At 50.5% G+C, this 54,402-nt stretch carries 12 protein-coding genes (1 of these 12 cut by a window edge); 4 read left to right on the plus strand and 8 right to left on the minus strand.

The genetic code is table 11. The features are described from left to right. The 8 genes from EPO18_RS17885 to EPO18_RS17920 form a co-directional block, all read right to left on the minus strand. Positions 1-1,144: the 5' portion of a carbamoyltransferase family protein gene (locus EPO18_RS17885; RefSeq protein WP_292435705.1), read on the minus strand. Its footprint begins 848 nt before the window's first position; 1,144 of the gene's 1,992 nt are visible here — the first part of the coding sequence; it begins with the start codon at positions 1,142-1,144; its stop codon lies off the left edge, out of view. Positions 1,145-1,350: 206 nt separating this feature from the next. Continuing rightward, positions 1,351-9,027 carry a non-ribosomal peptide synthetase gene (locus EPO18_RS17890; protein ID WP_292435707.1) on the minus strand — a complete coding sequence of 2,559 codons (7,677 nt, stop codon included), beginning with the start codon at positions 9,025-9,027 and terminating at the stop codon, positions 1,351-1,353. 75 nt (positions 9,028-9,102) lie between these two features. Continuing rightward, entirely contained in the window at positions 9,103-13,767 is a 4,665-nt protein-coding gene (locus EPO18_RS17895; protein WP_292435709.1) for a non-ribosomal peptide synthetase, read from the minus strand. Next, positions 13,764-19,421 (minus strand): type I polyketide synthase, encoded by a 5,658-nt coding sequence (locus tag EPO18_RS17900; protein ID WP_292435711.1) that lies wholly within the window; start codon positions 19,419-19,421, stop codon positions 13,764-13,766. Before EPO18_RS17900 ends, EPO18_RS17895 begins: the two co-directional genes overlap by 4 nt. A gap of 446 nt (positions 19,422-19,867) precedes the next feature. Next, entirely contained in the window at positions 19,868-34,021 is a 14,154-nt protein-coding gene (locus EPO18_RS17905) for a non-ribosomal peptide synthetase (RefSeq protein ID WP_292435713.1), read from the minus strand. Continuing rightward, complete coding sequence (locus tag EPO18_RS17910; protein ID WP_292435715.1) at positions 34,018-39,273, minus strand: type I polyketide synthase; 5,256 nt, start codon at positions 39,271-39,273, stop codon at positions 34,018-34,020. The genes EPO18_RS17905 and EPO18_RS17910 overlap by 4 nt, the downstream gene beginning before the upstream one ends. Before the next feature lie 2 nt (positions 39,274-39,275). Continuing rightward, positions 39,276-44,621, minus strand: a complete 5,346-nt coding sequence (locus tag EPO18_RS17915; protein ID WP_292435717.1) for a type I polyketide synthase — start codon at positions 44,619-44,621, stop codon at positions 39,276-39,278. Further along, positions 44,614-49,941 carry a type I polyketide synthase gene (locus tag EPO18_RS17920; RefSeq protein WP_292435719.1) on the minus strand — a complete coding sequence of 1,776 codons (5,328 nt, stop codon included), beginning with the start codon at positions 49,939-49,941 and terminating at the stop codon, positions 44,614-44,616. Before EPO18_RS17920 ends, EPO18_RS17915 begins: the two co-directional genes overlap by 8 nt. Before the next feature lie 300 nt (positions 49,942-50,241). Between EPO18_RS17920 and EPO18_RS17925 the strand changes: the two genes are divergently transcribed. The 4 genes from EPO18_RS17925 to EPO18_RS17940 all read left to right on the plus strand — a co-directional run. Beyond that, complete coding sequence (locus tag EPO18_RS17925) at positions 50,242-50,850, plus strand: hypothetical protein (protein ID WP_292435721.1); 609 nt, start codon at positions 50,242-50,244, stop codon at positions 50,848-50,850. Next, positions 50,840-52,240: a hypothetical protein gene (locus EPO18_RS17930; RefSeq protein ID WP_292435723.1), complete on the plus strand. Its 1,401-nt coding sequence runs from the start codon at positions 50,840-50,842 to the stop codon at positions 52,238-52,240. Before EPO18_RS17925 ends, EPO18_RS17930 begins: the two co-directional genes overlap by 11 nt. Beyond that, the gene (locus EPO18_RS17935; RefSeq protein WP_292435725.1) at positions 52,221-53,045 is read left to right on the plus strand and encodes an ABC transporter substrate-binding protein; all 825 of its coding nucleotides are present in this window, start codon (positions 52,221-52,223) and stop codon (positions 53,043-53,045) included. The genes EPO18_RS17930 and EPO18_RS17935 overlap by 20 nt, the downstream gene beginning before the upstream one ends. A gap of 45 nt (positions 53,046-53,090) precedes the next feature. Beyond that, on the plus strand, positions 53,091-54,402 hold a 1,312-nt coding region (locus EPO18_RS17940), incomplete at its 3' end, for a dicarboxylate/amino acid:cation symporter (protein ID WP_292435728.1).

The following is a 54,402-nucleotide window of genomic DNA, read 5'->3' on the forward strand; positions in this document are numbered from 1 at the left end:
CCATTTTTTCTATCGTCACAAACTGCTGCCATTTCGCCAGCGTTTGATATAAGTGGTCCCCGGCCAAAACCGGCGTGCCCCAATAAGCATGTTCGATTCGTTTAAAAGGTAAGCTTGGCTGGCTTTGATGAGCCGCATACATCGCTGCGCCGAAAGCGCAACCGGAATCCGCAGCGAAAGAAGGCGCGAACACTTGCTTGAATAGACCAGACTGCATGATTTTGCCGTTCATGCTGCTGTTTTGCCCTACCCCGCCGGCCAAGGCCAATCGCTGATGCCCGGTCGCTTGCTGGAAATGCTTGAGCATATGCATCACGATAGTTTCCAGCGTCTGTTGCAACGCGGCGGCCAAGTCTTTATGTATTTGTTCGAACGGCTGATCGCCATGCCTTGGGGCTAAATCTTCGTATAAGCTGACGATTTTCTCGCGGTGCAGGGTGTAATCGCCATTGGGCAGTAATGTGTAAAAACTGGAAAGCTTCTCGGCAAAACGGCCGGCATCGCCATAGGGTGCCAAGCCCATTACTTTGTATTCATCGAAGATTTGATAACCCAGAAACCGGATCACATCCAGATAAAAAAAGCCCAGTGATTGCTGCACCGGCTTGGTCATCAAGGTGTTAAACGCATTGCCCTGGACATCCACGACCGTAGTCGAAACATTGTCGCCCGAGCCGTCAATGGTCAGCACCAGGCTTTGTTGATAGCCCGACATATAATAAGCCGTGGCTGCATGCGCCAGATGGTGGTTAACGAAAGTAAACTTCTCTCGCGGCACATCAATGCCAAACTCGCGCTTGAACAGGTATTGATACATGGCGCGTCCGTCTGCAACCGCAGCCATTTCGGATTTGATCAGGCGTAACTGCTTAAGCGACTCGTCCAGGAAAGGCTCGCTGACATAAATAGCGATCTGATCGAGTTCTTCTAATGTGGTATTCGCCTGTTCAAGGCAAAACCGTACCGCCGAATGCCAGATTTTATTGGTATGCTTAATCCGGTTTAAGCGTTCTTCCTCTATCCCGGCAATCACCTCGCCATCTTGAATAATGACCGCTGCCGCATCATGTAACAAATCGGCGCCAAAATCGAAATACGATTCGTACACCGGATCAAAACCACCTGCCAAACCTAAAATTATCACTGTTAGCCCTTTTTATTTTATTACTTCCGTTCATCCTAAAAAGCATTTTGTCCACGAAAGGCACAAAAAGCACGAAAATATTCAATGAGATACCAAACTGTAAACCGCCACCCAAAGAGTGAATAGTTAAATCAAAAAAACATACTGATTTGTTTCGTATCTTTCGTGCCTTTCGTGTTTTTCGTGGACAACTGCAGTTTTCAAGTTCACACGACTTTTTGTTGACTACGATCTCTCTTAACCAATTTCGGCGCGGCCTTATCGACTTTGTCCAAGCCCTGCATTCTTTCAGCCAGCAAGGCAATGGTAGGCGCTTCAAAAATCAATTTTAACGGCACTTCCAAGCCCAGTTGCTTACGCATTAACGAGACGATTTGAGTGGCTTTTAACGAGTGACCGCCCAAACGGAAAAAGTCATCCGTCACGCCGATATGCTCGATGTTCAATACCTGTTGCCAAATCGCCAGTAAAGCCTGCTCCCTTTCATTGCGAGGCGCTACCTTTTGTGTCTGCGCCAAACCGCTAAAAGGGTCAGGCAATAACGCACGATTGACTTTGCCGTTTTTATTCAACGGGAACGCATTAATTTCCAGCCATAAATCCGGCATTAAATAACGCGGCAACCGGCTTGCGGTTTCAGCGACCAGCTCATCCTGATCGAATGACCGCCCTTGCTTAACGATAACATAAGCCGCTAACGCTTTATCGCCTGCGGCATCTTTTACGACCTGCACCAGCACATCCTGCACCGAATCATGCGCTTTGATAGCGGCCTCGACTTCCTGCGCTTCGACTCGATAGCCTCTGATCTTGAACTGCTGATCGACACGGCCCATAAACTCGATGCTGCCGTCCGCCCTTAAACTGACTTGGTCTCCGGTACAGTACAGCCGTTTACCCGGCTCTTTAGTATAAGGGTGCGGAATAAATACCGCCGCAGTTTGTTTCGGTTTTCGGCAATAGCCGTAAGAGACACCTGCCCCTGCCACGTAAAGCTGGCCGATAGCCCCTACCGGTTGCAAACGTAATTGCTTATCCAGCACCCAGGCTTCCGAGTTGGTTATGGCCTTGCCGATCGGCACGCTCGCCGCCAAAGGCATGTCCTTGGTCACATGCTGGCAACAGCTAAACGTGGTGTTTTCAGTCGGCCCGTAACCGTTAATAAATACCGTATCGGGAAATCGATTCAGCAACCGGCGCACATGCTCGGCTGAAACCACATCGCCGCCTGCCAGCAATTGCTTAACGCCGGCCAAATCCTCGAGTTGCTCGTCGACCATTTGCTGAAACAAACCGGCAGTCAACCAAAGAATGCTGATGCTGTGCTGATTAATGAAAGTCCCTAATTGCTGCAAACTCGGCTGTGGCTGCTCTATTACCGACAACCCCGCGCCGTTAAGCAAAGGCGCCCATATTTCAAGTGTAGAGGCATCGAACGATAGCGGCGCAAAATGCAAAAACCTGTCCTCGGCACTAATCGATACAAAATCGCTATTGATGACCAGACGAATGACATTATGCTGGCTGACGCAAACGCCTTTAGGCTCGCCGGTAGAACCCGATGTATAAGAGATATAAGCGATTGCGGAAGACGGAACAGCCAATTGCAAATTATCTTCACTGGTAGCTTGCTGTATTTCCAGATACGGATCGAAACTTGTGACGCCGGTCAGATCGAATGCGCCTTGCTGTATCAGCAAACGCACGCCGGCATCTTCGCACAAGCCCTGTACGCGTTGTGCAGGCGTATCAAACTCCAGGCCTAGATACGCCGCTCCTGCTTTAATGACGGCGAGTACCGCAATAATACGCATACAGCATCGCGGCAATGCAATCGCCACGATATCGCCCGGCTTAACCCCGCCAGACACTAAGCGATGCGCAAGACGGTTGGCTTGGACGTTCAACTCGGCATAATTGTAGCTGGCCTCTTCGCCGCGTAATGCAATTTGCTCGCCGTAATACTGCACGATTTGTTCAAACAAACCGGCTAAATCCTGTTCCGGCAACGCTTGCGTTGCACCGACGCTACGTTGCATCAACTGCGCCTGCTCTTCAAAGTTTAACATCGCCAAGCTATCGATAGATTGATCGGCTTGGCTCGCCAGCCCGCTCAGCAACGTTATAAAGTGCTGCGCCACTTGTTGAATATAATGGTCCGCATAACGCACTTGGTTATATAGACAGGTCAGTTGCCAACGCTGCCCAGGGCTAATCACCATCGTTAAATCGTAATTGGTTTGCTCACGGGTTTGCACGTCGGTCACAGCAAGCTGCCCTTGATTGTCTTCGTCGCTGGTTTGCAAATGGTAATTTTCAAAAACCAGTAGATGATCCGGTGCACCCTGTTTAGGCTGACTCTCCGCCATCGGCAAGAATTGGTAAGCCTGGCTGTCGCTATTATGCTGGTGCAAACGGGTCAACAAATCCGAAACCAGCTCCGACTCGGCAAAACTCACCCGCACCGGCACTGCATTAATCAATAAGCCCACCATCCGGTCTATATTGACAATGGCGCTGGGGCGGCCGGATACCACCGTCGCAAACACCACATCCCGGCGATCGTTATACCGCCCGAGCAATATGCCCCAAGCGGCTTGAATCAGTGCATTAACGGTGACCTTATAATGTTTGGCGGCTTGTTGCAGTCGGTCCGGCAAATCAATCGGCAAAGGTTGTTTAAATTCAGCTTGCTTGGCTTGTTGCCCGGCATAATGAGGCAACGAAGCCAACTCGCTATAACCGTCTAAATAGTCCTGCCAAAACCGGCTGGCCGCTTGCGAATCCTGCTGTTTCAGCCATTGCAGATAATGACTGAAAGGCGGCGAAGCGGGTAGTCGAGGCTCGCTATTTTTCAGTATGGCTTGATAAAGCTGAGCCATCTCATCCATCAGTACGCCGACGCTCCAACCATCCAACAAAATATGATGAAAGCTCCAGACCAGATGCCAGCGCTGCTCAGCCAGCTTGATCAATTTGATGCGCACCGGAGGGCGCTCGGCCAGCTTAAACCGATCGGCCAAATCGGCCTGTAGATAATGCTCTAAGGTATTTGGGCTTGTCGACCAATCTTCAATTCCAAATACCGAGTCTACCTGCTTTAGCACGACCTGCAAGGCATCCTGGGTTTTGTTATCGACAAACACCGTGCGCAAAATACCGTGACGCGAAACCAGCTTATCCCAGGCTTTGCGATAACACGCCGTGTCCAGTTCGCCCTGCAACGTAAAGCTGATTTGCTCGTGATAAGCCGTGGAATCGGTTTCGCGTAAAGCGTGATACTGCATCCCTTGTTGCATCGGGGTTAACGGGCAGACATCGCTTAAGTTTTCCCGATGCGCTGTAAAAAAATCATCCAGCTCATCCAGGCTCAAGTCGCTGTAAGTTAAGTCGGACGGGGTGATGGCTTGCGTTGTTTGTTGCAGGCAATGATTGATCACCTCTCTCAGGTTGGCCGTATAAAGATTGGTCAGGCTCTGCATGGATTCTGGAGTAAACAGATGTCGGTCGTAACGCCAATCGATACATAATTGATCTGACAGCACCATCGCGCTCAATTCCAATGCGCATGGTCTAAGCCCTTGCGCTGAAACGGCGGCTCCGACATCATTGCTCAGCGCCTGATACAATCCGGCTTCATCGCTGCGGTCGAAACGCCCCAAATAGTTAAACACCAAATCCGGTTCGAATCCCAAACCGGCGCCGGCGCGTAACTCGGCTGGCGTTAAATAACGCAACACGCCATACCCGATGCCTTTGTTAGGCAGCTGGCGCAAATGCTCTTTAACGGTTTTGATTTGATAGCCTAGATCTCGCCCCACTGTCTTATCCAACACAAACGGGTACAGCGACGTAAACCAGCCTACGGTACGGCTGACATCCAGCCCGGTCAGCACGGGTTCGCGTCCGTGGCCTTCCAGCAATAAAACAGACCGCGTCAGCCCCGCCCAAGACTCCAGCGCAGGAATCAAAGCCGCCAGCAACAGCTCTTCAACGCTTGTGTTATAGGCCGCATTGGCTTGTTGCAATAACTGCTGCGTTTCTTCCGTGCTTAACTGCGCTTGGCTATTGTCAGCATCCTGGTAACGGCAATGTTTACCGGCCCAGGCAGCGCCGCTGTTGCGCTCCACTTGCGCCGTCCAATACGGCAGCTCGTTGAGCAAGGATTGCTGCCGACTGTATCCCAGCAGGCCTTCCGCCCAGTCGGCATAACTGTCGGTTTGCTCGGGTAACGCGTATTGATCGCCGTTGCTTAACGCATCGTACAAAGCGCTAAAATCTTCCAATAAAATACGCCAGGAAACGCCATCGATCAATAAGTGATGCACGACAATCAATAAACGATCAGCAGACGGGCATTGATAAACCACCAGCCTGATTAATGGCGCTTTATCCAAAACAAAACCCTGCTGCAATAAAGCGGCATGCTCGATCATAGCCGCTTCAACATCGACTGCGGCCATTAACGAGACGGTTTCTATCTCGATTTGCAACTGATCTTCCGGCAGGATAGCGGCCTTAACGCCGTGTTCGTTTACATAAAAACAGCTGCGTAAAGCTTCATGATGCTGCAATAGCTGATTCCAGCTTCGCTCCAAATACTGGACTTGCCAATTCCCGGAACGGGCTTCCAACAACGCGGTATGATTGAAATGATGCGCCTGTTGGCCTTGCTGTTCAAAGAACCAATGTTGAACCGGCGTTAACTGAATGTCGCCGCTTACACTGCGTGTTTTTTTCTGCCCGGCCAGCGCTTTTAACTGAGGCGCTAAGGCCTGTATGGTCGGGTAACGGAATAAGTCCTGTACTTCAATCCGGTAACCCTGTTTGCGCAATTGCGACACCACCCGAATCGCCTGAATCGAATCACCGCCCAGCGCAAAAAAATCATCCTTCACCCCGACGCTGCTTTGCTGCAACAGCTTTTGCCAAACCTCAACCAACACCTGCTCTTCTGGAGTATTGGCCTCTAAGAACGGCTCATCCAGTTCCAGTTCGGGAGCAGGTAACGCTTGCCGGTTCACCTTGCCGTTGGCTGTCAACGGAAACTGCGGCAAATGCACGAAAAAGCCGGGAATCATGTAAAGAGGCAACAGTTTTGCCAAAGGCGCTCTTAAGTCAGCGGTTTTTATTGCCTCCGCTGTCCGGGTGCTGTAATAAGCCACCAGAATTTGTTGCGACTGTGCGTTTTCAAGCATCATCACCACTGCTTGCTCAATCAGCGGCTGGCGCAGCATCGCTTGTTCTATTTCTCCGAGTTCAATACGAAAGCCATGAAACTGCACCTGCTGATCCAATCGGCATAAATAGTCCAATTCGCCATTGTTCAGATAACGACCGCAGTCCCCGGTGCGATAGAACAATGTGTCCAGATGCAGTTGCGGCAAATGGACAAAGCGCTGGGCGGATAACTCGGGCCGATTCAAATAGCCCAAGCAAACTCCGGCGCCGCCGACATACAGTTCCCCAGGCACGCCCGGCGCAACTAACCTGCCGTATCGATCCAAAACATAAACGGATAAATGGGGCAATGGCTTACCAATAAGGCTGCATTGCAGTCCCGCCTGTTCAGGCTTAATCTTTTTAAAAGTCACATGCACGGTGGTTTCGGTAATACCGTACATATTCACTAACTGAGGTCTTTCTCCATAAGCCTCGAACCATGGCTTTAACTGCTTAAATTCCAGCGCTTCGCCACCAAAAATCACATAACGCAGGTCATTCAATTTTACGTCGTTTTGCCGGTCGGTATCGATCAACTGTTTAAAAGCAGTCGGCGTTTGGTTAAGCACTGTAACGCGCTCTTTTTTTAACAGCGCATGAAAATCTTCCGGCGAACGGCTTATCCAGTAAGGCACAATAACTAAACGGCCGCCATAAGCCAACGCGCCCCAAATTTCCCAGACTGAAAAATCGAACGCGTAGGAATGGAACAAACACCAGACATCATCCGCATTAAAATCGAACAGCGTATCGGTTCCGGAGAACAACCCGGCCATATTGCCATGACTGACTAACACCCCTTTGGGCTGCCCTGTCGAGCCTGAAGTATAAATAACATACGCCGGACTATCGGGCCTCACCTGCCAGTTTGACACTGACGAATTTGAAGCAATGCAGCTTAACTCCGACAGCGAAACCGCCTGCAATTGAGGAGCGACGGCGGCCAATTTAACGACTTTATCCGGGCTGGTCAGCAGCATTTTTATTCCGGAGTCTTCGGCCATGAAACGCATGCGTTGCTCAGGCAAACTCGGGTCCATCGGCACATAAACCATGCCCGCTTTTAACACCCCTAAAATGGCGATCACCATTTCAATAGAGCGTTCAAAACACAGGCCGACAAAATCTTCCGCTTTCAAGCCGCCGGCATACAGGCATCTGCAAACGTCGTTCGCATAGCCGTTCAGTTCGGCATAAGTTAATTGTTGATCCTCATACACCAACGCAATCGCATTAGGCGCTGCGGCAGCCGCTAAATCGAAACGGCGCAATAACGGGTCGAAAGGAAATTGCTTTAAAGCGCTCTCGGTTTGTTCGATAATTTTTTGCCGGGTTTGATCGTCCATTAACGAAATCTTTGATAATTCAAGCTCGGGATTTTGCGTCATTTGCAGCAAAATCTGGCACAAATGCGCCTGTATGAATTGATGCATATCCGCTTGATAATCCGAGCTATAAGCCATTTGCACTTTAATGCCATGCTCAGCCGGTAAGAACTGAATATCCAGAGGGTAATGCGTGCGTTCAACCACTTCATTCGCCTGAACGCTCAAATCGGCCTCATCGGCTTCGGACATTTTTTTGAAGCGTTCGTCCAGCGGAAAATTTTCCAGGGTGACATGGGTGCTGATTAAACGATTCTGTAACGGATGCTGCGCTTGAATGGTGGACAGCGGCGAGTAATGATGCGGCTCTGCCTGTATGGCTCTATCCTGAATCTGCGCCAGCAATTCCCTGACAGTTAGCGTAGGCGCCAACGAAACCCTGACTGGAATGGTATTGATAAACAAACCGACGATCTGCTCGACGTGTTCGATATCCGCGGGCCTGCCGGATACCGTCGTCCCGAAAACGACATCTTCACAGCCGTTGTAATGTGCTAATAGCAGCGCCCAAGCTCCATGCAATATGCTGTTTAAACTGACCTGAACATCCCTGGTTAATTGTTGAATACCTTTGAAAGTCGACTCCGGCAAAGTAAAACTGGCTCTTATGCGCTCCGACTCGCTAGATTGATACTCCGAAGTAAACGGCAGCTTCACTTCATCCTGATAATCCGCCAAGTAGCTTTGCCAAAAATCCAAAGCTTGTTGTTTGTCCTTTTTCTCCAGCCATTTTACGTAATTTGAAAACGGTACCGTATACGCCAGTTCGGTGTTGATATCCTGATAAAGCGCAGTGCATTCGGATAGCAAAATACCCAAAGACCAGCCGTCAAGAATAATATGATGATGCGTCCAAATCACTTCGGTTAAATCGTCCGCCAACTGCAACAATGTAAACCGCATTAAACAATCCTGGTTCAAGCGGAAACCGCGTTTTCTATCGCGCGATTTAATCTGTTGTCGCCGTTGCAGCTGTTCCTGCTCCGGCAAATGGCGAAGATCGATGCTGTCAAAAACCGGCAGCTGCTTTTTCAGAATCACCTGCAAAGGCCGCTCTGCGCCTGTATGAAAAAACAATCCTCTTAAAATTTCATGACGCTCGAACAGCTTGGCCCATACCTGAGAAAAGCGCTCTTGATCGAATCGCCCTTTTAATAAATAAGCGATTTGCTGAATATAGGAATCATCCTGATTAGACAAGGCGTGAAATAAAAATCCTTCCTGTAAAGGCGTTAACGGATAAATATTTGCTACATTTTGTTTATCTATATTCAAAACGAAAATCTCATTTACTTAAATTAACTAACGCGCCAACCAGGAATTCTACCTGTTAAACAGATAATCCAAAAATTACATTTGCGCCAAAAAATCATCCAGCTGGTTTATATCGAAACCATCGTAATCGATATCGGATGGCGTTAAGGATTGAGTTTCGCAGTTCGCGGCGTGATCGATGATATTTACCAGCGACTGTTTAAAACTTTCCGCAAAAGCGCTTATCCGATCCCGGCTATACAAATGGCGCGGATACGCTATTTCAAAAGACAGCTGTTCCGCAACATGTTTGCCGACGAATTCAATCAAGTAAGGCGCAATGGCATCTGGGGAGAAAATATCGCCGATATTTTCATTGGCTAATGAAAACCGGCCTTGCTGGTGCTGCCCGAATTGCCCTAAATAATTAAAACTGATCGCCGGGTCTTTAAATGGCTGCCCGTCAATCGCGTTATTCATATAGCGCACCATGCCGTAACCGACCCCTTTATCGGGAATGGCTCGCAAACTTTCTTTAACGCTCTTGATCAAATACCCCAAATCCTGGTTTTTGTTATATTCCAAGGTAACCGGATAGCGCGTAGTAAACCAGCCTATCGTGCGGCTGACGTCAACATCTTCGAGCACGTCGCGGCCATGGCCTTCCAAAATGATACTTAAGGCCTGCGAATTTTCCCACTGGCTATATGCCAGCAGCAATGCGGCCAACAACAAGTCATTGGCTTCTGTCGTGTAAGCCTGATGCACGCCGGTCAAAAACTGCTCGCTGTGGGCTTGGCCAAGCTCGACTTTAACAATATCCAAGTCTTTATATTTCACGCTCTGGCCGTTTAGGCTGGGCGATAATGCCTGCTGTTGCCAATATCCTTGTTGCTCGGCAATTATTTTCTCGCCCTGCTGCCGGAACTGCTGCATCCAGAGCTTAAGCGATGCAGTCGGTTCGGGTGCGTGCCATTGACTGCCTTGCTCGTAAGCATCGTTTAAATCTTCCATCAAAATCCGCCACGATACGCCATCGATGACCAAATGATGAGCCACCAGCAACAGATAGTGTTTATCGGGCAATCGGTAGTAAACCGCTTTCAGCAGCGGCCCCGCGCTTAAATCGAACGACTTTTGCAATGCTCCGGCGTGCGCGCTTAATTGTTCAATTGAAGCTAAATCAAACTCCGAAAAATCGAGGCTTTCAGTATTGTCGTAAAATTGCCGCCACTGCCGATCCCGATTCTGGAACCGAAGCCGGAAAGCATCATGGCTGTTGCAAACCTGGGTTAAAGCCTGTTTTAACCGGGCCGCATCCAGGTCTTTCGTTTCCAATAAAAATGCCTGATTAAAATGATGAAACTCGCTGCGATGATTGGCAAAGAAATGCTGCTGGATTGGATTTAACGGCAGTTCGCCTTCAGCTTTGCCCGATGCGACTGGAGCCGTCTTAATCGCTACAAGTTTAGGCGCAAGCTTGCTGATTGACGGGTGGGTGAATAAATCCCGAACTTCCAGTTTCCAGCCTGCCTGACGGACACGGGAAACAATTTGCAGGGCTTTAATGGAATCCCCGCCTGACGCAAAGAAGTTATCGTCCCTGCCGATGCTGTCCAGGCCTAAAACCGCACACCAGACTTGACCCAGTGCCTGCTCCCGTTCACCTTGAGGCGCACCGCCCAAATCATCGCTCAGCCTTTGCGCTTCGGATAATTTCGGCAAGGCTTTGCGATCTATTTTGCCGGACGAATTTAACGGCAGTTTATCCAGCACGACAAAATGCGCGGGGATCATATAATCAGGCAATTGCTTGGCCAAGCCCGCTCGTAAATCGGTAACGCTCAACTGGCTTTGTGCAACCAGATAAGCCACGATCTCCGCAGACTCGCCTTTATTGACCCGCGCGACCGCCTGTAAAACGCCGGGATATTGAGCTAGCTGCGCCTCGATTTCGCCCAGCTCGATACGATAACCGCGAATTTTAACCTGATCGTCCAAGCGGCCCAGAAACTCGATTTCACCTTGTTGATTAACCCGGCCCTGATCGCCTGTCCGGTAATATCGCTTTCCTTGCTCAGCCGGAACAAATCGCGCTGCGGTTAAAGCCGGTTGTTGCCAGTAACCTTGCGCCAACGCGAGGCCGCTAATATAGATTTCTCCGGCCAGTCCATCGGGCTGTTGATGCCCATAGCAATCGACTATTTTCACCAACGCATGATCCAGCGATTTTCCGATGCTAACCGCCGCGCTCCGGTATCGGCGCCGGTTGTCCACAGTATGTAGCGTTGCATCGACGGTGCATTCGGTTGGCCCATACACGTTATAAACTTTAAGATTTCCGGCTTGGCGGCTGTTAGCTATGGCCTCGATCAACTGCGGCGGCAACGCCTCGCCGCCGACAATCAATTGCTTTACCCGCAAATCCTGGCGCTCGGCTAAGCCCGCCTCCAACATAATCTGCAATAACGACGGCGTGCAATCGCTCAGTTCGATTTCCTGTTTTTGCAAATAACTAAGTAATGCCTGACCGTCGCGACGCGACTCGCTATCGCAAATATGCAGGCAATGGCCTTGCAGCAACGCGGCAAAAATCTGCTGAACCGACGCGTCAAAAATGAACGACGCCATCAGCGCGACATTCAGGGCCTTGGGGCTGTCCCGGTAAATCCCACGGTTTAATGACTGAACCAAGCCAAGCACCGATTGATGGCTGATCAAAACGCCTTTAGGCTGGCCGGTCGAACCGGAGGTGTAAATTAAATAAGCTGGGGCCTGTGCAGGTATCGCTTGAACTGCCGGTTGCTCAACAGGTCGTTGCAAATCGTTGCACTGAATATGCAGGTAATCGGCAAACACCGGTTCTTGGCTGATCACCGCTGCAACTTTGGCATCCTTTAAAATAAAATCCACCCTGGCCTTGGGCAAGGTCAACTCCAACGGCAAATAAGCGCAGCCCGCTTTTAAAATGCCGATCATCGCAACCAGATAGTCATTAGTCCGGGGCAAATAAATTGCAACGATTGAGCCGGGCTTGATACCGGACAAATGCAAGCGCTGGGCAATAACCTCGGCCCGCTCAGATAACTGCCGGTAGCTTAAAATCTCCAGGCCGTCGTTCAGCGCGTTTGTATCGGGCGTTTTTATGACTTGGGCATTGAATGCGTTGACGATGGTTTGCTTATCGTCAATGCTTAAGCCGATACTCGGTAAGGCATCATTACTAGTTAAACGTAAGTCGCCGACCGCCGAATCCGGATTTTGCGCAATACCCTGCAACAACGCAGCGTAATGGCTCACCATGTTTTCCACGGTTACTGCATCGAACAAATCGGTGCTGTATTCAAACACGCCTTCAATCCGGCCTTGCTCCATGCCCAGCTCCAGCGTTAAATCGAACTTGGCGGCTTCGCTTTGCAAGGCCTCGCGCTGCATCGTCAGGCCTTTCAGCGCTATGTCCTTAATCGGTGCGTTCTGCCAAAGAAACATCACCTGCACTAACGGGTTAGAACCAAAATCCCGTTCCGGTTTCAGTGCTTCAACCAGCCGCTCGAACGGCACAAACTGCAAATCGAACGCGTTAAGGCAAAAATCGTTAACCTGCGCCAATAACTCAGTCACGCGCGGATTAGCTTCTATTCGCGCCCGTAAAGGAATGGTATTGATAAAAAAACCGACTATCGGTTCCAAATCGGGTTCGTTCCGATTGGCGGCCTGCGTGCCGACCAGCAAATCGTTGCGTCCGCTGTAACGCTGCAACAAAATAAAATACGCCGTCAGCAACAGCACAAATAAGCTGATGCCTTTGCTTTCGGCCAACTGCTCCAATTGCTTGCTCAACTCCGGCGCAATCGACACCGGGCAAGTCGAACCTTGATAACTGCGCGATTCGGGCCTGGACTTGCCGGTATTCAAATCCAGGCGGTATTCGCTGTTTTCCAATAATCGGCACCAGCGTTTAACGCCTTGCTCAATCGATGCGCTCTGCTGTTGTCTTTGCTGCCAAACCGAATAATCCCGGTAATTAATGCTGATCGGCGGCAAGTCCGGTTCAGCATTCGCCATATAACTTTGATAAGCCGCACCCAACTCCCGGCTTAAGATGCCCATCGACCAGCCATCGCTAATAATATGATGCATCGCCATTAACAAGACCCATTCATGTTGATCGTAACGGATCAACATGACTTGGGATAACGGCGCCTGTTCAAGGTCGAACCGGGAGCCGGCCATTTGGCTTTTGGCTTGATCCAATAACGTTTGTTTTTGGCTGGCCGGATAAGCAGAAAAATCTTCCACTGCCATCTTCAAATCCAGCGCATCATGAATAAATTGCTGCGCGACGCCGTCGCTGTTTTCGCTAAACGTGGTGCGCAGGCTTTCATGGCGCCTGATCAAATACTCAAAACTGCGGCGCAAAACACTAATATCCAAATCGCCCGACAAACGGCTCGCCATTAAGATATTGTAAGTAGGCGAAGCGCCTTCCAACTTAAACAAAAACCAAAGCCGTTGCTGGGCAAAAGACAACGGAACGGCATTCGAATCGGCAAAGCGGCTTAACGGCTCGGCCAAAGCCGCATGGCTTACCTCCACCTGCTGCAACAGCGCTATCAATTCGGTTTTATTGGCTTTTAGTTGCGCCATCACTTCGGGCGTCATCGCCCCTTTGGGCGCTTTAAAGCGCAGCTCGCCCTGCTCCAGGTAAAGCCGTATGCCTTGCCGGTTTAGCTGATGCAATAAATCGGCGACTGAGGTCAAATCACACCGCCTTCGTATTCAGTCTCATCGTCTTCATCGACCGCCGAAACCTGCAACGCCGATTGCACGACCTGAATCTGGGAGGCTAAACGCGCAATGGTGTTATATTCAAAAATCAGCTTCACTTCCAGGTTCATGTTCAACAATTCTTTTAGCCGCGATATGACTCTAATCGCAATTAACGAATCCCCGCCCAACGCAGAAAACTCATCATTGATACCCGGCTTATCAATGCCCAACACGTCGGCCCATACCCCGGCAATCAATTGCTGTATTGGGGTTTCCGGCGCTACGTATTGTTGGGCTAAATGAGGCCTTTGATGACCGGACTGGCGTATTTCGGGTGCAGGCTCAGTTGCGCTGGCTTGCTGTACATCCTGAGTACGGCCGGTTTTAACCAGTAGTTGGCTGTAGCCTGAAGCTAGGGCTCTTCGTATAGCTTCAAAACCTTCGGCATCGCTTATGCCTCCTTTCAGTTCCAGGCCGGTACTGCCGGCTACCCGCTGCTCGAAAGCGACCGCCTGGCCTATGCTTTGCCAGCGATCCCAGTCCAGCGTATATACCCGGCCCAGTTGATGATGACGGCAATAATGCGCAAACGCATCCAGATAGCTATTAGCGGCGGTATAGGCAATATTCCCCTGCCCGCCGGTAATCGCATTCAGCGATGAAAACAATACGACAAAATCCAGCGAGTTAAAATCGATGCACTGTTGCAGAACCAATGTGCCCTGCACTTTGGGTTGCAGTTCAGCCAGCGAGCGGGCTTTATCCTGAAGATCGATATAACCCCGGCTATCGCTGGCCGCTGTGTGGAAGATTCCGTTTAATCCGCCGTATTCGGCGAGCGCCCGATCAACCACGGCTTGCATCGCTTGGGCATCGCAAACATCGGCCGTGCAAACCATCACTTCCGCCCCGGTCCGCTGCATATCCAGCAACATGCCGATGGTTTCGGTTTGTTGCCGGGCGCGAGTGTTACTGTGGCCTCTGCCTGCCCGTTTTTGTCCCGGCGCTCTGGCGACTACCAAGCAGCAATCGGTTTTCAAGCGTTGCTCGGGTTCGGGAGGAAACACTGCAACCTCCGCAAACAAACCGCTGCAGGTCATGACTTGTTGCCATGCATCCGGGCTTAACAATGGCGTTGTGCCGGAACGCAGATCGGTATCGCTAAAATACCACCAGCCTTCCGCGAGCCCCCAGACCATTTCATACCAACGCGGGATAGGCGGCGTTTCAACCAAGCATAAATCCCCGCCGGGTTTTAATAAGCGGCTTAGCTGGCTAACGGCTTTGCCAATATCGGGGGTTGCGTGAACGACGTCCAGCCCGTAAATCAAGTCAAAACTTTGCAAGTCGAAACCTTGAGCGACCGGGTCCTGAAAAATATCGAATACCGAAAAGCGCATAAAATCCAGGCCTTGCTTTTGGGCCTGTTGCTGGACTTTCAAAACAAAGGATTTGCCGATGTCGGTAAAATAATATTCGACTTTTTTGCCGCGCAAAGTAGGCGCAATGATGCCGGTCAACACGCCACTGCCGCCGCCCACTTCAAGAATCCTGACCACCTCGTCGGACTGGTCTATGGTTTGATGAACCAGATGTTTCAACAACTGGTAATAAACCCGGTGATTGGAATGCTCGACCGTTTTTTCACCGGTTTCCGAAATCAGGCTGCGGTCGCCGTCCGGATATAACACGCTGATCGCTTCGATTTCGCCGGACAAGGCTTTAGCAAAATGCGCGACGCAATGAGCGACCATTTCATGCAGGGGTTTAAAGCCTGAGTAATCCCGATTGATTTGCTGTTCCAGTTGGCCGATTTCTGTGGCCCAATCTCGAGCATCCGGCAAAGTGAAAGAAAAACTCTGAGCCTGCCAATCGATCAAATTGTCCCTTTGCAAAATTTCCAGCAATAAGCCTAAAAATTTATCGAATTTGGCTAACAGCTTCAGCTGTTCGCCAACTTCACTGGCTGTCCATTGCTTATCGCCATAAGGCTGGATGCCCGCCTGCTCGAAAAAGCTCAACAAATGCAGGCTGCACAATTGCTCCAGCTTGTTTCTTAAATCGGGATAGCTATCCAGTCCGGCAATTGCCAATTCCTTAATCAGCTTCTTTTCGGTCCGATCCAAGTCCGTCAGCAGATCGCTAAAGCCGCTTTGATTTTCCAATCCGACAAGAGATTGCCATATGCTTTTATCCGGGAAATCCTGCTGCGTGGTCAACACCAATTTGGCTTGGTATTTCCGCGCCAGAAATCCCGCCAACGACAAACCGATCCCGCCCAAACCTCCGGTGATTAAATAGCTGCCGTGCTGTTTTAGCATATCTTGGCTATGGCTTATTTCAGGCAGACTCAAATTTTCAAGATCGGGCCGCCAGTAATATCCGTGCCGCCAAGCTAAAACCGGGCTGCTGTAACTCACGCCGGAAAAATCGGGCAGAGCCGATTGCCCAGCCTCAAAATCTATCAATCGGCATTGAATGTGCGGATATTCCTGCGGCACGACTTTAACCGGGCCTAACAGCAAAGCCTGCATCGGCGACAAGCTGGTTTCCGCGCCGGTCACCTCAAACAAGCCCTGCGTTATTACCGTAATCCGGCACTGAACTTGGGGAGATACCCGGTTCAATGTCTTGCAAAAATTCAGCAGGCCCAAATATGGCAAGGCGTAATTATCATTGTTAATGTTCCAGCAATAAACCAGTTCTATAGTCTTATGCCCGGTCAATGACAAATCGCCGATCAGGCGTTCAAAGTCCTGTTCCAGTTCGGGATTAAACGCAAATAAATGCTCGTTAATTTGCTGATAGCTGTCAGCTGTTTTTACTTGCCGCCACTGCGCCGCGCCCCTCTTAAAATCAACTCCTGCATCATTTACAAACGCTAAATAAATATCAGCAGGCTGAGGTTCGGTTGCAGGTATAGCCAGACAGCGTTGCCAGTTAACTGTCGAAAACCAGTCGGCTAAATCGGAAGTTTGATCTTTGCAAACAGATTCGCAGCCACCGATTGCTTTAGGCTCTACCCAACAACGCTGCCGCTGGAAAGGATAAGTCGGCAATGCAACACGTCGGCGTTGTTCGGCTTGATAAAAGCCGTTCCAATCCACCGTTACGCCGGCGCTCCACAACTCCGCTACTGTCGCCTGCAAACCCATTTGGTCACTTAATGTTCCCAGGATAGTTTGACCATCCTTCAGCATCGATTTTGCTAGCGCCTGCAAGGTATGCCCTGCGCCTACTTCCAGTAGAATCAGTTGATCGAATTCAGCGCACAATGTCTCCAGTCCTTTAGCAAAATGCACCGGTTGCAGCATATGCTCCTGCCAGTATCCGGCCAACGAGGCCGCTGCATCGAACCAGCTTCCGGTCAGGTTCGATACAAAAGGAATCGAATTCGGCTTCATGTCCAGCTGCTTAAACGACTCGCCAAATGCCTTAGCTGCCGACTGCATCAGCGGCGAATGAAAGCCGTGTGAAACGGTCAGCTGCCGATAGTCGATGTCTTTGTGTTGAAGCTCCGGCAATAACGCATCGATAGCTTGTTGGCTGCCGCTTAGCACGCATTGGTTTTCGGCATTCACTGCGGCCAAAGCCAATTCTTGATTCAGCCATTGCATGCATTGCGCCTGCGTTGCCCTAACCGCCAACATGCCGCCTGAAGGCGCGGACTGCATTAATCGCGACCGTTCAGCGACCAGTTTTAAAGCATCTTCCAAGCTGAACACGCCCGCAACACATGCCGCAACATATTCGCCCAAACTGTGACCGATCATAGCCGCAGGCTTGATTTGCCAAGCCATTAACTGCATCGCCAAGGCATACTCGAATACAAACAGGGCCGGTTGGGTGTTTTGCGTCTTGTTTAACTGTTGCTCGGCTTCCTGCTGAGCGCCTTGCTCCGGAAACATAAGCTGCCTTAAATCCAGCCCCAGTAACGGCTTTAAATAGTCGCAACAAAAATCCACCTGCTGCTTGAACACCGTTTCGGTCCGGTACAGCAACTGCCCCATTCCGGTCTTTTGCGTGCCCTGCCCCGGAAACATAAACACCACGGCAGGAGACTTGCCGGTCGTGGTAATGCGCGATAAATCGGTTAAGGATTGAATAGCCTGCTGCGGGCTGTCTGCCAATACAAAACTTCTAACCGGCAATTCCTTGCGGCCGACTGACAAGCTGTAGGCCATATCCGCCAGATTCTGCCCGGCATGGGTTTGCAGATGGTCAGCCAGCGATAAAGCCAATTGCTTCAGCGCAGTTGGGGATTTAGCCGACAACGGCAATACTTGCTGCGGCCGGACTGACGGACCGGGGGTGCTGGTATCCGGAGCTTGCTCCAACACCACATGCGCATTAGTGCCGCCTATGCCGAATGAACTGACTCCGGCTCTTCGCGGCGTATTAGTTTGCGGCCAGTCTTGCAATTGCCGATTGACATAAAACGGGCTCTGTTTGAAATCGATCTCGGGATTAGCTTCGTTAAAGTGCAACGAAGCCGGTATCTGTTTATGATGTAAAGCCAGTGCGGTTTTTATCAAACCGGCGATGCCTGCGGCAGTATCCATGTGCCCGAGATTTGTTTTAACAGAGCCCAAAGCACAATACTGTTTGTTCTGGACTCTGGCAAAAGCCAGCTTTAGCGCCGCTATTTCAATCGGATCGCCCATTGGCGTAGCCGTACCGTGCGCTTCTATATAATCAATGCTGTCAGCCGGAACATTAGCCACTGCCAACGCTTCCGCAATAACGGCAGCCTGCCCGTTAACACTCGGCGCGGTAAAGCCGATCTTATCGGCGCCATCGTTATTGACTGCCGAACCTTTAATAACGGCATAGATAGTGTCGTTATCCCGAATCGCGTCTTCCAGTCGTTTTAGTAAAACCAGACCGGCGCCGCTGGACGGAACCGTGCCGCCTGCTTGCGCATCGAATGCCCGGCAATGGCCGTCCGCTGATGGAATACCGCCCGGCTGGTATAAATACCCGGCTTTTTGCGGCACCAGCAACGTAGCGCCGCCTGCCATAGCCACATCGCACTGGTAATCCCAAAGGCTCTGGCAAGCATAATGCACAGCAACCAGCGAAGTGGAACAGGCTGTGTTGATCGCTACCGCAGGACCTTTTAAATTCAATTTATACGCCAAGCGTGTCGCGGCAAAATCCTTATCGCTGCCGATCAGCATTTGGTAAAAGTCGGAAGATTCTTTCAAGCTGTAATCGGCCAACAGATTATTGAGCAGATAAATATTCATGCCCACACCGACATAAGCCGCAATATCGCCTTGATAACGATCCGGGTCCAACGCCGCGCTCTCCAGCAACTGCCACGCGCATTCCAGCAACACGCGCTGCTGAGGGTCCATTAACTCGGCTTCGCGCGGAGTATAAGCGAACAAGTGAGCATCAAAGTCTTCAATGCCTTCAATCATGCCTTTGGCCTTAACATAACCGGGCTGAGCCAGCTGAGACGGAGCAACACCTGCGGCTAGCAATTCGTCATCGGTAAAAAACCGGATGCCTTCTTCTCCTTGGCTCAATAGCCGCCATAAAGCATCGATATCGTCCGCTTTAGGAAAGCGGCAGGCCATACTGACGATAGCAATCGGCTCCAATTCATTTTCCGTTGACTGTGATTCGTTCATATTCATGCAGTTAGCTCTTTATTTATTTTGTAATTATTTACTGTTGTTATGCAGTCAGTCGAATTTAAATTGCTTTAGTATTAGGTGTCGCTAGCGCGACGATTATTTAAATCGGGTTCTCGCACCCGAAAGCGAGTTACTTTCTTTTGCTTCGCCAAAAGAAAGTAACCAAAGAAAAGGCGACCCGTTGCCGCTTGAATCCTGCGCTCCTCACTTTCGACGGGGGTTGCCAGAAGGGCCATCCTTGGCCCTCTGGCAACGCGCTGCATCCATGCAGCGCCCCTGCGGGCAATTCCCGTCGAAAGCTCCGGTGCTCGGCGCGGCAAACGGGAGAAATACTGCCTATCGCAACAATTCAACGCGGATTAAACGGATTGCTCTTCTCATCTTGATAGCGGTTGCCGTCAGTTTATCAGTGTGCATCTGCGCCAATCTGTGGCTAAATATTTATTTTATTTTCTACGTCGACCGGTTTTTTGCCGCTGCGCTTTTTGCTCTGCCCGCGTGACAGAATCGTCAGGCAAATCCGATCCCGCGCTGTCCAGGTACGCAGCCAGTTTGGCTATGCTCGGATAACGGAATAAATCGACGGTTTGCACAACCTTGTTCTGTTGTTGCAGCAAATTCCAAACTTGCATTAACAACAAAGAATGTCCGCCCAAATCGAAAAAATTATCCTCTGTGCCGAAATCTTCACGCTGTAAAACCTGTCGCCAGATGTCCTGCAACTGTTTCTGGGTTTGCGTTTGCGGCTGATTCGCGGAAGGGCTCAGCGAGCCGGTTCGTTGAGGTTTAGGCAAAGCCTTCCGATCCACTTTGCCGGAATGAGTCAGCGCAAACGTCTGCACATGAATAAACTCGGTCGGCAACATATAAGCCGGCAGATATTCCGACAGATAATCGCGCAACTCGAACGGCGTTAAAGGCTGTCCCCGGTAATAGGACAGCAATTGCTGATTATCTTCCCGGCTTTGATCCACGACGGCCACGGCTTGGTCGATATCCGGCCGGTCTTCCAGACGGGCTTCAATTTCACCGAGCTCGATACGATAGCCCCGAATTTTAGCCTGAAAATCCAGGCGCCCCAAATATTCAATACTGCCGTCTTCATGGCGCACGACTTGGTCGCCGGTGCGATACATCCGCTCGCCTGAACCTGAAAACGGATCGGGTATAAAACGCTCGGCAGTTAAATCGGCGCGGTTCTTATAACCTCTCGCCACGCCTTCCCCGGCGATCATTAACTCGCCGGGAAAACCGGCCGGTAGCAGGTTCATGTTTTCATCGACAATATAAAGCCGGGTATTGGCTAACGGCTCACCCAACTTCACTTTATCCGCACCGTTTAACAAACAACGGCTGGACCAGACGGTGGTTTCAGTCGGGCCGTACACATTCCAGACTTGGCCAGCGCAACGCTGTAACTGTTCGGCCAGGTTAATCGGCAAAGCTTCGCCGCCGCATAAGACTTTAAAATGCGCATTACCCTGCCAGCCGGAAGCCAGAAGCAATCGCCAGCTTGCCGGCGTGGCTTGCATCACGGTAATGTCATGCTGTTGCAATAAGCCCTGTAAGGTATGCCCGTCAGCGCTTTGCATACTGTCAGCCAGCACCACAGTCGCCCCCACCGTTAACGGTAAATACAATTCCAGCGCGGCAATATCGAACGCCAGAGTAGTCACGGCCAGCAAACGGTCATCGGCATTGATGCCGGGCTTGTCCGCCATGGTCAGCATAAAGTTAACGATATTTTTATGACTGACCTGAACCGCTTTGGGCTTGCCGGTCGAGCCGGAAGTGTAAATCACATAAGCCAGATTATCCGGGCTGACTTTAGCTTGAAGCCGTTGCGTTTCGATGTTTCGATTCGCCAATAACTGACCGACATCCTGAGCCTTAACCGGAAACTCCAGGTCCGTCTGGCCCTTAACCAGCACCAGCACGGCACCGGAATCCTCAACCATATACTGCATGCGCTTTGCCGGTAGATTAAGATCCAACGGCAAGTAAGCCGCGCCGGTTTTTAACACCGCCAGCAACGCAACCGGCATTTCAACGCAGCGCGGCATACAGATCGCGACAATGCTTTCGGTCGTGATTCCCAAAGCCAGTAACTGTAGCGCCAGCAAGTCGGACTGTTGCTCCAACTGGGCATAAGTCAATTGCCAATCGGCGAATTGCACCGCGACTTTATCGGCCGACTGCTGCGCCTGTTGGGCAATTAATTGATGCAGACAAAGTCCGGGCAGGCATTGCTGGTCGACAGCCTTATCGTTGCTCAACAGAAGCTGTTGCCGCTCCGTTGCTTGAAGCAGGCCGATACCGGTCAACAAGCTCTGAGGGGCGCTTATCATGCGTTCGATAATGCCTTGGAAGTGTTCCAAAAGACGCTGTACGGCCTGAGCCTCAAAGCGCTGCTGTTGATAAGATATTTTCAGCGCTAATTGCTTTCCGGGGGTAATCAGCAGGGTCAACGGCAAGTCGGTCTGTTCATAGACTTGAAAATTATTCAGCTGCAATACCGACGACTGCTTATCCAGGGTTTCATCCATCGGATAATTCTCGAAAATAAACAAGCTGTCGAATAAGCCCTGACCGGCTTGCACCTGACTCCAGCGTTGCAGTTCGGCCAATTGCACATAACTGAAAGGCTCGCGTTCAAGGCTTTCGATCATTAACTGTTGTAATAACTGTTCCAAGGTCTGATCGACTGCTAGCTGCGCACGCACCGGCACGGTGTTGATAAACAAACCGAGCATATCGCCTACTTGATCCAAGCCGGCTGGACGGCCCGAAACGGTAAGCCCGAATAAAACATCCCGGCTGCTGCAATAACAGCTTAGCAAAACCACCCAAGCCGCTTGCAAGACAATATTGACCGTTACCCGCTGCTGTTGGGCGAAACCGTTAATCGCGGCGGTAAAATCCTGATCCAGAACTACTGCCGATTGGTTAAATTCTGTTTGTTGGATATGGCTGTCGCCGCCCAGATCGATAGCCAGCTTGTTTACATCGCTAAAACCGTTGAGCCGGTTGCGCCAGTAAGTTTCCATCGCGTTGCTGTCTTGATCCTGTAGCCAGGCAATATAATCATGGAACGGTCTGCGCTCCGGCAACTGCACTTGTTGACCGGTCACTTTGGCTGCATAAAGACTGAATATATCTTCAATCAGTTTCGGCAGGCTCCAGCCGTCCAGCAGGATGTGATGATAGCTCCAGACAAAAACCGAATGCGTAGCGCCCAGGCGTAACAGTGCAAAGCGCAGCAGCGGCGCGGCTTTAATATCGAACGGCAACTGCTTGTCCTGCTGTAAAAAGCTGTCCACCAATTGCTGTTGTGTCGCTTGATCTTCATTGCTGTAATCGATGTCCTGCCAAGCGAACGGTGCCTGTTCAAAAACCACTTGCAGCGGTTGCTCTGCTCCCAGCCAATCGAAACCGGTTCTCAATATCGGATGCCGCTGTATCAGTTGTTGCCATGACTCGCGCCATAATTCGACATTCAACTCGCCGTTAAAATGCCAACTGACCTGTTGCAGATAGCTGCTGGATTGCTGCGCATAAACACTATGAAATAACAGGCCGTGCTGCAACGGCGATAAAGGATAAATATCCTGTACCGTGCCGCGTTCGGCAATATTTTTTAACCGTTGTTCACTTAACTTAGCCAAAGCGAAATGCGATGATTGATCCGCTGTAACAGGACGCAGCAATTGAATTAATTGTTGTTTAAAACCGGCCAGTAGTTGTTCGATGGTCTCGCTATTGAACTGTAATGGGCTGTAACGTAAATCCAGTTGCAGACAATCTTGATGTACGGCGCTGTTAAAATCCATCAGCAGACCAAATGCCTGTTTACCGGAACGCTCTTCGCCACGCAGTTCTTGCGCCTGCCCGATGAACACCGAATCCTGCTCAGCATTCTCAAAACGCCCCAGGTAATTAAAGCGAATGCCGGTGCTGCGCTGCTCGGCTGCTTGCAGTTGCTGCTGCAACCCTGTTTGATCGGTTAAATACCGGAGCGCGCCGTAGCTCAAGCCTCTATTGGGCAAATCGCGCAATGCCGATTTAACTGCCGTCAGCGCCATATCGTGATTTGCCTCGACTGCCAGTGGAAACAGCGTAGTAAACCATCCGACCGTCCTGGAAACGTCCAAATCGGCAAATAAATTTTCCCGGCCATGACCTTCCAGTTCAATCGACAAGGTTTTCTTGCCCAACCATTGCCATAAGCTTTCCAGCAAAGCGGCCAGTAAAACTTCTTCCACACTGACTTGCAATGCCCTGGGCGCTTGCATCAATGCACGGGTTATATCGCTGTCCAAATGCAGTTGCTGAACCTTAGTGTCCGCCAGCGTTATCGTTTGATCGACCGAATGATCCAGCGGCAGTTGCGCAAATTGCTGTTGGCAATAGCGCAGCCAATAATCTTGGTCAGGTAAAGTCTGCGACCATTGCTTGAACCGCGCTGCCCAATCGATAAATGCCGTAGTTTTTTTCGGCAACCGGGCTTGCTGCTGCTTGCCCGCTGACTGGTAAGCTCGATGCAAATCTTCCAGCAAGATACGCCAGGACACGCCGTCCACCAGCAAATGATGCAGCACTAGCAATAAACGGCCCAGGCTGTTTTTATCGGCCGGTGTGAACAATACTACTCGTAATAAAGGCGATCCGGTTAACTCAAACGAGGCTTGCACCTTGCCGGCCTGCCCGGTTAAATCTGCGGCCTGGGTGAAGGTTTTTAATTGCAGCACGCGGCCAACGTCGTAATCGGCCGGAATAAATAACTGTGCAGGATGCAGTTGCCTGACCTGCATTCTCAATACATCATGATGTTCCAGCAGTGTTGCCAGCGCTTGCCGCAAGGCAGCCGGGTCCATATCCGGCGAAACTTCCAACAACACCGACTGGTTAAAATGCTGTGCATCCTGCTGAACCGTGGAAAAAAAGTAATGCTGTATCGGCGTGCAAGGAACCGAACCCATGACCAGACCCTGCTCAGCCGTAAACTGCTCGGCCACGCTGGCGGATTCAGCCAAAACGGCAATCGTTTGGGCGACGAATATCTGTTTTAAATCCAGGCTAATTCCTGCCTGTCTGGCCCTGGCGACAATCTGGATGCTTAAAATAGAATCGCCGCCCAGCTCGAAGTAGTTGTCGTCGATACCGATACGGTCCTGCTTCAAGACGTCCTGCCAGATGTCAACCAGCGTCTGTTCCAGTTCATTCCGCGCTGGTGTGTACTGCTGCTGAACCTTGATTTCCGGCTCGGCCAGGGCTTTTCTATCCAGTTTGCCGCTGGACGTTAACGGCAGTTTATCCAGTCTGACATACTGGCTCGGGCGCATATAGTCCGGCAGTTGCTGCAACTGATGCTTGACCGCTTCGTCAAGGTCCTCTGTTTTGCTGACCAGGTAGGCAACCAACCGTTTGCTTTGGCCTTGCTCCCAGACTTTGACTGCGGCATCCTGAATATCCGGATGCTGTTTCAGCACGCTTTCGATCTCGCCCAGCTCTATCCTGAATCCCCTGAGCTTGACTTGGCCGTCTTCGCGGCCCTGGTACTCGATCACGCCGTCGGCCCGGTAACGGCAGATGTCGCCGGTGCGGTACATCCGCTCGCCTTGTCCGAACGGGTTTGGAATAAAACGCTCGGCGGTAAGCCCAGCTTTGCGGTGGTAGCCCCGCGCCAAACCAATACCGGCAATGTAAAGCTCGCCGGACACCCCGACCGGAACCGGTTGCAGTTGGCTGTCCAGGATATATAACTGAATGTTGTCGATCGGTTTGCCGATTGCCACGATACTGCTAGCCTTATCGTCCGCCCGGCAAGGCCATTCGCTGACGTCGATCGCCGCTTCGGTCGGGCCGTATAGGTTGTATAGTTGCGCATCGAGCTTGCCATAAACTTGCTGTTGCAGGCTTAACGGCAGCGCCTCACCGCTACAGATGATACGTTTCAGGCTGGAGCAACGGGCCGCCTCCGGCTCTTCGATAAACGCTTGCAACATCGACGGCACGAAATGCAGGGTATTGATCTGCTGTGCCTGGATCAGTTGCGCCAAGTAGTGGCTGTCTTTGTGACCGTTCGGTTTGGCGATGACCAGTTTCGCACCGGTGATCAACGGCCAGAAGAATTCCCAGACCGAGACGTCGAAACTGTACGGGGTTTTTTGCAGCACGGTATCGTGTTGACTCAGGCCGTAAGCGCGCTGCATCCAATTGATCCGGTTCGCCAGCGCCTGATGGTTGTTCGCGACGCCTTTGGGTTGACCGGTCGAACCGGAGGTGTAGATCAGGTAGGCGATATTATCCGGCTGTAGCTTAAGCGTTGGTGCTGTACTTGGCTGCTGCTCAAGTTCCGTTTGCAGCGTTTCGATGCACAGCAACCGGCCCGGATACTCGCCGAGTTTGCAGGTCAGGGCTTGTTGAGTCAGGCAGAGTTGAGCACCTGCATTGGCGATCATGTAATCGAGCCGTTCCTGCGGGTAATCCGGGTCCAACGGCACGTAGGCGGCCCCGGCCTTGACGATTGCATGCAGGCTGGTCACCATCTCCAGGCTGCGCTCCATGCACACCGCAACCAGGCTTTCGATACCGACGCCTTGCTGCGTTAAATAATGTGCGAGCCGGTTGCTGCGCTGTTCCAGTTCGGCATAAGTCAGTTCTGTTTGCTCATAAACCAGCGCTATCGCGTCCGGGGTTTGCTGCGCTTGGCGGCTTAACAGTTCAGGGATCAGGCTGCTCGGATAGCTATAATTAGTCTCGTTCCAATGGTCAATATATAGCTCTCTCTCTTGAGCCTGCACCAATTGAAAATCAGCCAAACTCTTGTTGCCGGATGCCAATAAAAAATTCAGCGCCAATTTAAAATGCCCCAGCACTCGGCTAATGGTCTCGGCAGCAAAAACCTCCGCTTGGTACATGGCTTTAATGTGCAGTCGCTCGCCCGGCACAATTACCAGCGTTAACGGGTAATTGGTTTGTTCTTTAAAATGAACATCGGTGATCTTCAAAGCGCTGTTGTCAGCGTTTAGCAAACCAGCTTCCAACGGGTAATTTTCCAGCACCAGCAAACTCTGGAACAAAGACTGCCCGGCGCTCAGCCCGCTGCATTCAATGATTTTATTCAGCGGCAGATAAGCATGCGCATCGCGCTTGAACTGTTCGGCAGTTAACGATTGCAGCCAATCGCCAACCTGCTGGTCATCGATATGCGCCGTGACCGGAATGGTGTTGATAAACAAGCCGACTACCGACTCTATGCCCGGTAGCTCAGGAGGACGGCCGGACACGGTCATGCCAAAAACAACATCCTGCTCGGAACTGTACCTGTTCAGGATTAACGCCCAGGCCGCCTGTAACAATACCGCCAAAGTTGTGCGTTGCTGTTTGACGAAGGCTTTAATGTCCTGGCTTAGTTGGGCATCCCATACCATGACTTGATCGGCGTAACCCGTCCCTGCTTTCTGCTCGACACAAGGCAGCGCCGTTGCAGCCTGAATCTTCGATAACTGTTGCTGCCAATATTCAATCGAGGGGCGTTGATCCTGCTCGGCAAGCCAATGGATATAATCGGCAAAAGGCCGCGTCGGCTTGGGCTGGTAAGCCTGCCCTGCCAGCAAAGCCTGATACTGCTGAGCCACCTCGGTTAACACCAACGGCAAAGACCAGCCATCCATCAATAAATGATGGTAACTCCAGAGCAAGTAATAGTGCTGCTCAGCCAGTTTGATTAAGGTTAAGTGCGACAACGGCCCACGGCTAACATCAAAGCCTTGAGCTGCCTGCTCTGTTTGCAGCTCGGCTTGTTTTTGCTGCTGTTCACTAACCGGCAGGCCGCTCCAATCCAGTTCCTGCCAGGAGCAAAAGCCGGTTTCGTTTAAGGCCTGATAAGGCTTGTCTGTGTCCTGCCAGATGAACACGCGTCTTAACGATTCATGCTGCTCAAAAACCGCCCACCAAGCCTGCTTAAAAAGATCGGCTTGAACATGTCCGCTAAATTCCAATGCTATCTGCTGACAATAAACCGCTTTATCGTCTTCATACAAAGCATGAAACAACATCCCTTCCTGGGTCGGCGACAATGGCAGTTGATCGCTGACCGTATTCACCTTAATGGCTTGTTGCCCGGTTTGTTTGGTCAATCCGGCCAGTTCTGAAATGGTTTGCCCAAGGAATAAATCTTCAACCCGCAGGTCAAGACCGGCTTGTCTGGCCCTGGCGACAATCTGGATGCTTAAAATCGAATCGCCGCCCAGCTCGAAGTAGTTGTCGTCGATGCCGATACGGTCTTGTTTTAAGACCTCCTGCCAGATGTCGACCAGCGTTTGCTCCAGCGCATTCCGCGCCGCTGTGTACTGCTGCTGTACTTTGATTTCGGGCTCGGCCAGGGCTTTTCTGTCCAGTTTGCCGCTGGCTGTCAACGGCAGTTGCTCCAGCCTGACGTATTGGCTCGGGCGCATGTAGTCCGGCAGTTGCTGCACCTGGTGCTTGACCGCTTCGTCCAGGTCCTCTGTTTTGCTAACCAGATAAGCGACCAACCGCTTGCTTTGACCTTGTTCCCAGACTTTGACCGCGGCATCCTGAATACCCGGATGCTGCTTGAGTACGCTTTCGATTTCGCCCAGCTCTATCCTGAAGCCTCTGAGCTTGACTTGGCCGTCTTCGCGGCCCTGGTATTCGATCACGCCATCGGCGCGGTAACGGCAGATGTCGCCGGTGCGGTACATCCGCTCGCCTTGCCCGAACGGATTCGGGATAAAGCGCTCGGCGGTCAGTTGGGCTTTGCGGTAATAGCCGCGCGCCAAACCAATACCGGCGATATACAGTTCGCCGGACACGCCGACCGGAACCGGTTGCAGTTGGCTATCCAGGATGTATAGCTGGATATTGTCGATCGGTTTGCCGATGGCCACGATGCTGCTTGCCGTATCGTCCGCCCGGCAATGCCATTCGCTGACGTCGATAGCCGCTTCGGTCGGGCCGTAGAGGTTGTACAACTGCGCATCGAGTTTGCTGTAGACTTGCTGTTGCAGGCTTAACGGCAGCGCCTCGCCGCTACAGATGATGCGTTTCAGGCTGGCGCAACGGGCCGCTTCCGGCTCTTCGATAAAGGCTTGCAGCATCGACGGCACGAAATGCAGGGTGTTGATCTGCTGCGTTTGGATCAGTTGCGCCAGGTAATGGCTGTCTTTATGCCCGTTCGGTTTGGCGATGACCAGTTTCGCTCCGGTGATCAACGGCCAGAAAAATTCCCAAACCGAAACGTCAAAGCTGTACGGGGTTTTTTGCAGCACAGTGTCTTGCCGGCTCAGGCCGTAAGCACGCTGCATCCAGTTGATCCGGTTCGCCAGCGCCTGGTGGTTGTTCGCGACGCCTTTGGGTTGTCCGGTCGAACCGGAGGTGTAGATCAGGTAGGCGATATTGTCCGGCTGTAGCTTCAGTTCCAAAGCAGTACCGGGGTAGTGTGCCAGTTCGGTTTGCAGGACTTCGATGCACAGCAAGCGGCCCGGATAATCGCCGAGTTTGCCGGTCAGGGCTTGCTGGGTCAGGCAGAGTTCGGCTCCTGCATTCTGGATCATATAGTCCAGCCGTTCCTGCGGGTAATCCGGGTCCAACGGCACATAAGCGGCGCCGGCTTTGACAATCGCATGCAGGCTGATCACCATCTCCAGGCAGCGCTCCATGCACACCGCAACCAGGCTTTCGATGCCGACGCCTTGCTGTCTTAAATAATGCGCGAGCCGGTTGCTGCGCTGCTCCAGTTCGGCATAAGTCAATTGTGCTTGTTCAAAAACCAGCGCTACCGCGTCCGGGGTTTGCTGCGCTTGGCGGCTTAGCAGTTCCGGGATCAGGCTGTCCGGATAGCTGTAATCGGTGGCGTTCCAATCTTTTAAAACTTTTGTTTGTTGCGCTGTCGTTAATACCGAAATTCGAGCAAGCGGCAAAGCGGGGTTCTTGGCGACCGCATCCAGCACTGTCGCCATCGCCGACAATAGCTGTTCAATGCTGGCCTGCTCAAATAAATCCGTACTGTATTCCATCGCCAGCGACCAATCATCGCCTTCTTCGGTCACATATAAAGTCAGATCGCACTTGGCCGTTGCACTGGGCAAGACCATTGGCTGTACATCTAAACCGGCTAATGAAAAAGCTTGCTGTTCCTGTCCCTGATAAACAAACATCACTTGAAATAACGGCGTAACCGCCAAATTTCGTTCCGGCTGCAAGGCCTCGACTAAACCTTCAAAAGGGTAATATTGATGTTCATAAGCACCCATAGCGGTTGTCTTGACCACATCGAGCAACTGCTCGAAGCTTTGGTTCGAATCAATCTTAATCCGCATTAACAACGTATTGACGAACAGCCCGACCAGATCATGCAACTCCACTTTATCCCTGTTCGCAACCGGCGTGCCGATCATAAAATCCAGCTGCCCGCTGTAACGATAAAGCAGCACGGAAAATGCGCTCAGCAGCAACATAAAATCGGTCGCCCCGCGCTGCTTTGCATAAGCTTGCAAACTTGCACGGGTTTGGGCTGGAATTTGGCTAAACTGCATCGCGCCGCGAAAGCTGGGCAGCATCGGGCGGCTGTGATCGTAATTTAAGACTAAGGTAGTCGGCGCATCCTGCAAGGCCGCCAGCCAATAGTCCCGTGCCAGATTAAACCAGCCTTCGTCGCTTAACTGTCTTTGCCAACGACAGTAATCGGTATATTGCACCGGCAACTCCGGCAATTGAGTTTGGCTATTTTGCACATGTTGCCGATACAAAGCCGATAAATCCTGCAGCAACACATTAACCGACCAGCCATCGGAAATAATGTGGTGCATGACCAGCAATAACAGGCTGTGCTGCTCATCGACATCCAATAATGCTGCTTTAAACACCTGCCCTATTGACAAATCCAGAGTCGCATTGGCTTCCTGTCGAACGATATGCTCAAGCCCCTGGGCCTTGACTTGATCTTCGGAATAACAGCTGACCGAATGGTCGACATCGGCTAAAACCTGTTGTTCCAACGAATGGCCATTGCCCACTATTTTTGTGCGTAGCGCCTGATGCCGGTTGACCAAGTCTTCAATTGCCCCGGTCAATGCCGGTTTATTCAGTTGCCCACGCAAATGAAAAGCCAGCGGAATATGATAAACACCCGCCGCATTTTCCAGCGTGTTTACAAACCATAAGCGCTCCTGGGAAAAAGCCAGCGGCGCATGATCCCGATGCTGAACTTTAATAGCAGGCCATGCTTGGTAATGTTGATGTTCGACATCTAGCAACCGACTTAATCCCTCTATAGACGAATGATTAAACACATCTTCTATACTGAGCTTGGTCTGAAAAGCTTCCGTCAATTTGGCAATCAGCCGCAAGGCCAGCAATGAATGGCCGCCGACATGGAAAAAATTGGTATGGATGCCAAAATCCCGGTGCTTTAATAATTGTTGCCAAATGTCGGCTATCCGTTGCTGAACGTCGTTTTCCGGCGCTGTCCGCTGTTCATCCGAACTGACCAGTTCCATTGCCGGCAACGCCTTGCGATCCACTTTACCGTTATTGGATAAAGGCAACGCAGGCAACACCATAAAACCGGCCGGCAGCATGTAATCGGGCAAGAATCCCTGCATGAATTCGCGTATTTGCTTGATCAGCGCGGACGTATTTTCGACGTCTTCATGCAGCGTTATATAAGCTAGCAAGGCTTTCTCGCCCCTGAATTGATCCGCTGTCAGCACGCAATTTTGCACGGCCAGATGCTTTTTCAGCACGGCTTCGATTTCGCCGAGCTCAATCCTGAATCCCCTGAGCTTGACTTGACCGTCTTCGCGGCCCTGATATTCGATCACGCCATCGGTACGGTAACGGCAAATATCGCCGGTGCGGTACATCCGCTCGCCTTGTCCGAACGGGTTCGGGATAAAGCGCTCGGAGGTCAATTGGGCTTTGCGGTGATAGCCGCGTGCCAAGCCGATGCCGGCGATGTACAGTTCGCCGGACACGCCGACCGGAACCGGTTGCAGTTGGCTGTCCAAAATATACAGTTGGATGTTGTCGATCGGCTTGCCGATTGCCACGATGCTGCTGGCGGTGTCGTCCGGCCTGCAATGCCATTCGCTGACGTCGATCGCCGCTTCAGTCGGGCCGTACAGGTTGTACAGTTGCGCATCGAGTTTGCTGTAGACTTGCTGTTGCAGGCTTAACGGCAAGGCCTCGCCGCTGCAAATGATGCGTTTTAAACTGGCGCAACGGGCCGCTTCCGGCTCTTCGATAAACGCTTGCAGCATCGACGGCACGAAATGCAGGGTGTTGATCTGCCGGGTTTGGATCAGTTGCGCCAGGTAGTGGCTGTCTTTGTGCCCGTTCGGTTTGGCGATGACTAGCTTGGCGCCGGTGATCAACGGCCAGAAGAATTCCCAGACCGACACGTCGAAGCTGTACGGGGTTTTTTGCAGCACGGTGTCTTGCCAGCTCAGGCCGTAAGCAAGCTGCATCCAGTTGATCCGGTTTGCCAGCGCTTGATGATTGTTCGCGACGCCTTTGGGTTGTCCGGTCGAACCGGAGGTGTAGATCAGGTAGGCGATGTTATCCGGCTGTAGCTTAAGCGTTGGTGCTGTACTTGACTGCTGTGCAAGCTCTGTTTGCAGCGTTTCGACGCACAACAATCGGCCCGGATAATTGCCGAGTTTGCCGGTCAGGGCTTGTTGCGTCAGGCAGAGCTCAGCGCCCGCATTGACAATCATGTAATCGAGCCGTTCCTGCGGATAATCCGGGTCCAACGGCACATAAGCGGCCCCGGCCTTGACGATCGCATGCAGGCTGATCACCATCTCCAAACTGCGCTCCATGCACACCGCAACCAGGCTTTCGATGCCGACGCCCTGCTGCCTTAAATAATGCGCCAATTGGTTGCTGCGTTGCTCCAGTTCGGCATACGACAATTGAGATTGTTCATAGACCAGCGCTATCGCGTCCGGGGTCTGCTGCGCTTGACGGCTTAACAGTTCCGGGATCAGGGTATCCGGATAGCTATAAGAAGTGTCGTTCCAAGTTCGTAATAATTGCTGTTGGTAATCCTTGTTCAACAAGGGCACAAGAACGGCTTTACTGTCCTTGTAGTCGGGCAGATGCTTCAGGATATTCAGGTAATAATCGGCCAGCCTTTCTGCGTCATCAACATCCAATATATCGGTATTAAATTTAATCGAGCCGATTAAATCGCCTCCCGCTTCCATCAGTTCCAAGGACAAATCGAACTGCCCTTCCTGCTGAAACAACGTATACGGCGCCAATGACAAACCGCCCCAATCCACGGTTTTGTCCGCCGCATGGTCGCTGCTATTCGTATCGAGAAGCTGCTGCGCTTTTTGCAGTTGCTGGAACACAAAAGCGGCCTGAAATAATGGCGGGCGGCTGGTGTCGCGCGACAACGACAGTCGCTCCAAAACCAGAGCCAGAGGAAATGCCTGATGCGCCATCGCCGAGAGCACTTCCTGACGACAGGCTTTAATAAAATCCGCGACCGTTTGCTCTGCGTTTAATTCGGACAGCAACGGCAGCGGATTAACGAAATAGCCGACGACCTCGGCATAACGATCGTCATCCCGGCCGGCCAGCGGCGTACCGACACAGAGCTGTTGCTGGCCGCCGCAACGATGCAGCAATAACTGATAGGCCGAAAGCAGTAACACATATAAGGTGACGCCTAACTCGGCAGTCAGGGATTTCAAAGCGACCAGTGTCCGGCTATCTATCCGTAGCGGGTACGAAGCCCCCTGATAACTGCGCTGAGCCGGGAAAGGCCGCTTGGCAGGCAAGCTTAATAAAGGCGGTGTTTGGGCAAATTTGTCGCGCCAGTAATGCCAATCCTGCTCCAGCTCTCCCGAATCCACGCGGGCTACCTGTTGTTCGGCAAACTGGCGATATGATGATGACAACGCCGGTAATTCGGGCTGCCGACCGGCAGCTAACGCCGAATAAACCTGCGCCAGTTCATCCAGTAACAGCCATAACGACCAGCCGTCGCCAATGATATGATGAAAAACAAGCAGCAACACATATTGCTGTGGCGAACGCTTAAACAAACGCACTCTAAACAAAGGCTGCTGGTTATTCAGATTGAACGGTGTTTCGTAACTCTGGTTAACCTGTTGTTGTAACGCCTCATCATCCCAGTCAGCTGCATCTATAAGCTGAAAATCCACGGCTGCTTCAGGGCTGATAAACTGCTCCGGTTCCCCGGCCTGTTCCCGGAAGCGTAATTTGAGCGCTGCATGCCGTTCGGCTAAATACGACAAAGCCTGATTCATTTTGTCAGTATCGACAGCGGAAAGAATCCTGGCTGAAAAGGCTACGTTATAGGCCGCGCTGTTCGGTGCGGTTTGGTGCAAAAACCATAAAGCCCGCTGCCCGTAAGTCAACGCAAAAGGCTGTTGTTGCTGGGCTTCTAAATAATCTATCAGCGCCTGTTTATTGGCTTTAAGCTCGGCCATCAGCGCTTCCGTCATCGACTGCTTGGGGGCTCGATAACGTAATTTACCGTCTTCCAACCAAACTTCGACCCGATTATCAGCCAGTTTTTGCATCAATCCTTGTAGGCTCAAAGTTCGCCCTCCAGCATGTCTTCATCTTCGTTTATAGGTTCGGCGATAGCTTGCCCCGACTGCGACAAGCTGTTTTCAAGATAATCGATCAAGCCCCAACCATCGCTTTGCAATAATTGACTGACCGGCACTTCGGTTTGCAGGGTTTTACGCATCAACGAGCGAAACTCAACCGCCGCCAATGAGTCCAAACCCAGCGAGCTTAAAGAGCTGCCCAACTCAAGCTGCGATATTGGCAGTTTTAATATCTGCGCCAGCTGCTGCTTAACCCAGTCGGCCAATAGCTCCCTGATTTGCTCAGGCTCGGCCATCCGCAACCGCTCCAAATATTCGGCAGTATTGATAGCCATCGCCACATTGTTAGCCGGAACCAGCTCTTTCAGTAAGCCCGGAGCCGCGCTATAAGACAGGCTCTTGGAGACTTTTTGCCAATCGAAATTCACAATGCAAACTTGTCCGTTTTGCCTATTGATCAGTTGGTCCAGAACTGCCCCGGCTCTCTCTTCATCGATCAAGCCCAAACCCGACTGCTGCCAAAACTCACGCATCGCATCGCTGCTTTGCTGCTGCATGCCGTTTTGCCAGGGCCCCCAATTTATGCTTAGCGCCGGAAAACCTTCATGGTTTCGTTGCCACGCCAGCGCATCCATCGCCGCATTGGCTGCTGCATAGGCTCCCTGCCCTATATTGCCTAACAAAGCGTTCAACGAGGAATACAGCCAAAAAAAGTCCAGCGGGATTGGCCGCGAAGCTTTATCAAGCAACGCCGCCGCTTGCAGTTTTACCCGGTTCAACTGTTCCAGGCGTTGGGCCGATTGGTTCAACAGCAGGTCATCGTCGCTAAAGCCCGCGCAATGAATGATGCCTTTTAACGGCCTGCCAGATTGAGTGATGTCGGCAAACAGTTGTTCGACTGCCTGCGCCTGGGTTATATCCGTTTGGAAAATAACCAATTCAAGGTCTGCGTGTTGATGTTGCAATGCCTGTAGCTCTGCCGGTAATCGCGGATTTTGCTGGCGGCTGGTTAGATATAGATGACGGGCGCCTTGGCGAATCAGCCAGCAAGCCGTCGCCAAACCTAAAGCGCCTAAGCCGCCGGTCACCAAGTAAGAAGCTTGGCTATCGATGAGTATTTGAGTTTCGCTTTTTGATTTATAGCGCTGCAAGCGTTGAGCGAATATTTCTTGATCGGTAGCTATTAACCGCTGTTCGCCGCTACTATCCAATAACGCAGTTAGCAATTGTCGATCCGCATTCGAATCGATGATGCGCGGATTGAGCTCGGCATGTTCCTGTAACAAAACAGTGGCCATGCCCCATAATGCAGCTCCGGCATAATTAAGCTGCCGGCAAAATTCGCCCTGCGCCTGCCGAGTGACCAGCGTTAAGCGAACGTTATGCCCTTGCAGCCGTTGCAATAACTCCAGCAACTGCGCACAGACTGCCATTGCCTGAGCCGGTTCGGTCGATACCGACAATGCGGTTAAATCGACAACCTCATCAACATCGGTTAAATCCGTTTCGGCAAATTGCTTAAAATCGAGTACGCGAACTTGATGGCCCTGACTTAACAACTGATCGGCAATGCTTGTATTTTCTTTGTCCGAGATCAGCAACCAAGACCGAACCGTGTTATTGGCTGTAGCAACATGCGGCCGCCAGACGAGCTGGTAATCCCAATCGCTGACCGGCATCAACATTTGCTTTAAACGGCTCTCGCTGACCGTTGCGACTTCCACACCGCTTATCGAAAACTGCAATTGTTTCCGGCTGTTGAATAGTGATAAATCAACTTGCCCGGCGTCGTTTAACTCGCCGCCGATCCAATGGCTGTCGGCGAAATCCTGCCTAAAACACTGAATCTTCCCGATCCGCACCGGCAAGCGCAAGCCATCGCTGTTTGGTTTAAATACCGCGGCCATTAACTGCATCGCCAAATCCAACAAAACCGGATGTGGTGCTTCGAGCTGTTCGTTAATTTGCGGAACATTGAGTTCCGCGACGGCTTTATTTTGCTGCTGCCAGAGCTGTTCAATTCCTTGAAAACTCGGGCCGTATTGCAAGCCATGTTCGGCAAACAATTGATAATACTGTTGCCCTGAAAGCGGGGCTGCGTTGTCTGCCAACGATAAAAATGGCTGAGCTGTATTACCTGTCTGTTGAAGATTAGCGCTAACATGCTGCAACCAAGTATCGGTCTTTGATTTTTGACTCAATATTTTCACAGAATCGTTATCGGTCAATATCAATTGCAGTGTGATTGAATCTTGCTCCGGAATCAGCAAGGCCCTTTCTATTTCCAAATCAATAATCGCAAAATCCATATGGCCGTTGCGCTTGAACATGGCTTCATAAATTAAAGCTATCAACAAAGCTATGGGCGCAACAGGCAAGCCGTAAACCCGATGTTGATTTAACCAAGACCTGTTTGCGGCAGTTAATTTAAGCTCGAACACTTCGGTGTTGTCAGGCAATGCCGAACTGCTCAGCCACTGGCCCCACAACGGATGTTGATCGGAAACCGAAACCGGTTGATTGGTAAACCACTCAGGCCAATAGCGCTGCCGTTGCCAAGGGTATGTCGGTAAATCGGTCAACCTGCCGCTATTCAGAGACTGCCAATCCAGCTCCAGGCCGCCAGCCACGATGTCGGCCAAGGCTTGGTTAATCGCTTGAATGCTGTTATCGCCAGCGCAAGCCGCGATCACGGGCATATTCTCCGCATTTTGCCTTACCAATCCGGTCAACACGGGTTTTGGACCTATTTCAATTAACAAGTCCAGCCCTTGCTGCTGTAGCGTATCAACGCTTTGTTGGAACTGAACCGGCTGTCGTAAATGTTGTAACCAGTAATCGGCCTCTGCATAACAGCCTGTTTCAAGTTTTGCGGTCAGGTTGGAAACAATCGGTAGCGAAGCGCTATTTAATTTAACTTCGGCCAATTTATCGGCAAAAGCAGTCAATACCGGCTGCATACAAGATGAATGAAAGCCGTGCGAAGTAGCAAGACGTGTATGTTCCAATCCTTGCTCGGTACAGCTTTGTAGAAACTTGATCAGTTCGGATTCTTCACCGGAAACCACTTGGTTTTCCGCGCTGTTATAAGCTGCAATCGCCAAAGCCGGAAAATCCGGCAACATTGCCTGAACTTTCCGGGCGGAAGCAAATACCGCCGCCATGCCGCCTTGTCCCGGCGCCTGCTGCATTAACCGGGCCCGATTAACAACCAAGCGTAAACCCTGCTCCAGATCGAATACGCCGGCAATACAGGCTGCGACATATTCCCCTAAACTGTGCCCGATCAGGCAAGCCGGCTTTACGCCCCAAGCCAGCCATTGCTTTGCCCAGGCATATTCAAACGCGAATAGAGCCGGTTGGGCATTTGCGGTTTCGCTAATTTCCTCTGCGCTATTATCGAGCAATAATCTTTTTAGATCGATTGAGCTAAATTGCTGCAATAGCCGATCGCACTGGTCCACTTGCTCGGTAAACTCGGGATAATAGCCGTACATTTGCGCAGCCATTCCTGCCCACTGCGAGCCTTGCCCGGTAAATAACAGGCCGACACGCTGCTTGGGTTTAGTGACAAGCCGATAAGCGCCCGATGCTGCACCTGACTCGGCAAATCGTTCCAGCTGAGTTTTAAATTCATCCGCAGAATCTGCGATTAACACCAGCCGATGATTAAATCGAGAGCGTCGAGAATTGGCTGTGTAGCAAATATCGGCCAAATTCGCCTGTTTCTGGCTGAATAGCGGGGCATAATCAGCTGCCAACTGCTGCAAAGCCGGATAGGTTTTGGTCGATAAAATCAGCAGGTTTAAACCCGGCTGCTTTAACGGCTTTAGTCCGGTTTCAGGTGCTTGCTCGACTATTAAATGAACATTGGTGCCGCTTAAACCAAAAGAACTGACCGCGGCTATTCGCGGCTTGCCGGAATCGGGCCAGTGTTGACGTTCAAGCGGAATTTTTACCGGCCAGGATTGCCAGTCGATATGTGAGCTGGGCTGGGTAAAATGCAGATGGGGGAAAATTTCAGCTTCATGTAACGACAAAGCGGCTTTGATTAAACCGGCAATTCCGGCGGCGGCTTCCAGATGGCCTAGATTGGTTTTTACCGAAGCTACGTAAACCGGTTCTTGATCCCTGTTCTTGCCATAGCTGGCCGCCAATGCCCGCATTTCAATCGGGTCTCCCAACGGCGTACCGGTGCCATGCGTTTCTATGTAACCGACTTGCTCCGGCTTTACCCCGGCTGCGGCCAGAGCCGTATTAATCAACGCCTGTTGCGACGGCCCTGACGGAATGGTTAATCCGCCGCTCGCACCATCCTGGTTAACCGCCGAACCCCGGATGACCGCCCAAATGGAATCGCCGTGTTTTTCAGCATCGGATAAACGTTTTAATACAATCGCGCCGCAGCCTTCCGAGCGGATAAAACCGTCCGCATTTTCCGCAAAAGTCTTGCATCTTGCCTCCGCCGAAAGCATACCGGCACGGCTGAATGCAACGTAAGTTTCCGGCGCCAAGATAACATTAACGCCGCCGGCCAACGCCATATCGCATTCGCCCAGACGCAAACTCTGGCAAGCATTATGGACAGCCAACAACGATGAGGAACACGCGGTATCGACGGCCATGCTGGGCCCGGTCAATCCTAACCAATAAGACAAGCGCCCTGCCAGGATGTTTAATGACGCGCCTGTGCCCAGATAAGCATCGATCCGGTCGATCGGCAGTTTTTTAGCCATGATCGCAGCAAAATCAAAACTGCTGGCCCCGACAAAAACGCCGGTTTGACTGGAAAATAAATCGCCAGGAACGATATTGGCCTGTTCCAGCGCTTCCCAACACACTTCCAGCCATAAGCGCTGTTGCGGGTCCATTGCCATCGCTTCGCGCGGGGAAATGCCGAAAAAACCGGCATCGAACCGGTCCAGGTGCTCAATAAAACCGCCTTCCCGAACATACATTTTTCCCGGCTGTTCAGGGTTGGAATCGAAATAATCGTCAACCTGCCAGCGCCAAGCGGGCATCGGCGTTATCGCATCGCGGCCTTCTCGCAGTAAATCCAGATACGCCGATAAACCTGCCTCCGCCCCAGGAAAACAGCAGCCCATACCGACAATGGCTATCGCTTCCTTGTGTTGGTTCTGTGCATTTTTAAGCTTTCCCTCTAACGCATCGATCTTTCGCAACGCATCCAGCATTAATGCACGATAATCTGTTTTTTGTTCGGTCTTTTCCGTCATCTTCAATCCATGGAGGCCAGGCGCTGTTCCAGTAAAGCCGAAAGTTCCTGCTCTGAATAATCGTCCAAATTATCTGCCGCCGATTCCGTTTCTTGTGTAAATTCGACGAGCAACTGCTGACTCAGATAATTTAGCAAAGCCTCAATTGTAGGGTAATCGAACAACAGCGTCGAGGGCAATTGAAGATCCAAAGCCTGATTTAATTTACGGGTAAATTCCATTGCCAATAACGAATCAAAACCTATATCGAACAGGCGTTGCCGGATAGCCAGATTCGCACTGTCCGGGTTACGTAGTACCTGGGCAATGTGTTGGCGCACAGCCTGCTCCAGTATTGTCAGCCGTTGAGAAAGACCTGCTTGATTTAATTGCCGGATTAAACCGCCTGTTTGCTTATCGTCTTTATCCGTCTGCGCTGTTAGCATCGGTTGATAAAAATTAGGCGCTTTAAACGGCAAAGCCGCAAAAAACTCGGGCCAGCGCACCGGCATTACAGCCACTTGCGGTAAAAACTGGCTTAACAGGCGCTCGAACAAAGCCAAACCTTGGGCAGGCTGAATAAGATCGAAGCCTTTCTCGGACATTGCCGCTTCGGCATCCGCCAACATACCGACACCGCTCCAGCCGCTCCAATTAATCGTCAATGCGGGCAAACCCTTGCTTTTTCTGTTCAGCATTAAAGCATCGACATAGGCATTCGCAGCCGCATAATTGCCCTGTCCCGGTGCGCCGGTCAAAGCGGCCAATGATGAGAACACGACAAAGAAATCCAAAGTCTCGGCGGATAGCGCTTTATCCAGAAGTTGCAAAGCATTAACTTTGGCCGACCATGGCTTGTTGAAATCGGCCTGGGTCATATTCAATAAAGCGCCGTCATTTAATACCCCGGCTGCATGAACGACGCCCGCCAGAGCCGGTAATGATTGCAATTGTTCCAACAAAGCATCAATGCCTTGTTGTTGCGCCAAATCGGCCGCCACGCCGACAACTCTGGCACCCTGTGCAATCAATTGTTGCAGTTTTGACTCGGCAATGCCGGACAAACCGCTGCGACTGACAATGACAACGCAATCTGCGCCGTTTTTGACCAGCAGCTCAACCACAGCAAAACCCAACGCACCGGAACCGCCTGTTACGAGATACGTTTTGTTCTTAACAATTTGTACAGTCTGCTCGCTTTGCGCCCTTGAATAAGGCATCAATCTGGCCGCATAGCATTGCTTGGCTTGCAAGGCCAACTGCTGCTCATTGGCTAGGCCCGATAAAGCGATAGCCAATAAATCTTCATCGACGACATTCATATCGGCGACATCCAGCATCTGCCAATGCCGCTGAGGAAATTCCAGCGCCGCGGTTTTTAGCAGGCCGACGACTGCGTTTTGCTTTGGGCAGACAGGCACATTATCAATCGCGGCGGCATTATTAGTTAATAGTGTGACTTTAACGGGAATAGACTGCTTTTCTATTGCCTGAATCAATGCCAAAAAACCCAAGCAGGCACTGCTGTCGCTCCCAATAAAGTCCTGAGCGCAATAAACCAGATGCGCATTTAAACCGGCCGTTTTGTGGTTTTGCCAATAACTCTGATCCTGCAAATTTTCCGGGCTGACCAAGGTTAACTGAGATTGTCTGCGCTGCAATTTAGCGATTAACTGCTTAGCCGTTTCAGTCCCTATACAAAAAATATATTCATCATCCGGCTGACGGACTAAGTCGGCTTCATTCAGCAATTGCCAATCCGGTTTATAAAGCCAAGTGTCCAGTTTTTTATTTGCCAAAGCCGCTAAAGCCTGTTCGGACACGGGCTGAAAAGTGACTCCTTGCATTTTCAGGGACACCGTCCCCGAGCAACTTAAAACGATATCGACTTTGCTTGCATTAGCTCCACTGACTGAAACCTGGGCATGACATTCCGCATCCTGTTTAGTCGATTGATAAAAATCAATGCGCTCTACAGACACCGGCAGCCAAGTTTTATCGCCTTCGGTTTCGCCCAGCGCCACTCCGGCGGTTTGCATGCAGCCGTCCCAAACTGCCGGATGGAGCGAGTAGCCGAGCTCAACAGGCATAGCCTTAAGGCGTGTTAATGCCGACTGAGGCTTAAAGTCAATTTGGCTAAGCACTTTAAAGGTATCGCCGTAAACAATATCCCTTTCCTGAAACTGCTGATAAAGCCGTTCCGGCGCTAAGCTTTGCGGGTAATCGCGCTGTGTCGGCGCATATAAATCCGTATGTTCCAGAACATCGGTTTCAGCCGTTAAGTGGCGTTGCCAGGACGCATCGCCGACACGGGAAAAAATACTGAGCTGGTAGTGCTGCGCATTTTCGCGCGCTTGAATTTGAATGTGCGTTGGTTCATCCGGAGACAGGATCAAAGGCTGCTCTATGCTAATATTTTTCAGGCTTAACGCGGTAGTTTTACCCAGCTGCTGCGCTGCCGCCAAGACCATTTCGAGCAATGCCGCCAAAGGCATCAATACAAGGCCAAACACCCGATGTTCGGACAAATAAGCCGGCGCTTGCGGCGTCAGCCAGGATTCAAAATAAACAGTTTTGGTATCTGCCAAATCCAGACGCTTATGCATTAATGGATGCAGTTTTTGCGTATTATCCGATTGCTTCGATTTTAAAGCCTGATCCGGCAACCAATAACGCTTTCCGGAGAAAGGATAAACCGGCAACACCGGACGCGCGCCTTTGGGTGGTTCAACAAAAACCTGTTGCCAATCTAAATCAAAGCCACCGACATATAACTGGGCCGCGCAATGCAACAAGCTATCCGCTTGCTTAGGCCGCACACTGGCAAAAACCTGCTTGGACTCGACAGCATTAGCCGATAGCATCGGCGATAGAACCGGTTTAGCCCCGCATTCCAAAAACGCAGTACAACCGATTTCTTGTAAAGACTTAATGCCCTCGGCAAATAATACCGGTTCGCGGCAGTGTTGCAGCCAATACGCGGCCGTTGACATTTCATCGCCTGCCGCCTGCCCGGTACTATTGGAGATTAATGTCATGAAGGGTCTACTGAAAGTCACCTTGGCTAATTTCTGCTGCAACGCAGGTAAAACGGGTTCCATTAGCCTCGAATGAAATGCATGGGAAACCTGCAACGGCGTACAGTTAATGCCTTGTTCTTCAAGTCGCTGTTGAGCCAGATCGACCAGCAGTTTCTGTCCGGATAAGACACAGTGCTGCGCTGAATTAATCGCCGCTATATCCAACTCCTGTAAATCACCGGACAATAATTCGCTTACTCGCTTAGCGTCGACAGAGACAGCCAGCATACCGCCCTGACCCGGAGCTTGCTGCATGATTTGCGCACGGGCAGCAACCAATTGCAACGTTTCCCCCAGGCTGAGCACACCGGCCACGCAAGCGGCGACATATTCCCCCAGACTGTGTCCCATCACGGCATCCGGTTCAATGCCCCAGGATTGCCATAAGCGGTACAGCGCATAATCAACCGCAAAAATTGCCGGTTGCGCATAGCAGGTTTGTTGCAATTGCTGCTCGCTGCTTTCAAATAACAAGCTTTGCAGCGGCATGTCCAAAAGCTCGCGCAGGTATTCGGCGCATTGATCGATTGTCTGTTTAAAAACCGGCCAACGCTGGTACAAATCCTGAGCCATACCGGGATATTGCGAGCCCTGGCCGCTAAAAATCATAGCCAGCTTAGGCTTTTGCTGCGCTTTGCCGGAAATATATAACCCGTCATAAGTGAGGCCTTGAGACAAAGCCGATAACGCCTGCTCGAATTGTTTTTTATTTGTCCCGACTATCACCGCGCGTTCGTTGAAATCGGCTCTCCCTTTAGCTGCCTGATAACACACCGAGTCTAAACTTAAGTCATGCTGTTGCAGCCATGTTTGATAGGAACCGGCAAGCTTCGCTAGTGAACCGGCGCTATTTGCGGAAAGCTTTAACGGCAAGGCAAGTTCACTGGCCGTCTGATCGGCTGTTTCCTGCTCAGGCGATTCTGCCAACAGAACATGAACATTGGTGCCGCTTAAGCCAAAAGCGCTGACGCCCGCGACCCGGTTTTGCCCTTCTGCGACCGGCCAGGGCATTAGCCGCTTGAGCACTTTAATCGGAATCGATTGCCAGGGAATATGAGAGCTTGGCGTGGTAAAGTTCAGGTGCGGCGGCAGCATTTTATTTTGCAGCATCAATACCGCCTTGATAAAACCGGCGATCCCGGCCGCACCTTCGGTATGTCCGAAATTGGTTTTCAACGATCCGATGTACAACGGATTATCGTCGGAACGCTGACCGAGAACGCTACTTAGCGCGCTAACTTCAATCGGGTCGCCTAAAGATGTGCCGGTGCCGTGAGCTTCGATATAACCAACCTGCGACGGGCTTAGCGCAGCATCCGCCAATGCCGCTTTCAGCACCGCTTCCTGAGCTCTCTCGCTGGGCACGGTCAAGCCGCTGCTACGGCCGTCGTGATTGGCGGCGCTGCCTTTAATGACCGCGCAAATAGGATCGCCTGCTTGTAAAGCATCAGATAGGCGTTTTAACACGACCAATCCTACGCCATCGCCCCGGCCGATGCCGTCGGCCTTATCGTCAAAGGTTTTGCATAAACCGTCTTCCGCCAGCATCATCGCCTGGCTTTCAGTGATGCCTGCACGAGGCGATAATTGCAGGTTAACACCTCCGGCCAGAGCCATATCTATTTCTTTACTGCGTAAACTTTTAACCGCCAGGTGCACGGCCAATAACGATGAGGAGCAGGCCGTGTCGATGACCATAGCCGGGCCTTGCAAACCATAATAGTACGCCAGCCGACCGGCCAAAAGACTGGGCGCATTGCCGGTTCCGGTATGCACATCGATAGCCTTTTCATCCTTGATTAACTCGGAGTACTCCTGGGTCATGCAGCCGATAAAAACACCGCCGCGGCTGTTGCGTAAGGTTTTTGGATGAATGCCGGTGCGCTCGAATGTTTGCCAACTGGTTTCCAGCAACAGGCGTTGCTGAGGGTCCATCTGTTCCGCTTCGCGGGCGGCAATCGCAAAAAAGTCGGCATCGAATGCGGCAATGTCGGATAAAAATGCGCCGTAACGGCTGCTGATTTTGCCTGGAGTTTGCGGCTTTGCATCGTAATATTCCGACAACGGCCAACGCTCGGCAGGCACTTCCGAGCGAGCGTTTTTGCCTTCGGACAAGAACTGCCATAAGGCCTCCGGCGAATCGCAACCGCCCGGAAACCGGCAACCCAACCCAATAACCGCAATCGGCTCATGCTCGGCTTGTTGGTACTGAGCCAGCTTGCTGCGCAACTCGCGCAATTCGTCCAGCGCCCTGCGCATTAAGGCCTGTTGTTTATCCTGCTCAGCCATCGATCTGTCCATTTTCCAGTTTTAACAACTCCTGCTCCAGCAGCATCGCAATATCGTCTTCCGGCTCATCTTTGGGTAAATCTTCCGGTTTTGCCTGTTCGGCAAAAAGGCCGGAAAAGATGTCGGTTATCAGAAAATCCAATAACTCGTCAACGGAGGGATACTTAAACGCCAGCGTCGATGGCAGCGCCATATTGACCGCTTTTTGCAGACGATTCCTCAACTCCAGCGTCATTAATGAATCCATGCCCAGCTCGGAAAAGCCGGTCCCAGTGGCTAGTTGCCCTGTGTCCGTCAGCCCCAAAACCGCAGACACTTGTTCGATCAAGTAATTGCGCAAGAACCGTTGGCGCTGCGCTATAGGCAAAGCACTTAGTTGTTCGGATAAGAATGGCTGCTCGATTTGCTTAACCGGTTGCAAGGCTTTGGTCAGGGATGAACGGTTAAACTTAAACTGCTGCCAATCGACATTGAACAAACCCAGTTGCGCCGATTGAGGCTGGGCCAGTACTTGGTCAAGAAAAGCGAACGATTGTCCGGCGGTTAATTTGGCCATGCCCGACAAAGCCAGATTGTTGTCCTGCTGCACATCCGCCATCCCTGCCCCGGCCCAAGGCCCCCAGTTAATGCTCAGCCCCGGCAAACTCTGTTGCTGCCGCCACTGCATAAACGCATCCATAAAACTGTTGGCCGCCGCGTAGTTGCCTTGGCCGGGAGCGCCCAATAAAGCCGCAATCGACGAGTAAGCGATAAAACAGTCCAGCTTGAGCCCTTGGCTGTATTGATGCAAATTCCATAAGCCTGCCACTTTGGGCGTCAGCACTTGTTCCAGCTGTTTCGAATCGAGATTGGCGATTACGCTGTCATTCAAGACCCCGGCTGCGTGAATAATGCCGCGCAAATCAGCGCCATATTGTTCCAACACCGATTTAACTTGCTCGGCATCCGCCACATCGGCTTTAACTTCAATGACTTTAATGCCTAGCCGCTCAATATCCGCCAGTTGCTGTTTAGCCGCTTCCGGCAGGCCATTACGCGACATTAAAATCAATTTGCCGATGCCTTTTTCCGCCAGCCACTGCGCGGTTTGCAAAGCCAGAGCGCCGGAGCCTCCGGTCAGTAAATAAGTTCCTTGCCAACTGACTTGTTCGAGCTGTTTAAACTGGGCTGCGTGTAATCTGGGCGCATACAGGCTGGCTGAGCGCAAAGCGATTTCAGTTTCCGCCGACTCGGCTTTCAGAATTTGTACAATTTGGTCGACCGAAACTTCGGACTGATCCAAATCCAGCCACTGGCACGGGGTTAACGGATATTCATGATTAAAGCTACGGAGCATTCCGGATATTAATTCCACCGCCGGATCGATTGAATCCTGTTCGACAGCCTTTCTGGCTTGCCGGCTGACAACGGCAATGTTCAGCTCCGGCTTTGCTATGATTTTTTGTAAGTAAAGCAATAAACTCTCGGCGTTTTGCTGAGCCTTAGCTACGCTATCCGCTCCTGGCTGCGTCGTATCCAGACACAGCATCACCCCTTGAGCCTGATGCCGATCCAAGCGGATAAAATCTTCCAGACTCAGCCATTGCGCCCAATCGGCAGTCTCGGCAACCGTTCGGGCTAGCGCCTGTCCGACCACCAGCCAACGGTCTGTAACCGGCTCAGCTTTAAGATCCGCTGTTGCAGCAATCTTTACCCATTCAACCTCATAAACATTTTTTTCCAGCAGCAGAGCCTGCTGCATTGCTTTTTGATCGGCCTTACGCAAGGTAATGCCGGATAACTCGACAAGAGCTTGGCCTTGATCGTTAAACAGCGTTACTTGTCCTCTGATGAAGCCTTGTTGGCCTATCGCGTCATCATCCAAACGGGCATAACACCATAAATCGCCCAGCCTGTTTTCAGCCGCCAACTGCAATTGATCGATCGCAACTGGAATGTACGTTTGGGTGTACTGTTCCGGCACTGCTGCACCCAATAATTGGAAACAGGCATCGATTAAACCGGGCGGCACGCCAAAAGCTTTATCAGCCACATCAAGCGGGCGAATCCGCGCCAAAGCTTGGTGCCGCCCTTTTAACATCTGCCTAAACCAACGAAAACTGTCGCCCAATTGCACCTGTTGGTTGGTCAGTAATTGATAAAAACCTTCCACATCGATAGGTTCGGGACATTGCTGCTGAAGTTCAGCCGCATTAAATAAAGCCGGGCTGCCGATCGGGCTTTCAGTCATTAATGCCTGCATATGCTCTGTAAAATCGGCACGCTGTTCATCGATCAGGGTAATGACTTTGACTTGATACTGACGATCGCCCGCCGAAGTCAGCCCGACTTGCAATAAACGCTGCTCCTGCTCTTTAAGCTGCAAGGCTTCGATAAACTCGATATTTGCAATTTTAAACGCTTTGCCGGTAAATATTTCCCTGCCTGCCGCCGCCAGGGCCGACAAATGGCAGGCTCCGGCAACCACCACTTGATTGAACACCTTATGATCCAGCAAAAAAGGTAGCTGTCGGCAACTGATTCTGCCCTGATACAAATCGCCGGCCCATAAAGGCGATTTGATAGATTGTTGCAGCATCGGATGAATGCTTAAATCCGGCCCGATAGCTGTCTTTGCCCCAGCTGGGGTAAACCAGTAGCGCTGCCGTTGCCAAGGATAGTTAGGCAAGTTCATCAGCGCTCTACGCCGGCCTTGATAAAAGGCGGGCCAATCAACCTGATAACCCGATTGGTACAAAGCCGCTACAACTTGCTGACTGGCATGCCAGTCATTGCCTGTTGACTCTAGCGAACAAAATGCAGTGACGGAAGCTTGTTGCGCCAATGCTGTGAGTATCGGTCTGGCACCCAACTCAATAAAAAAATTGCCTCCCAGTTGCTCGGCCGTCGCTAATGCCTGTTTAAACAATACCGGTTGCCTGGCATGTTGCAGCCAGTAATCAACGCCGGTTAATGCTTCAACTTCCGGCTGCCCGGTCAAAGTGGAAATAAAACGAAATTGCGGCTTATTAAAACTGATCAGGCTCAGGCAGACTTTAAATTCCGATAAAATTTGATCGATTTGCGGCGAATGAAAACCTCGATTAACCGGCAAAGCTTTTATGAGCAAACCTTGTTTTTGTGCCTGCCCAATAAAACCCTGCATCGCCTCGCCATCACCGGAAACGACAACCTGTTCGTCTGCGTTAACGGCGGCAATAGACAGTTTTGATGTCACGCCCTGCAATAAAGTTTGGACTTGCTCTTGCCCGGCATATACGGCAACCATAGCGCCGTTTTCCGGCAACGCCTGCATTAACCTGCCGCGGCAGCAAAGCAATTGCAGCGCCGCATCCAGATCGAATACTCCGGCAATACAGGCCGCTGCATATTCCCCGACGCTATGCCCGAGCAGCATCGCCGGTTTAACGCCCCAGGATAACCACATCTTGGCCAGAGCGTATTGCAACGCAAATAAAGCGACTTGTTCGTGCTCCGTTTCTTTAAGTAGTGTCTCTGCCTGCTCGCCATACAGCAGCTCTGTTACTTTTAGGTGTCCTTGTTTTGCTAATGCGTCATCGCATGCCGCTAAACCGGCTTTAAACACCGGTTGCGTGTTATACAAAGCCAAGCCCGCACCCGCCTTAACACTGCCCTGTCCGGCAAACAAAAATACCGGCGCAACATTGGCTTTATCCGTTGACTGCCATTGGTTTTGCGCCAATGACGTCTGTAGGAAACTTTGCAATTCTGCTACATCATCGACTACCGTCGCTATTCGTAACGGAAAATCATCCCGGCTGATATTGGCGCTAAAACAAAAGTCAGCCAGTGTTTCCGGTTTAATGTCTGCTAATTTATTAAGGTGTTGTTGCAGCCAGTCCCGCAACACAGGTTCCGATTTGGCCGACAATTTGAATAGATAGCTGCCTTCAATCGGAGCCGGGAAACCGGTCTCACTTGCTTCCGCCACCAATACCTGAGCATTAGTCCCGCTTAAACCAAATGAGCTGACTAGCCCCACTCTAAGCTTGCCTGGTTGCGGCCAAGCACAAGCGTGTCCGGCAACTTTAATCGGATAATCCTGCCAGGGAATAGCCGGATTGGGTTGATCGAAATGCAGGCTGGCAGGAATCTTGTCCTTTTTGATCGCCAAGATCAATTTAATCAAACCGGCAATACCTGCTGCCGCTTCCAAATGGCCTATATTGGTTTTAACCGATCCCAGCAATAAAGGATCTTTACTTTGGCTGCGCAACACCTCGGCCAGCGCTTTATATTCGATAGGGTCGCCTAGCGATGTCCCGGTGCCATGTGTTTCCACATAACTTAACTCATCCGCTTGGGTATGGGCCGATTTTAATAGCTGCCTCAATAAAATCTGTTGGGCGCGGCCATTAGGCACCGTCAAACCGCTGCTCCGACCGTCATGATCGACCGCTGATCCGCGAATAACCGCCAGCACTCTATCGCCATCGCATTGCGCATCGGACAAGCGCTTTAACGCAACCATCCCCGCGCCTTCACCACGGCCGTAACCGTCGGCTGAGGCGGCAAAACTTTTACAACGCCCGTCTTTAGCCAATGCTTTAGACGTCGACATCAACACAAATGCAGACGGGGAAAGCATCAACTGTACCCCCGCCGTTAACGCCAAATCGCATTCCTGTGCGCGCAGACTCAAACACGCCTGATGCAAGGCCACCAAAGAAGAAGAGCATGCGGTATCAATCGAAAAGCTAGGCCCTTGCAGACCTAAATGATAAGACAGCCGGCCCGAAGCAAAACAAAAGCCATTGCCGGTACCGGTATAAAGCTCAGCCCCAGTAGTGTCTGCCGATTCGCGCAGTAAATGTAGATAATCCTGTTGACCGATACCGATGAATACGCCGGTTTGACTGTTTTTTAGCCGGTTGCTGGCAATCCCGGAATCTTGCAAGGTCTCATAAGCCAACTCCAGCAATAAACGTTGCTGTGGATCGAGGCTATTGGCTTCTCGTGGGGGAATGGAAAAAAACTCGGCATCGAAGCCATCCACCTGCTCCAGAAACGACGCCTCATTCACATAGGTGCTGCCCGGTGTTTCTCCGGTTGGATCGTAAAACAACGAATGATCCCAACGCTGCTTGGGGATGAGGCTTACCGCATCCACTTCATCCTGTAGCATTTGCCAGTATTGATCGACTGAATCGGCCTTGCCCGGAAAACGGCAAGCCATGCCGATCACTGCAATCGGCTCAGTCAAAGAGCGCTGGCAAAGATCCAGCTTGGCCTGCAACTTTTCAATCGCCAAAAAGGCTTTCTGCAAAGGAGTCAGCGGATTATTATTATTTTCTGCCATGCAGCCCTAATTTATTGTTAACTTTGAGTTCCCGGCAAAATACCTCTCAATTTGCCTTTATTGGGCGACTATTCAAATTTGTAAACCAACTATTATATACTACTCTAAAATAAGTATTTATACTTATCTCCTCGATGCAATGATGCTGCTTCAAAGGAAATGAATATATAACCTATTGATTTTCATTAGCCATTCTTTCCAATAAGAAAAGCATGGTATTGTAAGATAATAAAAATTATAAACCTTTTACCATTGGGATATTCATGATCAATGGAATAATAACAATAATGTACATTTATCATGGTTAATACTGGGGAAACAGTTTTAAAAGAAGATGGAGTACTGCCTTCTTGTACGAAAAGACAAAGTCTTTGCGGTTATGCCTGTTGTAAATTTAGCGTCGGCAACTGGATTATGCTATTGCCTGGCGAATACGAGTTGGCTATACAACAAAGCCTAAAGCGCGACCATTTAAGTTTTGAAAATAACACTCATGTTGTATGTTCCAGTCCTTGCAAGAAGGGCGATTTAAAACCAATAGATTGCTCTTGGTATCCACTTTTTCCTGCTAATCAAAATGCCACAAAATTTTTAGTGGCCGATCACCGTAAATGCCCAATCCCAAATAAAGAATTAATCGACAAAATGCTGGCTGTACATGCTTCCGCATTGGCATGGGAACAACAGCATCCCGGCAGCTTAGAACAAATGGTTACTTTGAGCCGCGACTTCGTCGGTTATATGCCGTTTCCCTACAAAATAGAAAATAGTTCGGTGGCTGATATGACTGCACAAGAGCTGCAGGATATTGCTCTTCCTAATGAATTACCGGCAAATTATGTTTGCAAAGAGTGGACAGTGATTAAACCCGGTTATAGCGCGGCACTCACACCAGACGATGAAAAATAAATCTTTTCTAGCTAGAAATATGCGCCGCTTTGCCATCGGCCTTATCGTGCTGGGTTACACGAGCATGACGTATGCTGAATATACGGTTTATGATGGAGAATATGGTTTTCTGTCGGCTGGACTACAGATACAAATGGCGAGTTTGGGAGAAATTAATAACCGTTCGGGAGACCCTACCTATCAACTGAGCGATATTTACTGGGAACATACCATAGAGCCCAATATTCAGGGAGCCATCAATTTGCCGAAGGGCAGCCAACTGTATAGCGGTTTTAGTATGATTTACAGCGCCATGCTGGGGCATGATCCATCGGGAATAACCTTTAGAGGCTCACCACATTCAACAAGGGATGATTTTGCCGCTTATCCTGATTATAAGGATTGGATGATGAGCGAGCAGATGTATGTAGGTTGGCGTTCTGGAACATTATTTGGTCAATTGGGTGAAAATGCGATCGATCTGTCAGCAGGGTCACAAGACTATAAATTAGGTACGGGGCTGTTGCTGGCAAATGGCACTGATGATGGCGGCTTCCGTGGTTCGTACTGGATAGGGTCAAGAACAGTTTTCATCAATACCATGATTGCACGTATCAACACCAACGGCTTTAAACTGGAGGGGTTTTATTTGGAGAACCATCCTCGCAATCCGGATAATCGAAAAAGATATACGGGGATGAATATAGAATATAACTATCAAGATCTTGCTAATTTTGGGTTTAGTTATATCAATGATGATGACTATGGCGGTAGTCTGACGGCCGAGACGGACGCTTATGATGTGCGAATTGATTTTAAACCGTTGCCAAACGCATTACCCGATTTATCGATCAGCACGGAATACGTTTATCAGGTAAACAACAAATTTACCGATGTAGATCCCCAAGCACCTACCTTATATTGGTACGGTGACATGGGACACAAGACAGTATCAGGCGGCTTTGGACAAATTGAATATAAATTTGCTGAAATTCCATGGCAGCCTACGTTAAGTTACCGCTACGCCATTATGCAAAAAGGTTTCGACTTTATGAACTTTGGCTTTAAAACATGGGGAACCTGGTTTCAAGGCGAAATGAACGGCGAATTTATTTTCGATAACACCGATCTTATTACAAATACCACCAGACTCGTCGTCACCCCTATCGAAAGAGTGACTATGAATTTGATTTACCTGAATTATAAATTCGATGATCCTCAGGTGTGGAACGTAGAATCGTCCCATCATGGCAATGAAGTGGATTTAGTCGCCGATTGGTCCGTTAACAGTACTGTTGATTTAGCTGCGGGCATTGAAACTTTCATACCTGATGAGGGCGGCAAACAAGTATTTAGCGGCGGCAATAAAATGTGGGTACAAGGTATGGTCTATGCGTCATTTAAGTTTTAATATTTTCTTATTATTGATTTTTATAATAACGGGAGTACGTGCCGATGATTTCGGCGCAATGCCGCCTGATATTGCGCGCATTAAAAAGCGCGGCGAGTTGGTTGTTGCGATGTATTATGAAGATGTACCGCTTTTCTGCATGCGTAATAGCAGCAACGAATTGGAGGGTATCGATATTGAAATTGCGCGAGACATCGCTGAAAAGTTGGGCGTTAAACTGACCTTGAATAGAAACTCAAAAACTTTTGATGAAATAGTTCAAACAGTCGCCAATAGAAAAGCGGATATTGGACTAAGCTCACTAAGCGACACACTAGAGAGAGCTACTACTGTTAGTTTTACCACACCTTATTGGTCGCTTAGGCAGGCTTTGCTTGTTAATCGGTTGAAATTGTCCGCTTACAAAGATCATCCTGATTTTAAAAAAATCGAATTACTATTAAATCAGGGGGGTATTGAAATCGGCGTATTAAAAGGCAGCTCCTATGTGGACTTCGCTAAAAAAATATTCCCATTAGCCACCATCGTAAGCTATCCCACCTTGGCGCAAGGCATTGAAGACACAAAGAACTCAAAGTTGTTGGCTTTTCTTTATGACGAAGTAGAAGTGATGAACTGGAACAAACTACATCCTGAAGACAGTTTATTTTTAAAATCGGATTTTATAACTCGAAGTGAAGACACTTTAGCTATCGCAGTACATTGGCAAGATAACCATTTATTGTCGTGGTTAAATTTGTCTATTGAACAATCCAGGAACAATTTTTTTAAAGAACTAAAAGCCAAATATTCTGACTTAAAATAAAAATTTGTCAGAAAATTTTAAGAAACACTCATACTTTATAAAATAATGAATTTAATCAATTTATCTTCTTTGTGGAAAGAACCGTATAGGCCGAAAAAGTCTTGGCTGCTAAGTCCTTGGCTGATTTTTATTGGTGTTTTTTCAGGCGCTGTCATAGGCATCTTTGACAAAGAGTTGGCTAACCGATTACTCCCGTTAGGCACACTGTATTTGAGATTATTACAAATGCTGGTGTTGCCTATGCTGATGACAGCCGTCATTTCCGGATTAGGTAATTTGTTTGTGTCCGGCATAAAAAAGAGCCAACTTACCCGATTAATTGGCTTTCTGTTTACCGGGCTGATAATTGCTAGCTGCATTGGATTGTTATTTGGAGTTTTAGGACATCCTGGCGATGGATTGCAACATGAAGCCCAAGTTACGCTGGGCAAAACCATTCATCAATCCGAACACAGTGCCGTTATCGAAACGCAAGCGCAACCGCCCAGTATGTTTACCTACATACAAGCAATGATACCCGAGAATATATTTAGCTCATTAGGCAAAGGAGACACCTTAGCCATTCTATTTTTTTCCATATTGACAGGTGTCAGTATGGGTATGGTGAATACTGAAGCCAGTAAAACCGCTTTGGTAGTAGTTAATGCTTTCTATAATATTTTTCTATATATTATCGGCTGGATGATGCATCTGTTGCCGTTCGGTTTGCTGTGTTTATTTGCCGGGCAAATTGCTCACGTGGGTATGGATATTGTTTGGGCGACAGCCAAGCTCATTCAATACATTTATATTTCCTGTATAGCCACCATGATTGTCTATAGCTTGATCATTTGGTGGAAACTAAAGCACAGGCTGTCTTATCTGGAAACACTAGCCGGACTACGGCAACCGCTTGTAGTAGCATTGGGTACTGCGAGCAGCTTTGCCACTATCCCTTCCGCATTAGGGGCATTAAAAGACAACCTGAAAGTGGACGAAAATGTCTCCGATTTGGTTATTCCGTTGGGGATGACTATCAACCCGCCCGCCTCCGTATTGCAATTTGCAATTTCCAGCATTTTTATCGCGCAAATTTATGGGACTGAGCTAGGTTTCGATCAGCTTATTATGGTTTTAGTTGGTGCAATATTAGCCGGACTCGCTTCGTCAAGTGCGCCCAGCATGGTAGCATTGAGCATGATCGCTATGATTCTCGACCCGCTAGGTTTACCTAGCAGTGTCGCCATTATCCTGTTGATCGCTATTGACCCCGTGGTTGATCCCATTATTACCGTACTTAATGTCCAGGCCAATTGCGCATTAGCCGTAACGCTATCGGAGACGGATACAACATCGAAGAGTCTTGTTGCTCAAACCT

The sequence above is a fragment of the Methylobacter sp. genome (assembly GCF_004322395.1).
GTDB lineage: Bacteria > Pseudomonadota > Gammaproteobacteria > Methylococcales > Methylomonadaceae > Methylobacter_A.

Excerpts from the sequence above, each read along its gene's own strand:
- EPO18_RS17900 (WP_292435711.1), bottom strand. The coding sequence starts at position 19,421 with ATGAATATGAACGAATCACAGTCAACGGAAAATGAATTGGAGCCGATT.
- EPO18_RS17910 (WP_292435715.1), bottom strand. The coding sequence starts at position 39,273 with ATGACGGAAAAGACCGAACAAAAAACAGATTATCGTGCATTAATGCTG.
- EPO18_RS17915 (WP_292435717.1), bottom strand. The coding sequence starts at position 44,621 with ATGGCTGAGCAGGATAAACAACAGGCCTTAATGCGCAGGGCGCTGGAC.
- EPO18_RS17920 (WP_292435719.1), bottom strand. The coding sequence starts at position 49,941 with ATGGCAGAAAATAATAATAATCCGCTGACTCCTTTGCAGAAAGCCTTT.
- EPO18_RS17925 (WP_292435721.1), top strand. The coding sequence starts at position 50,242 with ATGGTTAATACTGGGGAAACAGTTTTAAAAGAAGATGGAGTACTGCCT.
- EPO18_RS17930 (WP_292435723.1), top strand. The coding sequence starts at position 50,840 with ATGAAAAATAAATCTTTTCTAGCTAGAAATATGCGCCGCTTTGCCATC.
- EPO18_RS17935 (WP_292435725.1), top strand. The coding sequence starts at position 52,221 with ATGCGTCATTTAAGTTTTAATATTTTCTTATTATTGATTTTTATAATA.